Origin of the sequence: Streptomyces tagetis (assembly GCF_018069565.1) — a bacterium.
Classification (GTDB): Bacteria; Actinomycetota; Actinomycetes; order Streptomycetales; family Streptomycetaceae; genus Streptomyces; species Streptomyces tagetis.
In genome coordinates, this window is sequence record NZ_JAGPNL010000001.1 from 742,605 (window position 1) to 799,040 (window position 56,436).

Sequence of the window (56,436 nt, forward strand, 5' to 3'; positions counted from 1 at the left end):
CTGGAGCTGGCCCGCGGCCATGCTCGTCGGCCTCGCGGTGGGCGTCCTCGCCGGACTCTTCAACGGCCTGGCCGTGGTGGTCCTGGGCGTCCCGTCCTTCATCGTCACCCTCGGCACACTCAGCGTCTTCCGCGGCGTCGCCCTGCTCATCTCCGACGGCGCCCCGATCTCGCTCAGCTCCTCCCAGCCCGGCGTCGCCGAGTTCAACCTGCTCGGCCAGGGACGGCTGTTCGGCCTCGTGCCGATGCAGTTCGTCTTCTTCGCCGCCGTCGCCGCCCTCGGCGTGGTCCTGCTGGCCCGCTCCCGCTTCGGCTTCAACACCTACGCGGTCGGCGGCAACCAGGAGGCCGCCCGGCTCGTCGGCGTCAACGTCAAGCGGGTCAAGCTCACCGCCTTCGTCCTCTCCGGCTTCACCGCGGGCCTCGCCGGCGTCCTCGGCCTCTCCTTCCTCTCCTACGTCCAGGGCGTGACCGGACAGGGACTGGAACTCACCGTCATCTCGGCCGTCATCATCGGCGGCGCCGCCCTCTTCGGCGGCTCCGGAACGATGTGGGGCACCGTCATCGGCGTCGCCTTCATCGGCCTCCTCCAGAACATCCTCAACATCAAGGGCATCTCGTCCTTCTGGCAGACCGTCGTCACCGGCCTCGTCATCGTCGCCGCCGTCGCCGCCGACACCTGGCAGCGCAGGCGCAAGACCCGCGCCTGACCCCCGCCGCCCGGCACCCGCCCACCCCGCACCTCCCGCACCCTGCGCACTCCGTACGCCCGCGGAACCCGACCCCCGGCCCCTCCGCACCCCTCGTACACCCCCGTACGCCGTGCGGGACCCGCACCCCCCGCGGACCCCGCACACCGGCACCCCGGCGGCCCGGACCGCCCCGCCCACCGCCGCCCCACCGGCCCTTCCTCCCCCCTGCCTCCCGACCCACGCATCCGACGAAGGAGCCCCCGATGTCCCCGCGCACCCTCCTCAGAAGCCTCACCGCCGCCACCGCCGCCGCCGCGGCGCTCTCCCTCACCGCCTGCGGCGCCGTCACCTCCGCCGACGGCGACTCCGGCTCCGGCGACGGCTCCTTCAAGCTCGCCTCGTACATCCAGCAGCGGATCGACGATGACAAGCCGATGCGCATCAAGCTCAGCTACCACGACCCGTCCCTCGCCTTCGCCACGCCGATCGGCTCCGGCATGAAGAAGGCCGGCAAGGAGCTGGGCGCCGACGTCTCCCTCATCGGCCCCACCGGCGGCGACGCCGCCAAGCAGGTCTCCGAGATCCAGACGCTCATCCAGCAGAAGGCGGTGGACGGCCTCGCCGTCTCCTCCGCCTCCAGCGACGCCCTCAAGCCCGTCATCAGCCAGGCTTACAAGGCGGGCATCCCGATCATCTCCTTCAACACCGACAACCCCGACTCCGAGCAGATGGGCTTCGTCGGCCAGGACCTCAAGGGTTCCGGCAAGGCCCAGGCCGAACAGCTCCGCAAGGACCTCAAGGGCGACGTCAACGGCAAGTCCGTCGTGGTCTTCTCCGTCGACACCGGCGCCGGCTGGTCGCACGACCGCTTCAACGGCTTCAAGGAGGGCCTGGACGGCAGCGGACTGAAGATCGTCGGCCCGGTCAACGTCGGCAACGAGCCCAACAGCGCCTACAACACCGTCGAGTCCACCATGTCCGGCCAGTCCAACGTGGTCGCCGTCGCCGGCCTCGACTGCTGCTCCACCACGGCCGCCGCCAAGTGGGTGGCCCAGTCCGGCAAGGCCGACGACATCACCATGGGCGGCTTCGACCTGCTCACCCAGACCGCCGAGTACATCGACCGCGGCGTCCTGAACTTCAGCATCAGCCAGAACCCGTCCGAGCAGGGCTACCAGGCCGTCAAGGTGCTGAACGACTTCCTCACCAAGGGCACCGAGATCAAGAGCGTCGACACCGGCGCCCAGTTCGTCACCCGCGACAACCTCGCCGACGCGACCGTGGAGGACTGATGACCCCCGCACCCCGCGACGCCTCCCCCGGGCGCCCGGACCGCACCGCGGACCCGGGCACCGGCGGGCCGGCCGTCCAGATCCGCGGCCTCACCCGCAACTTCGGGCCGGTACGCGCCCTGCGCGACGTCTCCTTCGACGTCCCCGCCGGTGACATCACGGCCCTCCTCGGGGAGAACGGCGCCGGAAAGTCGACCCTGCTCAAGATCCTGGCCGGCCTCCAGCCGCCCAGCGAGGGCAGTGTCACCGTCTTCGGCGAGGAGGTCACCTCCTTCGAACCGGCCACCATGCTCAGCCGGCACGGCGTGGCGATCGTCCCCCAGGAACTGTCGCTGCTCCCCGACCGCACCGTTGCCGAGAACGTCCTCAGCGGCGTCGAACCGGGCAACCGCTGGTTCCCCTCCCGGCGCCGCATGCTGGAGCGCACCACCGAGCTGCTCGCCGAACTCGACCTCCACTTGGACCCGAACGCCTCCGTCCGCACCCTGGACCTGGCCACCCAGCAGCTCATCGTGGTGGCCCGTTCCATCGCCCGGGGCTGCCGCGTCCTGATCCTGGACGAGCCCACGGCGATGCTCACCCCCGCCGAGGCCGACCGGCTGTTCGCCCTCATGGACAAGCTCAAGTCCGCCGGGACGACCATGCTCTACGTCTCCCACCGCATGCCGGAGGTCTTCCGCCTGGCCGACCACATCCAGGTCCTGCGCGACGGCGGCCACGTCGCCTCCTGGCGCAGCGAGGACACCACCCCCGACCAGGCCGTCGCCGCCATGGTCGGCCGTGAACTGGGCCAGTTCACCCGCCGCGCCGGCGCCGCCGGCACGCCCACCGCCGAACCGGCCCTCAAGGTCCGCGGGCTGAGCGGCAAGCGCCACCACGGCGTCTCCTTCGACCTGCGCCCCGGAGAGATCCTCGGCGTCGCCGGACTCCCCGACTCCGGCCGCGTCGAACTGCTCCACAACCTCTTCGGCGGGGACCCCGGCACCGGCGGCACCGTGGAACTGCTCGGCGAGCCCTACGAACGGCGCAACCCGATCGCCAGCGTCGAACGCCGCCTGGCCTTCGTCCCCGGCGAGCGACGCGCCCAGGGCCTGCTGACCACCATGAGCGTCGGCGAGAACGTCGGCGCCCTCACCACCAAGGCGTTCAGCCGGCTCGGCCTGATCCGCCGCCGCGCCTTCGACGCCGCCGCCACCGAACAGGCCCAGCGGCTGCGGGTCAAGACCGCCACCATGACCCAGCCCATCACCAGCCTGTCCGGCGGCAACCAGCAGAAGGCCGTCCTCGGCCGCTGGCTCGCCATCAACCCGGGCGTGCTCATCCTCGACGAGCCCACCCGCGGCGTGGACATCGGCGCCAAGGCCGAGATCTACGCCCAGCTCACCGCCCTCGCGGACAAGGGCCTGGCGATCCTCTGCTCCTCCTCCGACCTGCCCGAACTGCTCACCCTGACCGACCGCATCGCGGTGATGAGCGAAGGCCGCCTGGCGGCCGTCGTCGACTCCGCCGACGCCACCGAGGAATCCGTGATGACCCTCGCCACCGGAGCGACACCGGCCGCGGCCTGACCCCGCCCTCACCTCGCCCGGCCCCGCCCGGCCCGCCCCGCAGACCGCCGGTCCCGAAGGCCCCACCCGAAAGGAACCCACCATGAAGCGCTCCGGCATCCTCAACGCCGAACTCAGCGGAGTCCTCGCCACCCTCGGCCACACCGACCTGCTGCTCGTCGTCGACGCGGGCTTCCCCGTGCCGCGCGACGCGCACCGCATCGACCTGGCCCTCGCCGAGAACCTGCCCGACCTGCGCACGGTCCTCGGCCTGATCGCCGACGAACTGGTCGTCGAGGGCGTGGTCCGCGCCGAGGACGTCCCGAGCCACAACCCCCGCCTCGACTCCTGGCTCCACGAGCGCTTCGCCGGCGCCGAGTTCACCACCCGCCCGCACGCCGAGGTCCTCGGCGACCTCGCCCGCGAGGCCAAGGCCGTGGTGCGCACCGGAGCCTTCGAGCCCTGGGGCAACATCGGCCTCTACTGCGGCGTCGACGCGCCCCGCTGGTTCGGCGGCGAGGGCGTCGTCGTCCCGGAGCAGTACGCCTCCAAGGTCTGAGCCGCGCGGGCCCGCACGCGGGCGCCGACGGCACCGTCAACTCGTGGCGGCAGCCCATGGAGAAGACCCGGCGGCCGATCCGCCGGGCTCCTGCCGCCACCCACCCAAGGGAGATCACCCCGTGTCCGAAACCACCGTCAACCCCGCCGAACTCGACCTCACCCCGGCCCAGTTGGCGCCCTTCATCCAGCACACCAAGATCGACCCGGATGCGACGCGCGACGAGATGATCGCCCACGCCCAGGAGGCCGTCACCCACGGCTTCAACGCGGCGATGGTGCCCGCCTCCTGGCTGTCGGTCGTCGTCGCCGAGCTGAAGGGCACCGGCGTCGAGGTGGCCTCCGCCCTGGACTTCCCGACCGTCGGTGTCATGACCAGCGCCGGCAAGGCCGCCGAGGCCGCCGAGATCGCCCGCCTCGGCGCCGACCAGCTCGACATAGGCGTGCAGGTCGGCTGGCTCAAGAGCGGCCGCTACGACGACTTCCGCGAGGACATCGCCGGCGTCGTGCGCGCCTCCGGTCTGCCCGTCAAGGTCATGCTGGAACTGCCGCTGCTGACCGACGCGGAGAAGGAGGCCGCGGTCGAACTCGCCATGGAGGCGGGCGCGTCCTTCCTGAAGAACGCCAGTAGTGGCCAGATCGAGACCGCGAACCCGACCAGCGTTCGTTACCTTGTTGACCGGGCGCGGGAAGGGGTCCGGGTCAAGGCGTCCGGCTCGATCAAGAGCTACCGGCAGGGCCTGGAACTGCTGCGGGCGGGCGCCTCCCTGCTCGGGACCAGCGCCGGGCTGGCCATCATCACCGACACCGGTGACGCGTCCACCGTCAGCTACTGACCGGACACCACCGCCGTACCCCGGCCGCCCGCCGCGGCCGGGGTACGGCACCCACGCCGGAGCGACACCCGTCCCCCGGTGAGAGCGGAGAAGGAGATGCGACCACTGTGACGGCCGACAAAGGCGGAGTCCCGGGTATCAAGCGGGACGTGCCCACGGCGATCCACGTCCAGATCTCGGAACACATCCGGCTGCGGATCGCCGCCGGTGAGTGGCCGCCGCACTACCGTCTCAAGAGCGAGCCGGAGCTGGCCCAGGAGTTCGGTGTCAGCCGTGGCACCCTGCGCAGGGCGCTGACCACGCTCATCGAGGAGGGTCTGCTGCGGCAGGTGCGGGGCCGGGGCACCTTCGTGACCTCGACGACGATCGAGCCCGCCATCGCCCAGAAGCTGAGCACCCTCTCCGAGGACTTCGCCGACCAGGGTGTGGTGACCACGACCACGGTGCGCGAGTGCGCGCTGATCGCGCCGCCCAAGCCGGTCGCCGCCCTGCTGGACGTGGCCCCCGGTACCCGGGTCCTGCGTCTGGTCCGGGTCCGCCGTACCGAGCAGGGGCCGGTCGCCCTGCTCTTCAACTTCGTCCGCACCGACCTGGCGCCGGGCATCGAGGAGGTCGACTTCACCTCCTCCAGCCTCTTCGGCGTCCTGGAGGGCACCTACGGACTGAAGATCGCCACGGCCCGCCGCACCTTCGGCGCCGAGGCCGCCGGCGCCGACGTCGCCGACTCCCTCGACCTCGCCGAAGGCGCCCCGGTGCAGTACCTCCAGCAGGTCACCTACCTCGCCGACGACCGCCCGGTCGAATACTCCGACGTCTGGATCCACAGCGGCCGACTCCGAGTGACCTCCCTCCTGCTACGCCGCTGAACCACGCGGAGATCACCGGGCGGCCCGGACACTTGAGGCCCCGCCCCCTACTCCAGGGAAGACGGGGCCGCTCCGCACGGTCACGGTCGGGATCACGGTCACCCCAACGCCTCGATCGCCCGCAGCACGAGAGCGCGGGCATCGGCGCCGTGGACCGCCATCCGGCCCAGCTCTTCGAAGGCGCGAGCGTACAGGCCGATCTCCGACGGCTGGGTGATCCGTACCCGCGCGGAGACCAGCTCGACGGAGACGAGGCGTTCGTCGTACAGGTGGAAGGTCTCGCGCGGCCACTGCCCTCGGGCGGGCGTGGACATCGGGACGATGCCCAGGGAGACCTGTGGCAGGGCGCCCGCCGTCAGAAGGTGGCCGAGCTGGGCGGCCATCGCTTCGGCATCGCAGACCTGGTGGCGCAGTGCGGCCTCCTCGACGACGAACACGAAGGTCCGTCCCGGGCGGTGGAGGACCCCGGACCGTTCGACGCGGGCGCGGGCGGCGTCGGCGCTGTCGTCGACGGGCAGGTCCCGGAAGGCGGCGCTGATCCCGAGGACCCCGGCGGCGTACCCCTCGGTCTGGAGCAAGCCCGGGACGAGGGTGGAGGAGTACACACGGAAGTGACGGGTGTCCCGGAACAGCCGGGGCTCGCTCCGCTGCAGCTCCTTCAGCCCCTGGCGCGTCTCGGTGCGCCACTCGGTGTACAGGGACTCGGCGTGCAGGGACTGCGCGATCAGGTCGTCGACCTGCTCCGAGGCGCCGCATGCCCGGCACCACAGGCGGATGTCCGTGGCATTGGGCGCCGTTCGGGCGTTCTCGATCCGCGATGTCTTGGAGTGGTGCCAGGCGCACCGGCCGGCCAGCTCGGTGACCGTCAGCCCCGCGCTCCGGCGCATCTCGCGCAGTCGACGGGCCACGGTCTCGCGCGCGGCCTGCGCCGAGGACGAAGGGGAGAGGGGCATGAACGGGCCTGTCCGGTGCGTGCTGTCAGATGATCGTGTACTGGTCGTGCGGCGTAGCGCGGCACCCGAGGCAAGGCGGCGGGGCAGCCAGCGGACCTGTTCGCCGGCGGCGACATTGGTGAAGGTGCCGTCGTACAGGAAGCGCGTGTACTCGCTGACAGGCTCGGACACGATACGAGCGCGTCGTACGACGACGCCCCGGCCCACCGTCTCCTGGATCAGATCCAGCCACGGCCGCCACCAGGAGACCCGGTCGAGCGGGTCATGGCGATGGCCGGCCCGCCAGTCGGCGAACGGGCCCTTCTCGTAGTCGACCGCGTAGGCGTCGCGCATCTCGAGGTGGATGGCGGACCGGGTGGCCGAGCCGAGCAGTTCAGGCTACGGCGTGGCCGGGCACCTCGAAACCGGCGCATTCGGCCTCGAGTTCCGGCGTCGGCTTCCATCCCTGGAGCACGAGTTCCTGCTTCTCCTCGTCGACCCACACCGTGGGACTTTCGCCATCGCCCGTCTGCGGGTCGATGCCGATGTATGTCAGCGGCACAGCAACCTCCGGCCATCCGATGTGCAGGGCTGTGCGCCAACGTTGTCTGTCAGGAGGGGCGAGGTCAAGAGGCCCGGCAGCGATGGTCCCCGCAAGGCTGAATCCGTGTACATCTTTGCACATTGCCGGCCGCGGCCCGCCGCACGCTTCTAGCGTCGGCGGCACACGGCAAAACACCCGCGAGTCGAGACGCTCACGGGGATGGCCGACACAGCCGAAGGAGCGCCGACATGAGTCACGGTAACGACCGGCCATCGGGCTCGGGAGCCCCACGGTGAGGGCACGGGCGAGCTTCGTCCCTGCCGTCACCTCCGCCGGAGCGCTCGCGCTGCTGCCGCTGCCCGGCCTCTCCACCGGCCGGCTGACCGCCGGGCAGATCCGGGGCGCCGAGTGTGTCTGGTGCGCGACGGTCCTCACCATCGAAACGGCGGTCGACCTCGGCACCCGGTCCGGGACCTTCGCCGGTGCCGTCACCGCCTGGTACCCCCGAGGCTGCCCCGACTGCGTCCGCGAGGCGGCCCTCGCCGTGTACACCTCGCACCCCAGCACGTGCGAACAGTGCGTCGACGACCCCGCCCTCTGCACGATCCGCAGCGCCCTGCGCGCACTGGTGCTGACCCGCCCGCACCGCTGAGCACCGGCGTTCTCCCGGTGCACGGCGTGATCGTGCCGTCTTGGCCGGGGTCGTTGTTCGGCTCGCCGCGCACGTGGGGGAGTTGTCTGGGCAAGATGGGAGGAAGTGTCCCTCGTCGAGAGGTGCGGTGATGCGTGGCAACGCCGAGGGCGACGAAGCGCCCGCCGAGGAGCAGGAGCGGTACGACGGTGAGGGCGTCGACGAGTACGCCGAGCCGTACGACGTCGAGGACGAGGACGTGCCCGCCCGGACGCGAGGCGGGGAGGAACCGGATGTCTTCCTGGACGTTCCCGTGCTCAAGGTCGACGAGATCGACCTCGACGTCGAGAATCTGCGGGCCCGCGTCTCGCTACAGGCCGAGGTGCTGGACCTGCTGAAACTCAACGTCGGTGCCGACGTCGCCCTCGGCCGGGTGCACCTGGGAATCTCGGGTGTCGAGGCGCAGGCCCAGCTCAGGGTGCGTCTCGACAATGTCTCCGGGATCATCCACCGCGTTCTCACCACCCTCGACCGCAACCCCGAGATCCTCCACGAGCTGGCCCGGGGCGTCGGGTCGGCCGTGCAGGACGTCGGCGGCGGGGCCCGGGAGACCCTGGGCGAGCTGGGCTCGGGTGCCGGACAGGCCGTCCAGGACGTCGGCCGGGGCGCGGGCAGCGCCGTCGAGGACGTGGGCGGGGGCGCCGGCGAGGCCGTCCGGGACGTGGGCGGCGGGGCCGGTGAGGCCGTCCGGGATGTGGGCGGGGGCGCGGGCAGTGCCGTCCAGGACGTGGGCGGAGGCGCCGGGCGGGCGGTGGAGCAGGTCGGGGACGAGGCCGGTCAGGCCGTCGGAGGGGTGGCCGAGGGCGCCGCCGACACGGCGAAGGGCGCCGCCGACACGGCGAAAGGCGCCGTCAAGGACACCACCGACACCGCCAGAGGCGTCGCCGACGACGCCACCGACACGGTGGGAGGCGCCGCCAGGGGCGCCACCGATACCGCCGGAGGCGCCGCCAGGGGCGCCACCGATACCGCCGGGGGCGCCACCGATGCCGCCCGGAACGTGGCCGGAGAGGCCACCCGCGCGACCCGCGCGGTTCCCGGGGCGGCGCGGGAGGGCGACGACGCCCCCCGCACCGAGCAGCACGAGCACCGCACCAGGGGTGGGCACCGCGACCGGACCGTCGAGCGGTCGGGCGGCAGCCGCGCGCGGCGTCTGCGCGGGGAGGACGGCAAGCTGCCCCAGCGCCCCGCCCGCCGCCGCGCCGCTCACGACCGGGACGAGCCGCCCTGAACGGCCCGAGCCACCGGTGCCACCGCCTCCCCGGCGGAGGACCTGGAGGGGGACATCTCCTTCCGGGCCGAGGTCCGCTCCGACCGGCTCCGTTTCGTGGACCGGCCCCGTACCGCGGTCCGCTTTCCCGGCGTGGGGAAGCGGGAGTCCGTCAGCCGCAGCGACCGCACCGGCCTCCCCGAGGAGGTCGTCCCCGGCCGCGACTACCGCGACTCCACCGTCGTCTACCGCCTCGACACCCGCCTCACCGGCGACACGGACGGGGATGACGGGGACGACAGGGACGCCGACGGGGACGCCGACAGGGGCGATGCCGACTGACCCACCGCCCCGGCCCGCCCTACCGCCCCAGCCCCCAGGCGAGGACGTGGGACGCCACCATCAGCGCCACGCCGACGCGGTGGACGGCGAAGCCGACGCGCCGGGCCCGCATGATGTCGCCCTTGCGGAAGCCCAGGAGGTACTGGCGCAGCCGGAGCAGGCTCGCGGGCAGCATCAGCGCCACGAACCACCACGGGGCGACCCCCACCGCACTGGCGACGGCGATGAGGAGGAACTCGGCCAGGGAGAGGCAGGCGATGAAACGGGCGTTGCCGCGCTCGGAGAGCAGCGCGGCCACCGTCGGCCGGCCCACCGAACGGTCGCCGTCGACGTCGTTGGTGTTGGAGTACACCCCGAACATGAGCGGGCCGAAGCCGAAGAGCACCGCCTGCACGAGCAGGAACCCCGGAGCCTCCCCGGTGATCATTCCGTACGGGAGGATGACCAGCGCGAAGCCGAGGGCGACCAGGTAGATCTCCTGGAAACCGTGGTAACTGATCTTGATGCCGTACGAGTACTGCAACGCGCCCGCCCAGAGCACCGCGAGGCCGGCCGCGGTCCACGTCGGCCGGTGCGGCGCGAGCGCGTAGGCCACCGCGAACAGCAGCAGCGCGGCGAGCGCGCAGGACCACGCGAACCGCAGCGCCCGCGGCACGGTCAGCGTGCCGGCGACCAGCGGCTTGCGCTGGACGTTGCGCAGGGGGTGGTCGGGGCCGTAGTTGGTGATGTCGCTGCCGTCGCGGTAGCCGGTGACGTCGTCGAAGGCGACCAGCGCCATCAGCAGGCAGACCTGGGCGACCAGGAAGACGCCGAGCAGGGCGCCGGTGCGCGCGGTGAGGGCGTCGGCGGGCAGCAGCACGGCGGCCAGGACGACGAAGACGCCCAAGTAGTAGTCGTAGACGTCGAGTTTGCCCAGCCGGGCGTAGAGGCGGAGCCTGCCGACGGGACGGGCGGGCGCCGCCGGGGTGGCCTCGGGGGCGGCGGTCCGGGTGAGCGTTTCGTCGGTCATGTGTGTCAGGTGTTCCTTCGGTCGCTGTCGGATGTCTCGCGCGCGGGAGGGCGGCGGGCCTGCACGGAGTACAGGACACCGGTCGCGGCGGCGAACCCCGGGCCGGTCATGAGGCGGCGCAGCCGGGCCAGTTCGGCGGGTGTGAAGCCGTTCTCGGCGAGCCGGGGCGCGAGGTGGGCCAGGTGGTGGAGTTGCAGGCCGAGGGCGGGGGTGCCGGGGGCGCGCAGCAGGACGTGCGGGCGGATGTCGATGCCGGTGAACCCGGCGTCGCGCAGCGCGGCGGGGGCCCGCCGGCCCCAGCTCGGATCGCCGCCCGAGGCGCGCATCAGGGCGGTCTTGGCCGCCGTGAACCGCTCGTACAGGCGGGCGTCGTCCTCCGTGGGCGCGAGCAGGCACGGTTCGTGGCCGGCGTCGAACTCGTCGACCTGGATCAGCCCGCCGGGCCGCAGCGCCCGCGCCAGCCGGCCGAGGACGGCGCGGCGCCGCGGCAGGTGCTGGAGGACCAGCCGGGCCACGATCAGGTCGTAACCGGCGTCGGGCAACGGGTCGTTGACGATGTCGTGGGCGAGGACCGTCAGGCCCGGGGCGGGGGCGATGCGCCCGGGTTTGAGGTCGGTCGCCGTGACGTGCCCGCCGGGGGCGACGATCCCGGCCAGGCGCCGGGCGACGCTGCCGGCCCCCGCGCCGATCTCCAGGCAGCGCATGCCCGGTCCGGCCCCGGCCTCCGTGAGGCGGCCGAGGGTGAGCGGGTCGAGGGCCTCTTCGAGGTACCGGTGGTGGTCGCCGCTGTGCGGGCTGTCGTTGTCGAAGACGTAGCCACGCGCCGGTACGGACCCGGGCGGCGCCCGGTTCTCGTCCACCGCCCCCGCCCGGTCCCCGGCCCCGCCCGCCGCGTCGCCGGACATGCCCCGGGCCCCGCTCGCCTCCGGAGGCCGCGGCACCGGCCGCGCCCCGGTCAGGTCCACCGGCCGGTGCCGCAGGTGGCGGTCGTGCCGGTGAGCCGGTGGAGCAGGGCGGTGCGCATCACCTTGCCGGTGCCGGTGCGCGGGACCCGGTCCCAGGTGAGCACCTCGGGTTCGGCGAGGGGCGGCAGCCCGCGCAGGGCCCGGTCCCAGCGGGCCGGGTCGAGCCGGCCGTCCTCGGTGACGACCACGGGCAGCGGCTTGTCGCCGGGGCGGGCCAGGACCACGCACTCCAGGACCTCGGGGAGCCGTTCCTCCAGTACGTCCTCGGTGTGCAGGCAGCTCATCCGGCCGCCGTGGTCGACCTCGCGGTCCAGGAGGCGGACGCTGCCGTCGCGGCCGACGGTGCCGATGTCGCCGGTGCTCCACCAGGCGCCGTGCCGCTTGGCGGCCCACCGGTCGGACTCGCCCAGGTAGTCGGGGGCCATCGCCTTGGTCCGGCACAGGACCAGGCCCGGCACGCCCGCCGGCACCGCGCGGAAGGTGTCCGGGTCGACGACCTTCAGGCGGGTCTTGAAGGGCACCGGCCGGCCGAGCCCGCGCAGGGTCGTGGTGCCCCCGGCGGTACGGGCGACGGAGCGGCGGGTGTGGAAGGCGAAGGTGAGCGGACCCGTCTCGGTCTGCCCCCAGCCCTGCATCCACAGCGGCCGGCGCCGGGCAGTGGCCCCCAGGTAGGCGCGGACGACCGGCGGGTGCACGGCGTCGTAGGTGCTGATGTAGGTACGGACGTCGCGGAACGGGTTGTCCAGGCGGCGGGTGAGGGGCCGCAGCCGGACGTAACGGGAGGGCAGGGCCTCGACGACGGTGGGCGGGTGGGCGCGCAGCAGCAGGTCGGCCGCCTCGGGCCGGTCCTCGGAGGCGAGCGAGATGTGCCGGGGGGCGAGGACCGGGGCGACGTTGGTCCAGCAGAAGGTGCGGCCGTGCGCGTAGGAGCTGGAGTTGAAGAGGCTGTCGTCGCGGCGGACGCCGAGCCGGGGGAGGGGCAGCGTCTCGAAGCGGGCGAGGTTGTGGATGAGGGTGCGGGTGGTGTGACAGACCAGCTTCGGCGTGCCGGTGGTGCCGCTGGTGTGGATGATCACGAGGGGGTCGTCGTCGTGGCGGCGGCGCGGGCCCGGGTCCGGGTGTCCACGCAGATCGTCCCACCGCAGCGCCCCGGACGGCAGGTCGCCGTCCGCGTCGAGGAGGACGGTCGTCCCTGCCGCGCCGGTGAGGACGCCCGCGCCGACCCGTTCGACGAGGGAGCGGTCGGTGACGAGGACGCGGGGCGCGGCGCGTCGCAGCAGGACCCCCAGCGCCTCGCCCGGCAGGTGGCCGGAGAGCTTGACCGGTACGGCCCCGGTGCGGATGGCGGCGCAGGCGAGGAGGTCGTAGTCCCAGTGGTTGGCCTTGGCGATGGCGACCCGCTCGCCCCGCCGGGCCCCGGCGGCGGCCAGGGCGCCGGCCATCTCGCGTACCAGTACGGCGAGTTCGGGCACCGTCCAGCGGGTGGTCGGTGCCCCGGGGCCGCCCGGGGCCGCGTCGAAGGGCCGGTCGAGGTGGAAGCGGGTGGCGGTGCCCCGGTCGGTGAGGTCGTCGAAGAGGACCCCCGGGTCGGACGGCGTCATGCGGCGGTCTCCTGGAGGGGTGCGTGCGCGGTGTGCGGGGCGAGGCGGGCCAGGACGCGGGAGGCGGCGAGCGCCCCGGAACGGGCGGCGCCCTCGCTGGAGGGGCGGGCGGCGACCCAGTCGCCGGCGTACTCGACGCACCGCGCGGGCCGGCGCAGGAACCCGCCGCGCAGGGTGAGGGCGTGCGGCGTCAGCTCGGGCATCGCCTCGGGCCAGTCGTGGACGTGGGCGGCGACGAGGGCGTGGCGCAGCCCCGGTACGTACCGTTCGGCGGCCTCGGTCATCAGGCGTACGGCGTCCGGCTCGGTGGCGGCGGCGAGTTCGGGGATACGGCGGGGCGAGGCGAGCAGGCTGATCAGTCCGCGTCCGGCGGGTGCCCGGTCGGGGCACTTCAGGTGGTCGGAGATGACGCAGGACAGGACCGGTTCCTCGCACTCGGGGGTGAGCAGCACGTAGTTGCCGCCGCGCGGGGCGAGCGGCCGGTCCAGCGCGCAACTGACCTTGTACATGGGCCGGTAGCCGGAGGCGGCCAGGTACCCGGCGGCCTCCGGCGCGGGATCGTCCTGGAGTCGCAGCGCGGCCGGGGCGGGCAGGGCGAGGACGACCGCGCGGGCGGTCAGGGCGGCGCCGTCGACGGTGAGCCGGGCGTGGGTGCCGTGGTCGGTGACGGTCTCGACCGCCCTGCCGTACCGCACGTCCAGCGGGTCGGCGAGGCGGCGGGCGAGCAGGTCCATGCCGCCGCGGTACACGCGCCAGCAGGAGACCGGTCCGACGGCGAGGAGGAGGCCGACCAGGGGCGCGGCGGCGCTGCGTTCGGCGTCCCAGCCGAAGAACGCGGAGGACAGGGGCTGGAGCAGGCGCTCGTACAGGCCGGGGTGGTAGCGGCGGGCCAGCTCCGCGACGGTGGCGGTGCCGAGGGGGGTGTCCTCGGCGTGGTCGTGGTCGAGGGCGGCGCGGTGACGGCCGCTCCAGTCGAGGAAGCGGGCGAGGGAGAGCCGGGCGGCGGGCGGGAGTCCGGCGCCGGTGAGGACCGCGCGGGGGTCGCCGGCGCCGTTGTGGGGCCGGCCGTCGCGCCAGACGGCCAGGGGGCGGCCGATGCGGGGCACGTCGTCGGGGCCGAGGGCGGCGCGGCGCAGCAGTTGCCAGGTGGCGCGGTAGCCGCGGGCGGAGATCTGCTCGGCGCCGGTGTCCATCAGGTAGCCGTCGCGGCGGAGGCTGCGCATGCGTCCGCCGGGGGCGTCGGCGGCCTCGAAGACGTGCACCTCGTGCCCGGCGCGGCGCAGCTCGTGGGCTGCCGCGAGGCCCGCCAGTCCGGCGCCGACGACGGCGATGTCGAGATCAGGGGACATGGTGCGGCTCCGGGTGGTGCGGGCGGTACGGGGATACGGATGAGGGGGCGGGGCGTGACCGGCGGGGGCCCTGGGGTCAGCGGATGCCGAGGGCATGGGCGCGGACGGTGTCGGCGATGTGCTCGGCCTGGGCGTCGGTGAGCCGGTGGTGGACCGGCAGCGACAGGTGCCGGGCGGCGGCGTGCCGGGCGTGCGGCCAGCCGTCGCCGCCCTGCTCGCCGGGCGGCTGCCGACGGGCGGCGACGGGCGCGAAGCCCGCCTGGTCGGGCAGGACGCGCGGGTAGTAGACGTGGGTGGCGACGCCGTGGGCGGCGAGGTGGTCGCGCAGGGCGTCCCGGTCGTCGGCGAGCAGCGTGTACACGTAGTAGCAGCGGCCGTCGGTGCCGGGCGGGGGCGTGGTGATGCCGGGCAGTCCGGACAGACGCTCGGTGTAGTGGGCGGCGATGCGGGCGCGGCGTGCGAGCCGGGCGGTGAGTCCGGGCAGCCGGTGGAGCTGGAAGGCGGCCTGGATCTCGTCGAAGCGGCTGTTGAGGCCGATGGTGTGGTGCAGGAAGCGCTCCCGGCCGTCCTGCCCGTGGTTGCGCAGCATGCGGACCCGGCGGGCGGTCTCCGCGTCGTCGGTGACGACCGCCCCGCCCTCACCCGGCATGCCGAACGACTTGACCTGGACGAACGAGTAGACGCCCGCGTCGCCCCAGGTGCCGGCGGGCCGGCCGCCGAGGCTCGCGCCCTGCGCCACCGCCGAGTCCTCCACCAGCCGCAGCCCGCGCGCGGCGGCCAGGGCGGTGAAGGCGGGCATGTCCGCCATGACGGAGAACATGTGGGCCGGCATCAGCGCGCGGGTGCGCGGCCCGATGCGGCGCTCGGCGTCGGCCGGGTCCAGGGTGAGGGTGACCGGGTCGATGTCGGCGAAGACGGGGACGGCGCCCGTGTGCAGGACGGAGGCGGCGAGCGGCGCGCAGCCGAAGGCGGGGACCACGACCTCGTCGCCGGGGCCGATGCCGAGGGCGGTGAGGACGAGTTGGAGGGCGCCGGTGCCGCTGGCGCAGGCCACCACGTCGGCGGTGCCGAGCCGGCCGGCGAGCGCGGCCTCGAAGCGGCGGGTGTGCTCGCCCAGGATGAACTTCTGCTCCCGGCCGGTGCCGATCTCGTACAGGAGGCGGAGCAGGGTGTCGCGGTCCTCGTGGAAGAGGTCCGGCGGGAAGAAGGGGATCGTGCCGGTGGTGCCGGTGGTGCCGGTGGTGCCGGTGGTGCCGGTGGTGCCGGTGGTGCGGGTGGTGCGGGTCATGCGGGGACCTTCCGCGTGAGGAACGCCGCCACGGCGTCGCAGACGCGGTCGACCTGGCTCTCGGTCAGGTCCGCGTGGAGGGGCAGGGCGAGGGCGCGGCCGGCCGCCGCCTCGGCCACCGGGAAGTCGCCGGGGCGGTGCCCGAGGGAGGCGAAGCAGGGCTGGAACGGCAGCGGGCGCGGGTAGTAGACCTCGGTCTCGATGCCCTGGCCGAGCAGGTGGGCGGCGAGCGCGTCCCGGTGGTCGGTCTCGACGAGGTACACGTAGAAGACCTCGTCGGGGGCGCCGCTCGGGCGGGGGAGCCGGGTGACGCCCGGCACCTCGGCGAGCCGCCGGGCGTAGCGCGCCGCCAGCTCGGCCCGGCGCCGGATGTCCTCGTCGAGGACGGTCAGCTTGGCGAGCAGGACGGCGGCTTGCAGGTCGTCCATCTTGCTGTTGTGCCCGGCGTGGACGCTCTCGTTGGCGATGCCGGGGAAGTGGCCGAGGGTGCGGCCGGTCCGGCCGTGGTGGCGCAGCGCGGCGACGCGTCCGGCGAGGTCAGGGTCGTCGGTGAGGACGGCCCCCGCGTCACCGAGGGCGCCCAGCGTCTTGCTCGGGAAGAAGGACAACACCCCGCCCCGGCCGTGGAGTCCGGCGTGCACGCCGTCCTGCCGCATCCCGATCCCCTCGGCGCTGTCCTCCACCACCTGGAGCCCGTGGGCGGCGGCGAAGGCGGTGAGCGCCGCCATGTCCGCCATCCGCGAGAAGAGGTGCACCGGCATCACGAACCGCGTGCCCTCCAGCGCCCCGGCCGGCACCCGGGCCGGGTCCAGGGCGTACGTCTCCGGGTCGATGTCGGCGAAGACCGGTTCGCCGCCGGCGAGGACGACCGAGGAGGCGGTGGCGACGAAGGAGTAGGCCGGTACGAGGACCCGGTCGCCGGGCCGCAGCCCGCAGGCTCGCAGCAGCAGGACGAGGGCGTCGGTCCCGCTGTTGACGCCGATGACGTGCCGGGCGCCGGTGTACGCGGCGAGGGCGTTCTCCAGGGATTCCACGCGGGCGGAATGGGAGAACTTCCCATTGTCGAAAATCTTGTCCACTTCCGACCGGATGACCGGCCAGAGTTTTTCGAACGTCGTGGCCTGGGAGAAGAAGGGAACGGTTGGTCGCGTCACGCGGGAAACAATTCGTCTCGGCCGCCAGGCAGCCGGGGGCCACCTGCGGAAACGATGGAAAGCGAGGGAAGGCGAGGGAAGGCGAGGGAAAGCGAGGGGAGTTCTGACCGGATGGCCGAGGACTCCACGGCCCGCTTCTCCGAGAACGTAACAGCCGCGCGAGTCAAGTCTCAAATGACTGGCGGAACTTCATACCTTCCGGTGACTACCCGGCGGACTTTCTTGACCGGTGCCGCGACAGCGGAGAGATTCGCACCTGCCCCGCCAGATTCACCGGAGGGAATGCCATGAGACAGCCCCTGATCATCGGACTGGGACGCTCCGGAGCCGGACTGCACACACGGGCGCTGCACACCGCCCGTGCCGCCGCGCCCAAGCTGTGGAAGGGGCCGGTCGTCGCCGTCGACCCCCGGCCCGCCGCCGGGGGACCCGCCCCCGACGGCGTCGTCCTGACCCGCTCCCTGACCGAGGCGGCGGCCCTGCTGACCCCCGCCTCCACCGTCGTCCACGTGTGCACGCCGCCGGACACCCGTCCGGCCGTCCTCGCCGACCTCGCGGCGGCCGGATTCCGCGACCTGATCGTGGAGAAGCCCCTCGCCGCCGGCGTGGACGACCTCGCCGCGGTCGAACGGCTGCGGGACACCCACGGCCTGCGCGTCACGGTCGTCGCCCACTGGACCGCCGGCGAACTGGCCCGGCGGCTGCGCGAGACGCTCGCCTCGGCGGAGCACGGCCCGCTGCTGCGCGTCGAGGTGGTCCAGCACAAGCCCCGCTTCCTGCGCTCCCTGCGCCCCCGGGACGGCCACCCCACCGCGTTCGACGTGGAGATGCCCCACGCGCTCGGGCTCGTCCTCGACCTCGCCGGACCCGCCGAGGTGACCGGCGCCCACCTCACCGACCTGCGGATCGGCGCGGTGGTACGGCCCGGGATGGGCTCCGCCCGGCTCGACCTGCGCCACCCCGGCGGCGTCCGCACCCGCATCGTCTCCGACCTCGCCGCGCCCGTCCGCGAACGCAGCGTCACGCTCACCTTCGCCCGCACCGCCGTCACCGCCCACTTCCCGCTCTCCGCCGACGACGACCACGCCCAACTCGTCACCGGAGCACGGCGGGAGGTCTTCCGCGACGACGCGCTCGCCGCCTTCATGACCCAGACCTACGACCGCCACGCGACCCTCGGCGCCGACCACCCCTCCTGGCGGACCGCCTTCGACGTCCACGCCGACGTCGTCCGCCTCCTCGACACCGCCAAGGCGCGCTGCGGCCACGGCACGGGGGAGGCCGCCCGTGCGGCCGGGTGACGGCATCGCCGGCCGGATCACCGGCATCGGCGACGAAGCCGCCCCCGACCTGACCGGCCAGATCGACGTCGCCCGGCGACTGGGCTGGTCCGCGCTGGAGTTGCGCACCGTCGACGGGACGGCCCTGGCCGACCTGGACACCGCGTCCGTCCACGCCCTCGCCGACCGGCTGCACACGGCGGGCCTCGGCGTCGTCTGCCTCGACTCGCGGATCGGCAACTGGGCCCGGCCCGTGACCGCCGACTTCGCCGCCGACCTCGACGAGCTGGACCGGCTCGCCGTCCACGGGCGGGTGCTCGGCTGCCGCAGCGTCCGCATCATGTCCTGGCCCAACGACGGCCTGCCCGAGGACGCCTGGGCCTCCCGGGCGATCTCACGCGTGCGGCGCCTCGCCCGCCGCGCCGAGGAACTCGGCCTCGAACTGCTCCACGAGAACTGCTCCGGCTGGGCCGGCGCCGGCGCCTCCCGGACCCTGCGCCTGCTGCACGAGGTCGACAGCCCGGTCCTGCGGGTCCTCTTCGACACCGGCAACGGCGTGGCCCACGGCTACGACTCCGTCTCCCTGCTCGAACCGCTGCTGCCCTACGTCGCCCACGTCCACGTCAAGGACGGCCTGCCCGGCGAGCGGCCCGGCGAGGCCGTCTACACCCTCCCCGGGGACGGGGCGGCCCGGGTCGCCGACTGCCTGCGGCTGCTGGAGACCCACGGCTACCGGGGCGCGTACTCGCTCGAACCCCATCTGGCGCTCCTGCCCCACGAGGGGCTGCGCCGCGAAGGCGCCGACGCCAAGGGCCTGTTCGTCCGCGCCGCCCAGCGCCTCGCCACGCTTCCGCTCGACGTGCCCCCCGCTCCCGGACCCGGCTCCGTGCCCCGCTTCCGCCCGCCCGGCGTCGACGGCGGACTGCTGCTGCACCTGCTGCACACCCCCACCGCCGGCCCCCTGGAGACCGGCCCCGGCGCCCCGCACGCGATGCGCGCCGCCCTGCACGCCTACGCGAGTGCCGCCGCCCGGTGCGGACTCGACACCCTCTCCCTCGCCCCCGCGCGCGCCGCCGACGTCCTGCGGGAGGACACCCCGGCCCGGGTGCGGGCCGCCGTCGCCGCCGACCCGGCGTTCCTGGCCGGCCAGCCCAGCCTGGTGCTGCGGCTCGGGCCCGAACTGCCCCGCGAGCGCACGGTGATGTTCAACGTCCACCTCGACACCGTCGCCGGCGGGCCGCCTCCCGCGTTCGACGGCACCCGCTTCACCGGCCGCGGAGCCGTCGACGCCAAGGGGCCCGCCGTCGCCCTCCTCGCCGGGATCGCCGCGGCGGCCCGCGCCTGCCCCGCCGTCGGCCGCGACGTGTCGGTGCTGGTGCAGGCCGTCGCCGGGGAGGAGGGCGGCGCGCTCGGCACCTTCGGCACCCGGCCGCTGGTCGAGGCCGGGCACGTCGGCCGGGTCAACGTCTTCTGCGAACCGACCGGCCTGCGCCACCTGCCGCGCGCCACCGCCGCCTCCACCGCCCGCGTCACCGTCACCGGCGACGACGCCGTCGACGACCGGCCGGACGCCGGACACAACGCCACCCTGCTGCTCGGCTTCCTCGCCCAGCACCTCGCCACTGCGCTCGCCCCGCCGTCCCCCGGCGCCCCGCCGGCCACGGTCTGCCTGGCCGGGCTGCACACCGGCACCCTCCACAACAAGGTCCACGGCACCGGCAGCCTCGCCCTCAACCTCGCCCACACCTGCCCCGAGGACGGCGCCGCCGCCGAGGCCGCCGTCACCCGCGCCCTGGACGAGGGGCTGCGGGAGTTCACCGCCCGCTACCGCACCGTCCCGCTCTTCGCCCGCACGGCCGCCGACGCGGCCCGCATCACCCGCCTGGACTGGGAGAAACGCGGACTGCCCGCGCTCGGCGCCCAACCCGCCTGGGGCGACGCCCTGATGGAACGGGCGGGCATCGACCGCTGGCCCGACGACGCACCGGCGTTCACCTGCGACGCGATCTGGCTGCACGGCGTCCCCGGCACGTACACCACGGTGTTCGGCCCCGGCGGCCTGGACACCCACCACGCCCACGCGGACGGCGAGTTCGTCGACCTGACCGACCTGGACCGGTTCGCGTCCCGCGTCACGGCGCTCCTGATCGCCTTCACCACGGAGGTGACCTCCGGCCTGGGCGGGGGTACGGGTGTGGCCTCGGGCCGGGTCGGGGGTGCGGGCTTGGCCTCCGGCCTGGGCGGGGGTACGGGTGTGGCCTCCGGCCCGGCTTCGGCCGGCGGTGCGGCGCTGGCCTCCGGCTCGGTCGGGGGTGCGGTTGCGGCCTCGGGCCCGGTCGGGGGTGCGGGTGTGGCCTCCGGCCCGGCTTCGGCCGGCGGTGCGGCGCCGGCCTCCGGCCCGGTCGGGGGCGCGGGTGTGGCCTCCGGCCCGGCCGGGGGCGCGGGTGTGGCCTCCGGCCCGGCTTCGGCCGGGAGCGAGGTTCCGGCCTCGGGCCCGGCTCTGGCCGAGGGTGCCGCGGCGGCCTGCGGCCCGGGTCCGGTGCCGGGCACCGACGCGTCCCCGGCCGAGGGTGCGGACTTGGACCCCGGCTCGGGCCGGGCCGAGGGGGCCGCCCCGCCGGCCGCAGACCCCGCCCCGTCTGCCGATCCGGCCTCCGCTGCCGTCCCCGCCGCGGGCCCCGCCTCGTCCGCGAGTGCGGCTCCGGCCGCCGGCTCCGTCCCGGCCGACGCCCTACCCGCCGGCGCTCTCCGGGCGACCGCCCCCGCGACGCCCCCGGACACCGACCCGGCCCCCGTCCGCGACGCCGCCCCCGACACCGCCACGGCCGCCGTTTCCGGCGCCGTCCCCGGCATGACCCCCGCCACCCCCATACGTACCGAGAAAGCAGGAACCGTATGACTGTCGCACCGCCCGTTGTCGGACGTCGCGAGGAGGTGAGGGTTCCGTACACCGCGCTGCTCGGCGAGACGGCCGCCTGTCTCACCCGGCTCGGGGTGCCTCGGGCCCGGTCCCGGCTCGCCGCCGAGGCGCTGTGCCACGGCGACCTGACCGGCATGGACTCGCACGGCGTGTTCAACCTGGCCCGCCTCTACGTCCCGCTGCTGGAGTCCGGCCGCGCCGACCCGGCGGCGGAGCCCACGACCCTGCGCGACCTCGGTGCCTGCGTCCTCCTCGACCACCGGCGGGCGCTCGGCCTGTGGGCCGCCTCGGAGGGCATGGACCTCGCCGTGCGGCGGGCCGCCGACCACGGCATCGGCCTGGTCTCCGTGCGCGGGGCCACCCACTTCGGCTGCGCGGGCGTCCACGCCCTGCGGGCCGCCGCCCGGGGCATGATCGGCGTGGTGGCCGCCAACTGCGGGGGCCAGCGCATCGCCCGGCCGCCGCTCGGCGCCGCCGCGCTGCTCGGCACCAACCCGCTGAGCGTGGCGGCGCCCGCCGTCGAGGGCCGGCCCTTCGTGCTCGACATGAGCACCACCGTCGTGCCCACCGGCCGGGTCCGTACCGCCGCCCGGGACGGCCGGCCCGCGCCCGAGGGATGGCTGACCGACGACGCCGGCCGGCCCGTGACCGACGCCGGGGCCTACGACCGGGGCGAGGCGTGGCTCGGCTGGCTCGGGGGCCGGCCCGAGACCGGCGCGTACAAGGGCTTCGGGCTCGGGCTCACCGTGGAGCTGCTGGCGGGGCTGGTCTCCGGCGCCGCGACCGGCCCGTCCCGCGCGGCGCTCGACGGGGACGGCCGTCCCGGCGGCAGCGACGACGACATCGGCTTCCTGCTGCTGGCCATCGCGCCCGGCATGCTGCGCGACGGCTTCCCCGAGGACGCGCGGGACGTGTTCGCCACCGTGCTGGACTGCCCGCCCCTCGCCGGCCACGACCCGGTCCGCTACCCCGGGCACCAGGAGGCCGAACTCGCGGCCCGCCGCCGCGCCTCCGGCGTACCCCTGCCCGCCTCCCTGCACGCGGAGCTGACCGGCCTGGGGCTGGACCTGCCCGTGCTGACGGAGGCCCGGTGACGCCCCCCGGCCGCCCGCCCCGCGGCCCCGGCCCCGGTGCCCGAGCACCCCGCCGTCTCGGGCTCGTCGGCCTCGGCGTGATCTCCCGCTACTACCTGGCCGCCGCCGAACGACTGCCCGAATGGACCCTGGCCGCCGTCTGCGACCTGCGCGAGGACGCGCTCGCCCCGCACCGCGGCCGGGTCGCCTGCCACACCGACCACCGGTCGATGCTGGCCTCGGCCGACCTGGACGCGCTGGTCGTCGCCGTGCCCAACCACGCCCACGCCCGGGTGTGCGCCGACGCGCTCCGGGCCGGCGTACCGGTCTGTGTGGAGAAGCCGCTCGTCCTGGACCCGGTGGACGGCGGGGCGCTGGCCGCGCTCTCCCGGGAGCGGGGCGTCCCGCTCCTCACCGCCTTCCACCGGCGCCACAACGACCGCGTCCTCGACCTGGCCCGCAGACTGCCGCCGCCCGACGCGCCGGACGCGGTGGAGTCGGTACGGGTCCGGTACCTGGAGCGGATCGAGGAGCACATCGGCGCCGACACCTGGTACCTCGACCCGGCCCGCTGCGGCGGCGGCTGCGTCGCCGACAACGGCCCCAACGCCTTCGACCTGGTCCGGCTGTTGCTGGGTGAGCTGCCGCTGACGGTCGCCTCCGCCGAGGTCGCCTGGGAGGCCGGCATCGACCGGCAGGCGCTGATCCGCCTGGAGGCCCCGTCCGGGGCCCGCGGCACCGTCGAACTCGACTGGTCCTACCCGGGGGAGACCAAGGACGTCGTGGTGCGGCTCGCCGACGGGAGCGAGCTGCGCGCGGACATGCTGGACGGCCGCCCCGGTTTCAAGGAATCGCTCTGGCACGAGTACGAGGGCATCCTCCGCGACTTCGCCCGCGTCTGCGCCGATCCGCCCCCCGACGGTGCCGCCGCCGGCGGGCTGGCCGCCCTGGACCTCGTCGCCGCCGCCTACGCCCGTGTCCGCCCGCCCGTACCGGAGGCCGTGCGATGACCACCCGACCGTCCCCCGACCCCGCGCCGCCCGCCACCCTCACGCAGTCCCCCGCCCCCACGCCGTCCCCCGCCCCGTCCCCCGGGCCCGCGCGCCCGTCGCTCGACGCGGGGCTGCACGAGAACGGCGCCAAACGGCCCGTGCGCGGCGCCGTGGTGAAGGTGCTCCGGCACACGCGCACCGACCGGGGCATGACCCTGGAGCCGTTCGCGAGCCGCTGCGTGCGCCGCGGCGAGGTGCACGAACTGGTCACCACCGACCGGTGGAGCGACCAGCCGGGCGCCCGGGTGGACCGGGTCGGTTTCCTCGGCTTCGCCGAACTGGTCCGCGGGGGAGTCGTCGACCGCGGCGACACGCTGCTGATCGGCGGTGAACCGGTCGGCACGGTCCTCGGGTTCGACGGCTGCCATCTGCCGAACCACTACAACATCCTCATCCACACGCCCCGGCTGCTGACCGGCCCGTGCCTCTCCCTCGCCCCGGAGACCGACGTGGTGTTCGCCCCCGCCGGGTGGCGGAGTCCGGGCGGCGGCCCCACCGGGTGAACGCACGCCGGCCGGCGCCCCCTCACGGGAGGGGACGCCGGCCGGGTCCGTCTACGAGCGCCGCTCAGCCGAGCAGTTCGACCTCAAGCTGTCCGAAGTGGAAGTCACGGATGGCCGCGAGCAGCTCCTCCTCACTCAGCGCGCCGTCGCCGTCGGTGTCGATCCGGCGGAACGCCTCGGCGGCCGACGCCGAGTCGAGACCGCCGACCGCGCCGAGCCAGGAGGCGAACTCGGCGGCGTCGATGACCCCGTCCGCGTTGCGGTCGCAGAGACCGACGATGCCGCCGGCGACCGGGCCCAGCACCCGGTTGAACGCGGCGTCGCCGCCCTGGAACAGCTCACCGGCGGCGCCGAGGAACTGCTCCTTGGAGAGCGGCCCCTGCGGGGAGACGCCGGCCCGCTCCGCCAGGTTCTGGAACATGGACTGGAAGGCGTCCCGCAGGGCGACCCCCTGCGGGGAGTCCGGGGACTGGCCGAGGGCGGTGGCGATCCGGGCGGCCTCGGCGACGAAGTCCGAGGGCTCCAGGACGCCGTTGCCGTCGCTGTCCCACTTCTCGAAACGCTTCGACAGACGGGCCTGGGCGGTGTTGTCGGCCACCATGGTCATGGATGGATCTCCTTCTTTCCGTTGTGGCGGCCCGGACGGACGTCCGGGCGCCGCTTCCCACGGCGGGCGTGGCCGGGCCACGCCCGCCGGGAGCTTTCGCGCCGGCGGTGGCGGGTCAGAGGTGGGTGACCCGCCGGCCCCGGGCGGTCCCGCGGGTGTCCAGCACCGGGCACCCCACCTCGTCCCACGGGACGGCCCCGTACTCCTCGTGCTCCTGGAGCAGCAGGACGAGATCGCTGCCGGCGCACGCCTCCTCGGGGGTGAGGCGCCTTGGGACCGGTGTCCCGTCGACGGTGAACGAGCCGACCCGCGGGTCGTGGTAGGCGAGCCGGGCCCCCCGGGCGCGCAGGGCGCGGGCCACCGGGAAGGCGGGGGATTCGCGGACGTCGGCGACGCCCGCCTTGTAGGCGACGCCGAGCAGCGTCACCCGGGCCCCGGCCGGGTCGGTGCCGTGCTCGCGCAGCAGCCGGCAGGCGCGGTCGGCCACGTGTCCCGGCATGGCGTCCAGGACCTCGCGGGCGGCGTGCAGGGTGCGGAACGAGAAGCCCTGTTCCTCGGCGCGGGCCATCAGATAGCGGGGGTCGACGGGGACGCAGTGCCCGCCGACGCCGGGGCCGGGCCGGAAGGGGGCGAACCCGAAGGGTTTGGTGCCGGCGCAGCGCAGCACGTCCCAGATGTCGATGCCGGCCTGCCCGCAGTAGAGCGCGGCCTCGTCGGCCAGCGCGATGTTGACGTACCGGTAGGCGTTCTCCAGGAGCTTGGCCATCTCGGCCTCGCGGGTGCCGGCGGCGACGACGACCTCGTCGACGAGCTGTTCGTAGAACGCCTCGGCGTGTTTGGCGCAGAGGGTGGTGCAGCCGCTGACGATCTTCGGTGTGGTGCGGAAGGAGAAGCGGCTGTTGCCCGGGTCGATGCGTTCGGGGGAGTAGGCGAGGTGGAAGTCCTCGCCCACCCGCAGGCCGCTCTCCTCCAGCAACGGCCGGACGATCTCCTGGGTGGTGCCCGGGTGGCTGGTGGACTCGACGGAGACCAGCGTGCCGGGCGCGAGGTGCCGGGCGACGGTGCGGGCCGCCGCCCGTAACGGCTCCAGGTCGGGCGTCCGCTCGGCGGTGAGCCCGGTCGGCACGCAGATCACCACCGTGCGGGCCCGGTCGAGGACCGCCGGGTCGGTACTGGCCCGGAATCCGCGGGCGCGCATCCGCCGCACCTCGGCGTCGCTGACGTCCCCGATGTGGGAGCGCCCCGCGGTGAGGCCCCCGGTCACCGCCGGGCTGATGTCGTGGCCGACGGTGTCGAGTCCCGCCTCACAGGCCCGGCGGGCCAGTGGGAGTCCGACGTAGCCGAGACCGACCACGGCGAGTTCTGCGGGCATGTTCCCCTCGTTTCCCCCGTGTGCGGACGGCCGGTCAGGCGCTGAAGCTGCCGCTGCCGGGCGCCACGTGGGACCCGTACCCCGGCGCGACGGTTACCCAGGGCCCGAGGCAGAAGGGGTCGCCGTAGATCCGCACCGGGCCGTCGGTCGCGTTGTTCAGCACGTGGGCGGCGGCCGGGAGCTTGTGGCAGCCGGCCGGGTCCCGGTAGACGGTCAGCGGCTGGAACTCCGTCTGGAAGACGGTGACCTCCCCCTCGGCGGCGGCCACGGCGGGGCCCGGGGTGAGGCCCACCCAGGCCACGGACGCGAGGAGGGCGCAGGTGATGACCGAGCGACGCATGAGGCTTCCCCGTTCTGGTGTAATGCTCAACTTCCGTCGCGGGGACGGAGGTTGATGTGCCTTTCGGCCTTGTCCCGTTCAGAGTGACAGGTGGGATTCGCCCCCAGGAATTCCTTATGGGCAGATTGCCTCGAAGGGGTGAAAAGTGCGTGATCTTGCCCGCAGAGGCCCCATGAGCCGTCCCGCCTCCAGAGCCCGTACCGCGTCGGCGGTGACGGTGCGCCGGCAGATCTTGCCGGTCGGCCCGAGCGGCATGCCGGTCACCGGCAGCACGTACTCGGGGAACTTCCGCCGCTCCAGGCCCCGTCGGCCCAGGTGCGCCGTGAGGTGGTCCAGGGTGGGCGTGTCCGCCCCGGGGGCGGGGCGGACGCAGGCGCAGAGCCGTTCCCCCAGCTCCTCGTCGGGCACCGGGACACAGACCACCTCGGCGAGGGCGGGGTGGGTGCCCAGCTCGCGTTCCACCTCGGCGGGGCTGATGGTGTACCCGCCGCGGATGACGACGTTCTTGAGCCGCCCCAGCACGCGCAGCCGGCCCCACCCGTCGAGCACGCCGAGGTCGCCGGTGCGGACCCAGCCGTTCTCCGTGCGGTAGCGGGCGTCGAGTTCGGGGGCGCCGACGTAGCACATCGGCGTCATCGGGCCCCGGGCGAGGATCTCCCCGGGCTCCCCGACCCGGGCCGGGGAACCGTCGGGCCGGGCGATACGGAGGGCGGCGACGGCCGGGTCCGGGGTGCCGGCGGTGTCCCCGGCGGGGGCGCCGGGGGCGGCGGTGTGGCAGTTCACCCCGTCCGAGGACCCGTACACGGCGATCACGGGCCGGGCGAACCGCTCCCGGCAGGCGGCGGCGGTGGAGGCGGGCAGCGCCGCGCCGCTGGAGACGAACGCCTCGGCCGACGACGTGTCCTCGTCCGGGGAGCGCGGCAGGTCCGCGAGCCGGCGCAGCATGGTCGGCACGCCGAAGACGAGGGTCGGCCGGTGGGCGCTCACCGCGCGCAGGGCGTCCGCCGCCTCGAAGCGCCGCCGCACGATCAGCGTGCCGCCCAGCGCCGCGAGCGTCACCGGCACGCCCAGCGAGCCGAAGGAGGAGGCGAGCGAGACGAGGACCAGGTTGCGGGGGGCCGCGTCCGGGTCCCTGGTGAGCGCGCGGACGTACGCCGCGCGTCCGCCTGCCATGGCCTGGTGGCTGTAGGCGACCATCTTCGGTTCCGCCTCGGAGCCGGAGGAGACGAGGACCCTGGCCGGTGCGGTGGGCGCGGCCGGCCGCGGAGCCGGCACGAAGCCGGTGCCGGGGGAGGGGTGGCCGGACACCAGATCCTCCGGGCCGAACACCGCACGCAGCAGCGGCAGTCGGCCCGCGGCCTCGCGGTCGGCCGGCTCCGCGAGGACGGCGCCGGCGGCCCGGGAGCGCCGCAGCAGGCCGAGGGTGTCCTGGACGCCGCCGCCCAGCGGGTACGGCAGCGCCACCGCGCCGAGCGCGTACACGGCGAGTTCCGCCACGGCGGCCAGGCGCCCGTTGGGCAGCCGCAGCCCGATCACGTCCCGCGACCCGAGCCCCGCCGCCGCGAACCGCCCGGCCACGCACAGGACTTCGGCGTACAGCTCCGCGTAGGACACCGTCCCGTCCTCGTCCACGACGGCGTCCCGCCCGGGGTGCGCGCCCGCGTGTGCGCGGAAGAGGGAGAAGAGGTCCGCGTCGGGACACAGCCCGCGCCGCCGCCACTCCAGCCGGTCGGCGTACGGCACCCGGTCGGGGAAGTCCAGCCCGGCGGCCGACCGCCACACCCGCGTCATCCGGCGGCCTCCTCGAAGTCCCAGGGGCGGGCGGGCCGGGCGTGCCGCACCGAGGCGTCCGGGGCCACGACGGCCCGCGCGAAGGCGGGGTCGGCGGCCAGTTCGGCCAGGTCGGTGCAGACCGGCACGGACGGCAGGCCGGCCTCGCGCAGCCGCTCCAGCCACTCCCGGGTCCCCCCGGCGCGGAGCCGGCCCGGCACCGAGTCCGCGTCCCGGGCGCCCACGGCGTAGGCCACCTCCGAGGGGTGGGCGCGGGCGTGGGCGCCCAGGCAGAGCAGTCCGTCGGCGGTGGGCAGCGGCAGCTCCAGCGGGGCGAGCGCGACCCGCCCCGGCGGCCGGGGGATGAGCGCGGCGGCGGACAGCAGCGACGACTGCGCGCGGCAGCCGTGCCCGGTCCGCTCCCGCACCGTCAGCCCGGCGAGGACGGCCTGCGCGAGGACGAGCCCGCCGAGCACGTCGGTGACGGTCATCAGGGACGGAGCGGGCGGCTCGCCCGCGGGGCGCAGGGCGGCGGCGAGTCCGCCGTGCACCTGGGCGAGGTAGTCGGTGCCGATCGGGGGCCGCGCGCCGAGGGCGTCACCGAAGCCGGAGGCCGAGGCGTACACCAGGCCGGGGCGCACGGCGTGCAGGCCGTCGGCGTCCAGGCCGTACGCGTCCGCCTTGCCCGGGGCCCAGTTGTGGACGAACGCGTCGGCGCCGGCGGCCAGTTCGCGCACCGCCTCCCGCCCCCGGGCGGTGGTGAGGTCGGCCTCGGTCACCGTCTTGCCGGCGTTGAGCGCGGAGAAGCGGGCCGAGCAGCCGCCGGCCATCGGCGGGAGCCCGCGCAGCGGGTCGCCGCCGGGCGGCTCGATCCGGACGACGTCGGCGCCGAGGAGCCGCAGCACGTGTCCGGCCAACGGCCCCTGCACGCGCCGCGTCGACTCGACCACCCGGAACCCGGACAGGGGTAACCCCCCGGCGTCAGAGGGCGGTTCGTGGCGACGCTGACCCGGCAGGAGCGCGGAGCGGTGGCCGGTGGGCGCGAGGGTCCAGGGGACGAGGCCGGGCGCGGCGGTGGTGCCGGGGACCTCCGCGAGCGCCACGCCGCTCTCCGCGGCGGCCCCGGCGACAGCGCGCAGCGGGGCGCGGCCCAGCGCGGCCCGCAGCTCCTCGGGCAGCGGGCAGACCGCGGTGCCGAACCGGCGCTGGAAGGGGCCCCAGCCGCGCCCGGCCGTCCGCGCGTCGACGCCGAGGCGCCGCCAGAAGCCGCTCCAGGCCAGGGGGTCCAGCGTCTCGATCTCGACGCGGGCCCCGTCGGCGGTGGTGAGCGTGGCGAGCCCGCACGCGTCGGCGTCGGGATCGGCGTCGGCGTCCGGCGCGGTGGCCGCGGCGAGGTACTGGCCGACGGAGAGCAGCGCGCCCTGGGCGAGCGAGGTGCGGGCGCGCAGCCCCGGACGTCCGCGCAGCCGCGCGAGGAGGCAGGCGGTGGCGCCCTGGGCGGCCAGCACCCCGGTCACCGTGGACACGTAGTCGGCGGTCAGGGGCCGGGGGGCGCCGCCGGCCCGGCCGTGCACGTGCATGACCCCGCACGCGGCCTGGACGGCCCGTTCGTCACCGGCGTCGATCTCCACGGGGCCCCGCCCGCCGACGGACCAGGCCGCCTCCCCCGTGACCCCGTGCGGCGGGAACGTGCGCCGGAGCAGGGCGGCGGCCACCGCGACGGCCGCGTCCTCGGCAGCCGGGGCCCGGGGAGCGGGGGCCGGGGGGACCGGGGTCGGGGACGCGGGGGCCGGGGGAGCCGTGCCGGGGGACGCCAAGTCCGGGGCATCCACGCCCGGCGGGGCCACCCCCGTCCCCCACGGCGGTACGGGCACGGGTGACGGCCTCCTGTCGTGGTCGCCTCGCAGCATCGGGTCCTCCCTCACTCTCACGGCGTCTTCCGCCGGGGTGGAGAACCGGTACCGGACCGCGCCGGACACGGTGGAAGTGTCCGTTCATCACAAAAGGCGATGGAAGAGCGGGGCCCGCGCGACGCCCGCGACACCGTCCCCGCCGCCGGGCCCGGACCTGATACGCCGCATCTTCGCAGCTCCGTACCTTGCCCTCACGCACGGATCACCGGTCGCACCTCGACCGGATCAGGAACCGGCGGTATCCCGCCCCATGAGCGGACCGACGCCCCCTCGCCACACAGGACACAGTTTCCGTCAAGGTGCACGGCACCCAGGGCCTCGCACCGCGTTGCTCTCCGTGGGCCGCACCGGGACCGCTGGTCCGGCCCGCCCGGCCCGGCGCTGGTCAGGAACGTCGGGGCACCACGGAGCCCGCTGCGTCGCATCGGACGATCCATGGATCGTCGATCCCGGGTTCGTGGACGCGGACATCCACCTCGGTCGACCGTCTGCCGCCGGGCACGTCGGCGTTGGCCACTGTGCAGATGATCTGGGTGAGGCCGAGGCCCCCTAAGCCTTGCATCGTGGCCACAGACTCGGCCAGGCGCAGTTCGACCGCGCCTTCGGCCGCCTTGGCGGCGAGGCGGTCCTCGTCCGCGGTTACCTCGGTCGTCAGACCGCGGGCCCGCTCCGCCTCGTCCGGGCCGCGCACCAGAAGGTCCAGGGCGGCCTGGGGGTCAGGGGTGGTGGCGGCGGGGCGGGAGACGGCCTGCACACCTTCCCTGCCGACGAAGTAGAGGCGGACCGATGTACCGTCCCGTTTCCCTTGGAATCCGGAAGCGGGGACGCCGGCCGGGACGGGCCCTGTGGAGCCGAGCCCGCACCCCGCGGCTCCCCAACCCGTCAGCACGGCCAGGAGAAGAGGCGTCAGGAAACCCCGAACCCTGGTCACGACACGTCTCCGTCCGGTCGCGCATGCGGGAGGACCACGGTGAACACCGCTCCGCCGCCGGGGAGGTTGACGGCGGTGAGGGAACCGTCGTGCAGGCGCACGTTCTCCGACGCGATCGCCAGCCCCAGGCCGCTGCCTGTGGACCGGGCCCGCGCCGGATCGCCTTTGTAGAAGCGGTCGAACACGTGCGGGAGGAGGCCGGGCGGGATGCCTGGGCCGTGGTCGCCCACCTCTATCGTCAGCGCCCGCCCGGAGACAGTGGCCCGCACGGTGACGGGCGGAGCGCCGTGCCGCAGGCCGTTGCCGACGAGGTTGGCGAGGACCACGTCGAAACGACGCGGGTCGACACGGACCCGGACCTCGCTCTCCGGTAGCTCGCAGACCACCTGGCCGGAGTCCTCCCAGCCGCGAAGCTGGAGCGTCTTGCCGACGAGGGTCCGCAGGTCGGTGTCGTCCGTCGTGAGCGTCGCCGCCCCCGCGTCGAAGCGGGAGATCTCCATCAGGTCCTCTACGGTGGCGGCCAGCCTCCTGGTCTCGTCGCTCACCAGGCGCAGCGCCTCGGCCGTGTCCGCGGGAAGGCACCCGGACTCGGCCTCGGTATCCAGTACGCCGGTCACCGCGACCATGGCCGCCAGCGGCGTCCGCAGTTCGTGGGAGAGATCCGCGGCGAAGCGCCGGGCATGGGTTTCCATCTGCCGGAGCTCCGCCGCGTCCCTCTCCAGGGTGGCCGCCATCGTGTTGAAGGTGACGGCGAGATCGGCCAGTTCGTCGCCGCCGACGACCGCGGAGCGGGTCTGCAGCGCCCCGGACGTGAGTTTCTCCGCCGCGACGCGGAGCCTGCGCACCGGGCGCAGCACTTGGCGGGCCGAGAACAGGGCGGGGAACACGGCGAACAGCAGAGCCGGTGCCGTGCCCGCCCAGGCCGCGGTGACGAGCGCGGACACGTCGGCCTGCTCGCCGTCCAGCGGCATGACGGCGTACACGATGAGCTCCGGTGGCCCGCCCGGGTCCTTGCCCCGGCCCTTCTCGGAGGCGGTGCCGACGGGCATGGCGATATGGAGCCGGGGGCTTGGGGAGTCGGTGCGTTCGACGTACGCGCCCGACCCGTCCCGTATCGCCCGGCGCAGCGACTCGGTGGCGGCGTCGGGCGCCCCCACCGCGGCGGCGCCCGCGAGGGTGGCGGCCGTGTGCCAGCGCCGTGGGCCGCCCGCCTGGTCCAGTTGGCGGACGAAGGAGCGCAGATCGTTTCCGCCGGGTTCGGACGGCAGGTTCGGCGCCAGGGAGCTGACTTGCCGGCGCAGGTCGCGCACCGCGTCGTCCTGCGCCCGTTCCACGATCGTGCCGCGCGCCTGGCGGAAGGTGAGGGTGGCGGTGAGCAGCGAGCTGAGCGCCGCGACGAGGATGAACGCGATGATCAGGCGCGTCCGCAGGCCCTGGGGGAAGTGGAGCCTCACGACGGCAGCGGCCCGAACCGGTAGCCGAAGCCCCGTACCGTCTGCACGTAGACCGGTCGCCGGGCGTTCTTCTCGATCCTGGCGCGCAGCCGCATCACGCAGGCGTCGACGAGACGGACGTCGCCGTAGTAGGAGTGTTCCCAGACGTCCTCCAGCAACTGCTGGCGACTGAAAGTCTGCTCGGGCGACGCACTCAGGAACAGCAGCAGCTTCAGCTCCGAGGGCGCCAGTGACAGCTCCGCTCCTTCCTTGCGGACGATCAGCGCCTGCCGGTCGATCTCCAGGTCGCCGAAGACACTCGCTCCGGCAGGGGCGTCGGCCTGGCGCGGGGCGACCCGGCGCAGCACCGCGCGCATCCGCGCCTCGATCAGCGCTGTGCCGGCGGGCTTGATGATGTAGTCGTCCGCCCCCGCCTCCAAGCCGACGACGACGTCGATGTCGTCGCCGCGCGCGGACAGGATGATGACGGGGATCTGTCCGGCCGCCCGAATGCGGGCGCAGACCTCCAGCCCGCTCATCCCCGGCAACATGAGATCCAGCAGCACGAGGTCGGGACGGAAGTGCACCAGGGCCTCCAGGCCGTCCTCCCCCGTACCCGCTCCCTCCGTCTCGTGACCGTTGCGGGACAGGCCGAGGACGATACCCCGGCGTACGGCGGGATCGTCCTCGATCAGCAGGACACGGGTCATGGACAGCACTTTCTCCAGCGGTGCGGCGGTCGCCCACCGTACCTGTCGGCTCAGGTCAACTGCGTGACGTCCACGGTGTCCCCTCCCGGGATCGGCTCCGGAAGGAGCGCCCACAGCGCGATCGCCCCGACCGCCAGGGCGGCCACCACCACGGGCCCGCGCCGGCCGCGGGCCCACCCGGAGCGGAACCGCACCGGGGCCTCCACGAATCGGCGCGAGGCTTCGGCGAGCACCAGGGACACCGCGATCGCCACCGCCGCGCCGCCCCACTCGCCCAGGACGGCGAGACGGGGGAGCAGCAGGAGATAGACGGGCCAGTGCCACAGGTACAGGCTGTAGGAGACTTCGCCGAGCCAGACCGGAACGCGGCTTCCGGCAAGCGCCGCGACCCGGCCCCGTTGGGCCTGGACCAGCAGCACGATCAGCGCGGTGGCGGCCAGGGAATGGACGAAGAGACCGCCCTGGAACAGCGAAGGCGCCTCCTCCCCCTTGGTGAGCACCCAGGAGACGCCCAGTCCCAGCAGCAGCGTTGCGCAGACCCCGTCAGCCACCCGGCCGGGCACCCGGCGCACCCGGCGTTGTACGGGCTCGGTGGCCGCCGCGGCTCCCAGCAGCAGCGCCGCCGCCCGGGTGTCCGTGCCCTCATAGGCGCGGGTGGTGTCCACGGCCGCACCGAGCTGGAGCATCAGGGCGAGCGATACGAGGGCCCCGGCCGCCGCCACCGCCAGCACGATGCGGTGTGCATTGCGGCACCTCGCGGCCGGCGCCACCACCAACGGCCACACCAGGTAGAACTGCCACTCCACCCCGATGCTCCACAGATGGGCGAAGACGTGGCTGTCGGACGCCTGCCAGTAGCCGACCTGCTCGGCGATGTAATGCCAGTTCACTGCCTGGATGGCCACCCAGGGAGCGTCCTGGGTGGCGAACCGCGCCTGGGCTGTGGTCCCCCAGGCCCAGACCGCCGGCAGCACGACCGCCACCAGGCAGACCAGGGCAGGCAGCAGCCGCCGCGCGCGGCGCGTCCAGAACCGCACCAGCGGGACGCGCCCTTCGCCCTGTGCGGTGCCGAGCAGGATTCCGGTGATGAGAAACCCCGACAGAGCGAAGAACAGGTCGACGCCGAGGAACCCGCCGTCGAGGAGACCGGCGTGGAAGAGCAGGACGGCGGCGACGGCGGCCCCGCGCAGCCCGTCCAGGGCGTCGACGTGCGGCCGGCGCCCGCCCGCCACCTGAGCCGCCCGATCCGGCGAGACCGGTGTCGCGTGTGCCATCTCAGCTCTCGCAGCCGAGCGCGGAGAACCGCTTGTCATCGGTCCATTCGCCCGTCGCCCAGGCGCCCGGCTTCGCCGGGGTGAAGCCCTCCTCGTCCCCCAGTACCTTGACGAACCAGTTCGCGAAGGCGGCGGCACCCTGCCGGCAGTTGTGGATGCCGTCGGCCGCCCTTCCGGCCTTCGGCGCTGAGGCGTCCTCGCCCCACAAGCGCCCGGAATCCACGAACAGGGCCTTGTCCGCATGGGCTTCGGCGGTCTCGGCGGCCGACTCGGGGGCGGTCTTCATCTGCTTCGCGTGGGGGCGGTAGAAGTCGTCGATCTCGATCGGAGGAGCGGATATGAACACGGCCTTGGCTCCGATCTCCTCGGCGGTGCTCACGAGTTTGCCGTAGGCGTCGCGCTGCTGCTCCGCCGTGCCCCAGTCGTAGGTGGTGATCTGGTAGGCGATCACGGTGGGTTTGAACGACCCGATCTGCTTCCCCAGGGTCTTCCATGTGTCGCCGGAGAGCTTCTTGGTGATCTCGTCGCCGCCCGCGACGATCGTGCCGCCGCCGTCGGAGGCGGCGTTCCGGAACTTCACCCCGGCGGCTTCCAAAGCGGCGCCGAGGGCCGGGGCCTGGGCGCCGGCGATGGAGTCCCCCACCCACAGAACCCTGATGTCGCCGCCGCTCCCGGCCGACTCGATCGCGGCCGTCTTGTCTGCCTGACCCCCTGAGCGTGTGTCCTCGCCTTCCCCGCCGCCGCAGGCGAGCAGGGTCGCCCCGAGGAGAACCGCGGCCGTCGCGGCGGTCAGCGTCCGGCGGGGAGAGGAGAATCGGCGGTGGATGGTCAAGGTCGTCCGTTCGTTGTCCATGACCGCATTAGAGCAACGGGTCCGGCCCCCGACGGCGGCTGTCATCATCTGCTCATACGGTGGGAGAAGAATGCTCACAGGGATGCCGAGAACCCCAAGGCGAGCGCCACCGTCATCTTCCGCTCCCCGCTCGTACCGGCACGGTTCACAGCGACGTCAGTGCCGGTCGACGAACGACTCCCGGGGAAGACCTGGTGACGGCCCGGCGGGTCGGCGCGCATCGTGGAAGAGCCGGGAGTCCGTCCTGTTCGGTCCACGCCTCGTGCCTGGCCGTCCCGCCACTGGGCTCAGCGCGCCGACGTGTGGACCGGGCGCGAGCGTGGCCGGCAGGACACGCCGCGGCAGGGGCGCCCGTACACGCTGAGAGGTTCGGACTCGATCGACGAGGCCGTCGGCAGTGCCCGACGAGGCGAGCCGCGGATGCGTCGGGCCGCCGGCTTCCCGGGCTGTGTGAGATTTCGTGAGACGTGAGAAGGTCTGGGGCGTGAGTGAGACACCACCGAACACCCTTCAATACCGCTTTGACGGGCCAGAAGAGGCCCCGGTCCTGATCCTCGGTCCCTCACTGGGTACCACATGGCACATGTGGGACCGTCAGGTGCCCGAGCTGGCCCAGCAGTGGCGGGTCTTCCGGTTCGACCTCCCCGGGCACGGCGGCGCCCCCGCGCACCCGGCGGTCTCCGTCGCCGACCTCACCGCGCGCCTGCTGGCCACCCTCGACGGCCTCGGCGTGCAGCGCTTCGGCTACGCGGGGTGCGCCCTCGGCGGTGCCGTCGGCATCGAACTGGCCCTGCGCCACCCCGAACGCCTCGCCTCGCTCGCGCTGATCGCCGCCTCCCCGAGGTTCGGCACGGCCGACGAGTTCCGCCGGCGCGGCGTGATCGTGCGCACCAACGGGCTCGACCCCATCGCCCGCAGCTCGCCCGAGCGCTGGTTCACCGGCGGGTACGCCGCGGCCCAGCCCGCCATCACCGAGTGGGCCGTGCAGATGGTGCGCACCACCGACCCCGGCTGCTACATCGCGGCCTGCGAGGCGCTCGCCGCCTTCGACGTCCGCGAGGAACTGGGCCGGGTCGGCGTGCCCACCCTGGTCCTGGTCGGCTCCGACGACCAGGTCACCGGCCCCGCCGAGGCCCGCACCCTGGTCGCCGGCATCCCCGACGCCCGCCTCGCCGTCGTCCCGGGCGCCTCCCACCTGGTCCCGGTCGAGCAGCCGGCCGCCGTCACCGACCTGCTGGTGCGGCACTTCACCTCCGCCTGGCAGCCCGCCCAGGACCTCACCACCGGCCAGATGGCCATCCCGGCCGTCCAGCCGGCGCCGCCGGGCCCCGCCGCCCACGCCGTGCCCGTACCGCCGCAGGCCCAGGCGCCGGTGGCACCGCACGCCCAGGCGCCGCCCGTGACGGTGCCCGTACCGGCCCCCGTACCGGCCCCCGTGCCGCAGCAGGGCGGGCCCATCGCCGAGATCGCCCCGCCGGTCGTGCCGCCCCGGCCCGAGGAGCGGCCCGACCCGTACGAGGCCGGGCTCAAGGTCCGCCGGGACGTGCTCGGGGACGCCCACGTCGACCGGGCGCTCGCGCGGGCGGACGCCTTCGCGGGCGAATTCCAGGAGCTGGTCACCCGGTACGCCTGGGGCGAGGTCTGGGACCGCCCCGGACTGGACCGCCGCACCCGCAGTTGCGTCACCCTCGCCACCCTGGTCGCGGGCGGCCATCTGGACGACCTCGCCGTGCACACCCGGGCCGCGCTGCGCAACGGGCTCACCCCCGACGAGATCAAGGAAGTGCTGCTCCAGAGCGCCGTCTACTGCGGCGTGCCCGCGGCGAACGGCGCCTTCCGGGTGGCGCAGCAGGTCATCCGGGAGGAGACCACGCCGCCGAGGTGAGCGCGCGTCCGCCGCCGGCCGGGGTCCGGCGGCAGGATGGGGACATGAAGCTCACCAAGAAGTCGCACTCCTGCGTCCGCCTCGTCAAGGACGGGCGGACGCTCGTCCTTGACCCCGGCGGATTCAGCGAGGAGGACGCCGCCCTCGGCGCCGACGCCGTCCTCGTCACCCACGAGCACCCCGACCACTTCGACGAGCCGCGGCTGCGCGCCGCGATGGAGGACAACCCGGCCGCCCGGATCTGGACCCTCGCCTCGGTGGCGGAGCGGATCTCGGCGGCCTTCCCGGGCCGTGTGCACACCGTCGGGCACGGCGACACCTTCACCGCCGCAGGCTTCGACGTCCAGGTCCACGGCGAACTGCACGCCGTGATCCACCCGGACATCCCGCGCGTCACCAACATCGGCTTCCTCGTCGACGGCGGGAAGCTCTTTCACCCCGGCGACGCCCTCACCGTGCCGGACACCCCGGTGGAGACCCTGATGCTCCCGGTGATGGCCCCCTGGAACAAGATCTCCGAGGTGATCGACTACGTCCGGGAGGTCCGCCCGCAGCGCGCCTACGACGTCCACGACGCGCTCCTGACCGACCTCGCCCGCCCGATCTACGACCGCCAGATCGGGGAGCTGGGCGGCGCCGAGCACCTGCGCCTGACCTCGGGGGACTCCGTCCGCCTGGGATGACCCGGCCCCCGGCGACCGGGTGCGGGGGCACTGTCGGTGCCGCCGGGTAGGTTGGGACGCATGCGCATCGCCACCTGGAACGTCAACTCGATCACCGCCCGCCTGCCCCGGCTGCTGGCCTGGCTGGAGAGCAGCGGCACCGACGTGCTCTGCCTCCAGGAGGCCAAGGTCGCCGAGGAGCAGTTCCCCTTCGACGCGCTGCGCGAGCTGGGGTACGAGGCCGCGGTGCACGCCACCGGCCGGTGGAACGGGGTGGCGGTGCTCTCCCGCGTCGGCCTCGACGACGTGGTCAAGGGCCTGCCCGGCGACCCCGGGTTCGAGGGCGTCACCGAGCCCCGGGCCCTGGCGGCCACCTGCGGCCCGGTCCGCGTCTGGTCGGTCTACGTGCCCAACGGCCGCGAGGTGGAGCACGCCCACTACGCGTACAAGCTCCAGTGGTTCGAGGCGCTGCGCGCGGCCGTCGCCGGTGACGCCGCCGGCAGCCGCCCCTTCGCCGTCCTCGGCGACTACAACGTGGCGCCGACCGACGACGACGTCCACGACCCCGCCGCCTTCGAGGGCTCCACCCACGTCACCCCCGCCGAGCGCGCCGCCCTCGCCTCGCTGCGCGGGACCGGACTCTCCGACGTCGTGCCCCGCCCGCTCAAGTACGACCAGCCGTTCACGTACTGGGACTACCGCCAGCTCTGCTTCCCCAAGAACCGCGGCATGCGCATCGACCTGGTCTACGGGAACGCGCCGTTCGCCAAGGCCGTCACCGACGCCTATGTGGACCGCGAGGAGCGCAAGGGCAAGGGCGCCTCCGACCACGCCCCGGTCGTGGTGGACCTCGACATCGCGCAGTGAGCTGGGCCACGCTGCGTGCGCCCTCCCGCGCGCCGGGTGTGCGCGGGGCGGGACAAATGACAGTCTGGAGGTATGAAAGTCCCCTTCCCGGGCAAGCGGCGCACTGAGCGCATGGCCCCCGACCTCGACGGCGTCGCCGAACTGCTCGCGGAGTGCGACCTGTTGCGCGACCAGGCGGCGCGGGAGGGGGTCCGACTCGACGACACGGCGGCCTCGTTGGAGCGGCTCGACCAGATGCTGCCGCGCTGGCGGACCGATCCGGACATCCTGCCGTGGCTCGGCAGCGACGCCGGGCTGTACCTGGGCACGGTCATCGTGCGCACCGTGCCCGGCGCCGGCTGGCGGCTGCGCCCCGACGGGCAGTTCGTGGTCCGGCTCGCCTCCGGGCGGGAGTGCGACGTGGTGACGTCCGGCCAGGAGTGGGCCGTTGACGGCGTGCCGGAACTCTCCCAGTTCTACGCCTCGGTGGCCGGTCCCTGACCGGCGCCACCGAGGCGTGAGCGCCCGGAACCGGGCGGGTCAGGCGAAGACGGAGACGCCGTAGAGGGCGAACAGCAGCAGGTGCGCCGCCCCTTGGGGGGCGGTCACCCGCCGTCCGGAGAACGTGACGAGCGTGAGCAGCAGCGTCGCCCCGAGCAGGAGGAGGCCGGCGGGGCCCTCGGCGAGGACGACGCTCTGTCCGGTGAGCAGACCGATCGTCAGCACGGAGGGGATGGTCAGGCCGACCGTCGAGACCAGGGCGCCGTGACAGAGGTTGCTCACCCGCTGGATCTCCCCGCCCAGCGCGGCGCGGATCGTGGTGATCGTCTCGGGCAGGAACACGATCATGGCGATGAGGACACCCGTCGTCGCCACCGGTGCCCCGGCCCGGCCGAGTCCGTCGTCGAGCCGCGCGGTCATGTCGTGGGAGAGCAGCACGATCGGCACTACGGTCACCACCAGCAGCACGGTCCGGGCGACGATCTCCGACCGGTGACGGGCCGGCACGCCGAGAGGCCCGAGCCCCGGCCGGCCGGACTCCTCCGCGTCCGGAGCGCCCACGGATCGGCCCGCGGTGACCTCCTGGAAGTCGGCGCGTCGCGCCCCCGTCTGCCGGTGCAGGAAGAACCCGTACAGGACCACCGTGAGGACGATGACCGGGACCGCCTGCCCCGAGGTGTAGCCGCCCTCCGTGCCGACGAGGCCGGGGAGCGCGAAGGCGATGACGAGGAGGACCAGGAGCAGCGTCAGGTAGGCCGAGACACCGGCGCGGTTGGGCCGCAGGTCGCGGTGGCGAAGGCCCCCGGCGAGCAGCGCCGCGCCGATGACGAGGTTGAGGATGATCATCGACACGGCCATGACGGAGTCACGGGCGATGGTGGCGTGCTCACCCGGGCCCAGCATGACGGCGGAGATGAGGATGACCTCGATCAGCATGATCGAGAGGGTGAGCACCAGGGTGCCGTAGGGCTCCCCGAGCCGGCGCGCGAGGTGCTCGGCCTGGGTGACCACCCCGAAGGCGCAGACGACGATCACCGCGACGATCCCCGCGAGCACCGCCCACAGCACCGGGGTCGGCAGGGGCCCGGCGAGCGCGGGAGCGGCGAACAGGACGGTGAGGAACGCACCCCACCCGAGGACGGGCCGGAAGACCGCCGTCGGCGTGAGGACGGTACGGAAGGTGAAGGGGGCGGGCACGGAGATCAGCCCGTTTCTGCTGGGTCGTCCCTGCTCGCAACGTACCGGCGGGTCGTCCCGCCGGCATCTTCCCGCCCCATGATACCTCGCGCCCCCACGGCCTCCCGGGGCCCCGCACGGCGGAGACCGGCGGGCCCCGCGCGCGGCGGGGCCCTACGCGTCCGCGGCCGGTTCCTGGCCGGTGGTGGTCGTCTCCCGGCCGCGGGAGCGGGTCGCGCGGCGGCGGGGCGCGGCCGGCGTGGTGGTGGGCTCGGGGTCCTCGGCGCCCTCCGGCAGGGGGGTGGTCGCGGCGCGGGTGACGTCTCCGACCAGTTCGACCACGTCGGGGCCGTACGCCTGGGAGTTGACGACCTTCAGCAGCAGGACGAAGGGGCCCTGGCCGTGCTTGCGGGCGAGGCGGGCGTGGTGCCGGGCGAGGTAGCGGGTGGCCGCCTGGTTGGTGATCGCCCGCTGTCCGCAGAAGAGGAACACCGGCCGCGCGTCCGGCCGGTCGCCCGCGGTGAGCCGGGCCAGGAGCACGTACTCGGTGACCCCCTGCTCCATCAAGTACCGTTCCGCGCCGATCCGGAAGGCCGCGCGCTCCGGTCCCGGCTGCGCGTCCACGTTGACCCGCACCCCGGGCAGCATGGCCGACATGTGGGCCGCCATCCGCCGGTTCGAGCCGGGCCCGCCCACACAGAACTCCGTGCGCTCCCCGAAGCCCTGGTCCACCAGGTCCTGCGTGACCATCCGGAAGTTGGCCCCGCACTCCTTGACCAGGGCGGCCAGCTCCAGCAGCGCGAACACGTCGAAGCGGTGTACCGCCGGCTCGCCCGCGGACGGGTCCCGGTTGACGACGAGCAGCGCGTCGGAGTGGTCCGGCAGCCCGAAGAACGCCTGCTTGCGGCGGAGCCGGCGCCTCCAGAGGTAAGTGCGGGCGAGCCAGCCCAGCGTGGCGCTGATGCCCGCGGCTATCAGGCCCAGCACGATGTTGCGTACGTCCTCGGTCATGTGCGCGCATGCTAGCGGTCGCCGCCCGGACCGTCTCCGACGGCCCCCTGACGCGCTCATGACGATGAATTAAGCTGCCCGAACCGGCTGCCCCTGGAGGTGCGATGCGTCGCCCTGTCGTACGGAATCTGACGGTCCTGGCGGTCTCGGCCGCCGTGCTCTCGGTGGGGGCCGCCCCGCCGGGCGCGCGAGGCGGCCCCGCCGTCCAGAAAACCCCGGTCGCCGTCGGCTACGGAGGCGCGGTCTCCAGCGTCGACGCCGACGCCTCCGCCGCCGGGATCGAGATCCTGCGCAAGGGCGGCAACGCCGTCGACGCCGCCGTGGCCACCGCCGCCGCGCTCGGCGTCACCGAGCCCTACTCCGCCGGCATCGGCGGGGGCGGCTACCTCGTGTACTACGACGCCCGCACCCGCGCCGTGCACACGATCGACGGCCGCGAGAGGGCCCCGCTCGACGCCGACGAGGGCCTGTTCCTGGAGGACGGGAGGCCCCTCCCCTTCGCCGACGCCGTCACCAGCGGCCTCGCCGTCGGCACCCCCGGCACGCCCGCCACCTGGCAGAAGGCCCTCGACACCTGGGGCAGCCGCTCGCTCGCCTCGGTGCTGAAACCGGCCGAGCGGCTGGCCGCCGACGGCTTCACCGTCGACGAGACCTTCCGCTCCCAGACCGCCGCCAACGAGGAGCGCTTCCGCCGCTTCCCCGACACCGCCGCGCTGTTCCTGCCCGGCGGACGCCTCCCGGCCGTCGGCTCCACCCTCAAGAACCCCGATCTGGCCCGCACCTACCGGCAGTTGGGCCGCGAGGGCGCGCGGGCCGTCTACCGGGGCGCGATCGGCGAGGACATCGTCGCCACCGTCGGCAAGCCGCCGGTCGACCCGGCCTCCGGCTGGAACGCCCGCCCCGGCACACTGGACTCCGCCGACCTCGCCGCCTACCGCGCCAAGCTCCAGGCGCCCACCCGCACCACCTACCGCGGCCTGAGCGTCCACTCCATCGCCCCCTCGTCCTCCGGCGGCACCACCGTCGGCGAGGCGCTCAACATCCTGGAGCGCACCGACCTGAAGGCCGCGAGCCAGGAGCGGTACCTGCACCGCTTCGTCGAGGCGAGCCGCATCGCCTTCGCCGACCGCGGACGCTGGGTCGGCGACCCGGCCTTCGAGTCCGTGCCCACCCGGGAACTCCTCTCCCGGCGGCACGCCGACGCCCGCGCCTGCCTCATCCGGGACGACGCGGTGCTCACCAGCCCGCTCGCCCCCGCCGACCCCCGCCACCCCGTCCCCTGCGCGCGCGGCGGCAAGGCCGTCCCGACGACGTACGAGGGCGAGAGCACCACCCACCTGACGGTCGCCGACCGGTGGGGCAACGTCGTCGCCTACACCCTCACCATCGAGCAGACCGGCGGCAGCGGCATCACCGTGCCGGGACGCGGCTTCCTGCTCAACAACGAGCTGACCGACTTCTCGTTCGCCCCCGCCGACCCCGCCGTGCACGACCCGAACCTGCCCGGCCCCGGCAAGCGGCCCCGCTCCTCGATCGCGCCGACCATCGTGCTCGACCGGCACGACCGGCCCGTCCTCGCGCTCGGCTCGCCCGGCGGCGCCACCATCATCACCACCGTGCTCCAGACCCTCACCGGCGTCGTCGACCGCGGACTGCCGCTCGTCGACGCCATCGCCGCCCCGCGCGCCAGCCAGCGCAACGCCGCCCGCACCGAACTCGAACCCGGCCTCTACGACAGCCCGTCGCGCGCCCGGCTGGAAGCGCTCGGGCACGCCTTCACCCGCAACCCCGAGATCGGCGCGGCCACCGCCGTGCAGCGGCTGCCCGACGGCAGGTGGCTGGCCGCCGCCGAGCGGGAGCGGCGCGGCGGCGGCTCCGCGATGGTGGTCCGGCCCACCCGGTAGCCGGCGTCAGGAGGAGGCGGGGACGGCCGGGTCCTCGGTGCGAAACGCCAGCCGGCCGTCCTCGACCTCGACCGTGACCCGGCCGCCCTCGGAGATCCGTCCGTCCAGCAGCAGCCGGGAGAGCTGGTTGTCGACCTCGCGCTGGATGGTGCGGCGCAGCGGCCGGGCCCCGTACTCGGGCTGGTAGCCGCGCTCGGCGAGCCAGTCGACGGCCCCGTCGGTGAAGTCGACGGTGATGTCCTGGGCGCGCACCATGCGCCGGGTCCGTTCCAGCAGCAGGCCGGTGATCTGCCGCAACTGCTCCCCGCTGAGCCGCCGGAAGACGACGATCTCGTCGATGCGGTTGAGGAACTCGGGCCGGAAGTGCTCGCGCAGCGGGCGCAGCACCTGTTCGCGCCGGGCCTCCTCGTCCGCGTCCGAGCCGCCCGCGCCGAAGCCGATGCCGGCCCCGCGCCGGCCGATCACGTCGGAGCCGAGGTTGCTGGTCATCACGACGACCGTGTTGGAGAAGTCGACGGTGCGGCCCTGGGAGTCGGTCAGGCGCCCGTCGTCGAGCACCTGGAGCAGGATGTTGAAGACGTCCGGGTGCGCCTTCTCCACCTCGTCCAGCAGGAGCAGCGAGTACGGGTGCCGGCGCACCACCTCGGTGAGCTGGCCGGCCTCCTCGTGCCCGACGTAGCCGGGCGGGGCGCCGACCAGCCGGCTGACGGTGTGCCGCTCCTGGTACTCGCTCATGTCGAGGCGGACCATGCGGTCCTCGCTGCCGAAGAGCGCCTCGGCCAGCGCGCGGGCCAGCTCGGTCTTGCCGACGCCGGTCGGCCCGAGGAAGAGGAAGCTGCCGATGGGCCGGTCCGGACCGGAGAGCCCGGCGCGCGAGCGCAGCACCGCGTCGGAGACGACCCGTACCGCCTCGTCCTGGCCGACGACCCGTTCGTGCAGGTGCTCCTCCAGGCCGAGCAGGCGGTCCTTCTCCTCCTGGGTGAGGCTGCTGACCGGGATGCCGGTCTGCCGGGACACCACCTCGGCGACGGCCTCGGTGCCGACCACCAGGTTCAGCCCCTCGTCGGCCTCCCCGTCGCCGGTCTCCTCGGAGATCCGCCGGCGCAGTTCGGCGACCCGGTCGCGCAGCCGCATGGCCTCCTCGTACCGCTCGTCCGCGACCGCCTGGTCCTTGTCCCGGGTGAGCTGCTCGGCCTCGCGCTCCATGGCCCGTACGTCGCTGCCCCGGGTCCGCGAGCGCAGCCGCACCCGGGCGCCGGCCTGGTCGACGAGGTCGATGGCCTTGTCGGGCAGGCGCCGGTCGGTGAGGTAGCGGTCGGAGAGCCCGACGGCCGCGACCAGCGCCTCGTCGGTGTAGCGGACCTGGTGGTGGGCCTCGTAGCGGTCGCGCAGCCCGCGCAGGATCTCGATGGCGTCCTCGGGGGTCGGCTCGGGCACCAGGATGGGCTGGAAGCGGCGGGCGAGGGCGGCGTCCTTCTCGATCCTGCGGTACTCCTCCAGGGTCGTGGCGCCCACGACGTGCAGCTCGCCCCGGGCGAGGGCGGGCTTGAGGATGTTGCCCGCGTCCATCGACCCGCTCTCGCCGCCACCGCCGGCGCCGACCACGGTGTGCAGTTCGTCGATGAAGACGACGAGTTGCCCGGAGTGGGCGGCGATCTCGCCGACGATGGTGTTCAGCCGCTCCTCGAAGTCGCCCCGGTAGCGGGTGCCGGCGACCACGCCGGTCAGGTCCAGCGCGATCACCCGCCGCCCGGTCAGCACGTCCGGCACGTCGCCGTCGGCGATGCGCTGGGCCAGCCCCTCGACGACGGCGGTCTTGCCGACCCCGGCGTCGCCGATCAGCACGGGGTTGTTCTTGCCGCGCCGGGACAGCACCTCCACGGTCTGCTCGATCTCGTCGTCGCGCCCGATCACCGGGTCGATCCGGCCCTGCCGGGCGAGGTCGGTCAGGTCGCGCCCGTACTTGTCCAGGGTCGGCGTGTTCGTGGCGCGGGGCCCCTCGGGTCGGGCCCGCGCCCCGTCCGGGGCCTCCTGCGGCAGCGCCCCGGGCGTGAACCGGGCCGCGTTCAGGATGTGCCCGGCGGCCGAGTCCGGGTTGGCGGCCAGGGCGCCGAGCACGTGCTCGGGGCCGATGTGGCCGGTGCCGGAGGCGCGGGCCAGCTCGTGCGCGTCCAGCAGGGCCCGCTTGACCGCCGGGGTCAGCGACAGCGAGGTCGGCGGCGGGGCCTCGCCGGGGGCGTGCTGCGCCGGGCCGGTCCGCTCGTCGATCTGCGTCGCCAGCGAGTCGGGGTCGGCGCCGGCCCGGCTGAGCAGGCTGCGGGTGGGCTCGGCGGTGAGCGCGGCCCGCAGCAGGTGCTCGGTGTCCAGGTCCCGGCTGCCGTGCTCGGCCGCGTACTGGGCGGCGCCGCGCACCAGCTCCCGGGCGGGCTGGCTGAGCAGCCGGCCGATGTCGATCTGCCGGGGTCGCGGCCCGCCGAAGAAGCGTGCCAGGAACTCCGCGAACGGGTCGCCCTCCGGGCCCATGAAGCCGCTGCTCATCGTTCCGGTCCCTCCGCTGCCTCGCTGATCGGCGTGCCGGGGCCGGGTAACCCGGTCGGGCCGCGCCCATGCCCAACATGACACGGTCTGTTCCACCGGGCACGCCGGGCGGGGGGAGCGGCGGCGGGGCGGGGTCGGCCGGGCCCGGCGGGCGGGGAGCGGTGGCGGGGCCGGGGGCGGCCGGGCAGGGACCGGTGGTGCGCGGTGTCGGCCGGGCAGCCCGGCATCCGGGCCCGCCGGGCCGGGGCGCGGCGGCAGGGCCGGGTCAGCCGTCGGCGCGGGCCGTCAGCACCCGGGGACCGGCCTCGGTGATCGCCACCGTGTGCTCGGCGTGGGCGGCGCGCGAGCCGTCGTCGGTGCGCAGCGTCCAGCCGTCGGGGGCGGTGTGCCAGGCGTCGGTGCCGCCGCCGATGAGCATGGGCTCGATGGCGAGGACCATCCCGGCGCGCAGCGGCAGCCCCCGGCCGGGCCGGCCCTCGTTCGGGACCTCCGGGTCCTCGTGCATCCGGCGGCCGATGCCGTGCCCGCCGAAGCCGTCCGGCACGCCGTACCCGGCCGCGCGGCAGACCGTGCCGACGGCGTGGGCGATGTCGCCGATCCGGTTGCCGACGACGGCGGCGGCGATGCCGGCCGCGAGGGCCCGCTCGGCGGTGGCGACGAGGTCCAGGTCGGCGGGGCGCGGGGTGCCCACCACGAGGCTGAGCGCCGAGTCGCCGGCCCAGCCGCCCAGGGTGGCGCCGCAGTCCAGGGAGAGCAGGTCGCCGTCGCGCAGCCGGTAGTCGTCCGGGACGCCGTGCACGATCGCGTCGTTCACCGAGGCGCAGAGCACGGCGGGGAAGGGGACCGGCGCGAAGGAGGGCCGGTAGCCGAGGAACGGTGATCCGGCCCCCGCCTCCCGCAGCACCTCCCGCGCCACCTCGTCCAGCTCCCGCAGCGAGACGCCGACCCGGGCGGCGTGGCGTGCGGCGGTCAGGGCCCGCGCGACGACCTGTCCGGCCTCGTGCATGGCGTCGATCGATTCTTTCGTCTTCAGTTCCACCATGCCCATTACTATACCGGTATTTGAATTGGGGGCCGACGGGAACCCGGTATTAGAATGACGCCATGGTGCGCACCCCCCTGACCCCGGAAGAGCGTGAGCGCGGCGAGCGGCTCGGGCGGCTGCTGCGGGCCGCCCGCGGCGACCGCAGCATGCCGTGCGTCGCGTCCGAGGCCGGTGTCTCCGCCGAGACCCTGCGCAAGATCGAGACCGGGCGGGCACCCACCCCCGCCTTCTTCACCGTGGCCGCCCTGGCCCGCGCCCTCGGCCTCTCCCTCGACGAACTGGCCGCCGACTGCGCCCTCACCGGGCCGGAGCGCCTGTCCGCCTGAGCGCCGCGCCGGGGTGGGGCCGGTACGACCCTGCCCGTCCGGCGCCGGGCCCTACGGCCCTGCCCGCCCGGCGCCGGGAGCGCCCGCCCCGTCCGCCGCCCGCCCGCGCCCCAGTCCGCCGGAGTCCCCGTCCGCCCAACGGAGCAGGGGGCGTGCTCCCGGCGGCCCAGCGCTCGGCCACCGGGGTGTGAAATCCGGCCGACACCGCGGCGTGGCGGAGATGGTCTTGGCAACCCCGCCCGTTGCGCCTACGTTCGTCCCTCTACGGCCCGCCCACGGGCAAGGCTCTGGCGTCGTGTCGAAGGGGCACCCTCATGGCCAACGTCGTACGTGCCGCCCTGGTCCAGGCGACCTGGACCGGGGACACCGAGTCCATGCTGGCGAAACACGAGGAGCACGCCCGCGAGGCCGCCCGGCGCGGCGCGCGGGTCATCGGCTTCCAGGAGGTCTTCAACGCCCCCTACTTCTGCCAGGTCCAGGACCCCGCGCACCACCGCTGGGCCGAGGCCGTCCCCGACGGGCCCACCGTGACCCGCATGAGCCGGCTGGCCCGCGAGACCGGCATGGTCGTCGTCGTCCCGGTCTTCGAGACCGAACAGCCCGGCTTCCACTACAACACCGCGGCCGTGATCGACGCCGACGGCGACTACCTCGGCAAGTACCGCAAGCACCACATCCCCCAACTCCCCGGCTTCTGGGAGAAGTACTACTTCCGCCCCGGCAACCTCGGCTGGCCCGTCTTCGACACCGCCGCCGGCCGGATCGGCGTCTACATCTGCTACGACCGGCACTTCCCCGAAGGCTGGCGCCAACTCGGCCTCGCCGGAGCGCAGTTGGTCTACAACCCGTCGGCCACCCACCGCGGCCTCTCCTCCCACCTGTGGAGGCTGGAACAGCCCGCGGCGGCCGTCGCCAACCAGTACTTCGTCGCCGCCATCAACCGCGTCGGCATCGAGGAGTACGGCGACAACGACTTCTACGGCTCCTCCTACTTCGCCGACCCGCGCGGACGCCTCGTCGGCGACCCGGCCTCCGACACCGAGGAGGAACTCCTCGTCCGCGACCTCGACTTCGGCCTCGTCGACGAGGTGCGCCGCGAGTGGGCCTTCTACCGCGACCGCCGGCCCGACGCCTACGAAGGGCTGGTGCGCCCGTGAACCGCGATCTGCTCGGCCGTCACCGGTCCGTCCTGCCCGACTGGCTCGCCCTCTACTACGAGGAGCCCCTGGAGATCACCCACGGCGAGGGCCGCCACGTCTGGGACGCCGCCGGCCGCCGCTACCTCGATTTCTTCGGCGGCATCCTCACCACCATGACCGCGCACGCCCTGCCCGAGGTCACCAAGGCCGTCGGCGACCAGGCCGGGCGCGTCCTGCACACCTCCACGCTCTACCTCAACCGGCCCATGGTCGACCTCGCCGAGCGCGTCGCCCACCTGAGCGGCATCCCCGACGCCCGCGTCTTCTTCACCACCTCCGGCACCGAGGCCAACGACACCGCCCTGCTGCTCGCCACCACCCACCGGCGCAGCAACACGGTGCTGGCGATGCGCAACGGCTACCACGGCCGCTCCTTCTCCTCCGTCGGCGTCACCGGCAACCGAGGCTGGTCCCCGACCTCCCTCTCGCCGCTCCAGACCCTCTACGTGCACGGCGGCGTCCGCACCCGCGGCCCCTTCGCCCACCTGGACGACCGGGAGTTCATCGCGGCCTGCGTCCGGGACCTGGAGGACCTGCTCGGCCACACCCGCGCCCCGGCCGCGCTGATCGCCGAGCCGGTCCAGGGCGTCGGCGGCTTCACCTCCCCGCCCGACGGGCTCTACGCCGCCTTCCGCGAGGTGCTGCGCGAGCGGGGCATCCTGTGGATCGCCGACGAGGTGCAGACCGGCTGGGGCCGCACCGGCGACCACTTCTGGGGATGGCAGGCCCACGGCCGCAGCGGCCCGCCCGACATCGTCACCTTCGCCAAGGGCCTCGGCAACGGCATGTCCGTCGGCGGCGTCATCGCCCGCGCCGAGATCATGAACTGCCTGGACGCCAACAGCATCTCCACCTTCGGCGGCACCCAGGTCACCATGGCGGCCGGCCTCGCCAACCTCGCCTACCTGCTGGAACACGACCTCCAGGGCAACGCCCGCCGCGTCGGCGGCCTGCTCATCGAACGGCTGCGGGCCGTCGCCGCCCAGGTGCCGCACGTCCGCGAGGTACGCGGACGCGGACTGATGATCGGCGTCGAACTGGTCCGCCCCGGCACCGACGAGGCCGACCACGAGGCCGCCTCCGCCGTCCTGGAGGCGGCCCGCGCCGGCGGACTGCTCATCGGCAAGGGCGGCGGCCACGCCACCAGCGCCCTGCGCATCGCCCCGCCGCTCTCCCTCACCGTCGCCGAGGCCGAGGAGGGCGCCGCCGTCCTCGAAGACGCCCTGCGCGGCCTGTGACACCCCGCGGTCTGTGACACCCCGCGGCCGTCCCGACAGGAGGCACGAGCCATGAGCAGCAGCACCCTCGTCCGCGGCGGCCTCGTCGTCACCGCCTCCGACGAGACGCACGCCGACGTCCTCGTCGAGGACGGCCGCGTCGCCGCCCTCGCCGCGGCGGGCACCCCGGCCGCCGCCGCCCTCACCGCCGACCGGGTCATCGACGCCACCGGCAAGTACGTCGTCCCGGGCGGGGTGGACGCCCACACCCACATGGAGATGCCCTTCGGCGGCACCCAGGCGTCCGACACCTTCGAGACCGGCACCCGCGCCGCAGCCTGGGGCGGCACCACCACCATCGTCGACTTCGCCATCCAGACCCCCGGCCGCTCCCTGCGCGAGGGACTGGACGCCTGGCACGCCAAGGCCGAGGGCGTCTGCGCCGTCGACTACGCCTTCCACATGATCGTCTCCGATGTGCGGGAGGAGACGCTCGCCGAGATGGACCTGCTGGTGGCGGAGGGCGTCACCTCGTTCAAGCAGTTCATGGCCTACCCCGGCGTCTTCTACAGCGACGACGGCCGCATCCTGCGCGCCATGCAGCGCGCCGCCGGCAACGGCGGGCTGATCATGATGCACGCCGAGAACGGCATCGCCATCGACGTCCTCGTCGAACAGGCCCTCGCCCGCGGCGACACCGACCCGCGCCACCACGGCGAGGTCCGCAAGGCCCTGCTGGAGGCCGAGGCCACCCACCGCGCCATCCGCCTCGCCGAGGTCGCCGGGGCGCCCCTGTACGTCGTGCACGTCTCCGCCCGCGAGGCCCTCGACGAACTGGTCCGCGCCCGCGACCGGGGCCTGCCCGTCTTCGGCGAGACCTGCCCCCAGTACCTCTTCCTCACCGCCGACCGGCTCGCCGACCCCGGTTTCGAGGGCGCCAAGTACGTGTGCAGCACGCCGCTGAGGCCCCAGGAGCACCAGGACGCCCTGTGGCGGGGACTGCGCACCGACGACCTCCAGGTGGTCTCCACCGACCACTGCCCCTTCTGCTTCGCCGGCCAGAAGGAACTGGGCCGCGACGACTTCTCCCGCATCCCCAACGGGATGCCGGGCGTCGAGAACCGCATGGACCTGCTGCACCAGGCCGTCGTCGAGGGCCGGATCACCCGCCGCCGCTGGATCGAGATCGCCTGCGCCGCCCCGGCCCGCATGTTCGGGCTCTACCCGCGCAAGGGGACCCTCGCACCGGGCTCCGACGCCGACCTGGTCGTCTACGACCCCCGGGCCGAGCACGTCGTCTCCGCCCGCACCCACCACATGAACGTCGACTACTCGCCGTACGAGGGCCGCCGGCTCACCGGGCGGGCCGAGACCGTCCTCTCCCGCGGCGAACCCGTCGTCACCGCCGGCCGCTACACCGGGCGCCCCGGCCACGGCGTCTACCTGCCGCGTTCCACCTGCCAGTACCTCGCCTAGGAACGGTGCCATGGACTTCGGACTCGTCCTCCAGACCGACCCGCCCGCCTCCCGGGTCGTCTCCCTCATGCGGCGGGCCGAGCGCAACGGCTTCACCCACGGCTGGACCTTCGACTCCTGCGTGCTGTGGCAGGAACCGTACGTGATCCACAGTCAGATCCTGGCCCACACCGAGCGGCTGAGGGTCGGCCCGATGGTGACCAACCCGGCCACCCGCGCCTGGGAGGTGACCGCCTCCACCTTCGCCACCCTCAACGACATGTACGGCAACCGCACCGTCTGCGGCATCGGCCGCGGCGACTCCGCGATGCGGGTGGCCGGCCGCAGCCCCGTGACCCTGGCCACCGTCAGCGAGGCCATGAAGGTCATCCGGGCGCTGGCCCGGGGCGAGCGGGCCGACCTCGGCGACGGCACCTCCGTCGCCTTCCCCTGGGTCCGCCCCGGCGCCGAACTGCCCGTGTGGATGGCCGCGTACGGGCCGAAGGCGCTCAGGACGGCCGGCGAGGAGGCCGACGGGTTCATCCTCCAGCTCGCCGACCTCTACCTCACCGAGTCGATGGTCCGCACCGTCCGCGAGGCCGCCGCCGCGGCCAGCCGGGACCCGTCCGAGGTGACGGTCTGCGTCGCCGCCCCCGCCTACGTCACCGAGGACGACTCGCCCGCCGCGCTCGCCCACGCCCGCGAGCAGTGCCGCTGGTTCGGCGGCATGGTCGGCAACCACGTGGCCGACCTGGTCGCCCGCTACGGCACCCACTCCGCCGCCGTCCCCGGCGAACTCACCGACTACATCGCCGCCCGCGAGGGCTACGACTACGCCCACCACGGGCGCAGCGGCAACCCGGACACCCGGTTCGTGCCCGACGCCGTCGTCGACCGGTTCTGCGTGATCGGCCCGGTCGAACGGCACGTCGAGAAGCTGACCGCGCTGCGCGCCCTCGGCGTCGACCACTTCGCCCTGTACGACATGCACGACGCCCAGGAAGCCGTCATCGACGCCTACGGCAGCCACGTGATCCCGGCCGTGGGCGGCTGACCCGCGACGGTCCGGAGGCTCAGGACTGGGCGGCCGTCAGCGCGGCCACCGCCTCCTTCGCGGCCTGGATGGCCCCCTTGTTGATCACGTCGGTGGCGGGGGCCTTCCCGCTCTCGAAGTCGCTGCCGTTGTAGGTGATCATCACCAGCGCGTTGGCGGCGCGGACCAGCACCGTGCCCTCGCGGGTCTCCTGCTTGTCCTCCGTGGTGAGGTTGACCACCGAGTACGCCTCGTCGCCCAGCCCCGGGACCTCGCCGCCGCCGCCGCGGTCGGCGACCCGCTCCTTGTACGACTTGCCGGCCGCCTCGTCGGTGGCCATCACCTCGTAGGAGACGTCGAGCCAGCGGTAGTCGAACCCCTTGAGCGCGTTCCACGAGCAGGTGCGGCGCACCTTCGTGTCGGTGGAGGGGATCTCCTTGCCGTCGGTCTTCGCGCCCGGCACCAGCGACGTGATCGTCTTCTCGGCGAGCACGCCGCACGGCGCGGGCGCGGCGGCATGGGTCTTGGTCACGGCCTCCGTCGCCGGGGCCGACGGGGACTGCGAAGCCTCGGGCTCGGGCGGTCGCTCACGCTCGGCGGCCGGTCTCGTCTCCGGCCCGGACGACAGGGCCCAGCCGGCCGTGGCGAGCACGGCGACCGGGGCGAGACGCGCGGTGAGGGCGAGGGGCAGGGGAAGAGAACGCACGGCGCACTTCTCGTGGGGGATGGTGCGGAGTGGGGTCCGCACAGCGGACGGGACGCCAGTCTCACACGAGACCCGGTGGGGCGGAAGGGCCAACTCGGACCGTGCCCGCGCGGTGACGCAGACGCACCCCGAAGCCCCCGGACGGATGCCCCCGGACCGTCACAGACCGGCGCGAACACCGCCGCGACGGCCGGGCGCGGGCGCCCGTCAGGGGACCCGGGCTGTCCACCGGGGAGAGGAGAACTTCTCCCGCGCCAGCTCGTGGGCGCGCGCCAGCTCGTCCTCGCTCACCTCGCCCTCGGTCAGCCCGTACCGGGCGGCGAAGGAGGCGACCATGCGGTCGATCACCGCCTCGCGGGGCAGGCCGGTCTGCCGGCGCAGCGGGTCCACCCGCTTCTTCGCGCTGCCGATGCCCTTGCCGGACAGCTTCTCCCGCCCGATGCGCAGCACCTCCAGCATCTTGTCCGCGTCGATGTCGTACGACATCGTCACGTGGTGCAGTACGGCGCCGGGGCGGCCCGCGTGCCCCACCATCCGCTTCTGGGCCGCGCCCGCGATCTTGCCCTGGTCGGTGGCGATGTCGTTCAGCGGCTGGTACCAGGCGCGGATGCCCATCTCGCCGAGGGCGCCGAGCACCCAGTCGTCGAGGTAGGCGTAGCTGTCCTGGAAGGAGAGGCCCTGCACCAGGGACTCGGGCACGGAGAGCGAGTAGGTGATGGTGTTGCCCGGTTCCACGAACATGGCGCCGCCGCCGGAGATCCGGCGCACCACCTCGACGCCGTGGCGGGCGGCGCCCTCGGGGTCCACCTCGTTGCGCAGCGACTGGAAACTGCCGATGATCACGGCGGGGGAGGCCCACTCCCACACGCGCAGCGTCGGCGGGCGCAGCCCCGCGGCGACCTCGGCGGTGAGCACCTCGTCCAGCGCCATGTGCAGCGCCGGCGGCTGCGGTCCCTCGCGGACGAGCTGCCAGTCGTAGTCGGTCCAGTCGGTGGCCTGGGCCAGCGCGCGGCGCACCGCGACGGCGACGCCCTCCGGCGTCAGCCCGTACATCACGGTGCCCTCGGGCAGCGCCGCCTCGATCCGCGCGGCCAGCCCCGCCGCGTCGGTGTCGGCCGGCACGCCCTCCAGCGCGCGGTTGACCGCGTCGAGCGCCTCGTCCGGCTCCAGGAAGAAGTCACCGGCCACGCGCGCGTGCTGCAGCACGCCGTCCTCGGCCTCCACGTCGACGACGACCAGCTTGCCGCCGGGGACCTTGTACTCACCGTGCACTGTCCTGCCTCCGTTCCCGCACCCCCCTCAACCGCGCGGGCGATCACGGTGTTCCCGCGGGCTCCGCCTCCGGATCGCGCACGGGCACGGTCAGCCGGACCTCGGTGCCGCCGCCCGGCACGGCCCGCAGCAGCAGGCCGGCGCCGATCAGCAGGGCCCGCTCGCGCATGCCGCGGATGCCGGCGCCCTCGGCGGTGTCGTCGATGCCGCTGCCGTTGTCGCGCACGCTCAGCTCCAGGGCGCCCTCGGTGCGCTCCAGGGTGAGGTCGACGCGGGTGGCGCCGGCGTGCCGGGCGGCGTTGGTGAGGCTCTCCTGGGCGACCCGGTACAGGACCAGGTCGGCGTTGTCGCCGAGGGCGGGCAGCCGGGGCTCGATGTGGTGCCGCACGGAGAGCGAGGGCCCGGTGAACTCGGCCGCGAGGGAGCGCAGCGCGCTGGCCAGGCCCAGCTCCTCCAGCACGCCGGGGAGCAGGCGGCGGGCGATGCGGCGGATCTCGTCCAGGCTGGCCCGGGTGGACTCCTGCACCTGGTGGAGCTGTTCCCGTACGGGGTCGGGGGCGCGGTCCGCGACGCGCTTGAGGTCGAGCAGGACGGCGGCGAGGGTCTGGCCGACCTCGTCGTGCAGCTCCTGGGCGACCCGGTGGCGCTCGGACTCCTGGGCGGTCAGGGCGCGGGCGGCGCTGGAGGCGCGCTCGGCCTCCAGCCGGTCGATCATCGTGTTGAAGGTGGCGATCAGCTCGGCGATCTCGCCGTGGCCGTCGACGGCCGGCCGGGCCCGGGGCCGCAGCAGGTCGGTGGTGGTCATGGTGCGCCTGAGCTGCCGCAGCGGGCCGAGGCCGATGCGGAGCAGTACCGCGTTGGCGATCAGGATCACGGCCAGGCCGACCGTGAGGATCGCCGCCTCGGTGAGCAGCACGGGTGTCGACACGGTGACCGGTCCCAGCAGCAGCGCGGTGGCCGTGACCAGCACCACCGCGTTGAAGAGGGAGATCCTCCAGAACAAGGGCACCTCGTACCGCCTTCCCTGACACGTCCCTGCTCCGACCGCCGCCTGCGCGACGGTCCGACCCAGATTGGGTGCCGCGAGCGCCGGGGTCCATCGGTCCTGGTACCCATTTCTCCCCGTTTCCGCTGACCACGGCCCTGATCTACAGGTCGGGTACGCACGTAATTGGGTGGCGTCCCCAATGGTGGGGGGTGGGGGCTTCGGGCGAGGGTGTAGGCAATCCCCCTTTCCGGCCCAGTGAGTGTCCTTGCGGCGGCCGCCGCTTCGTGACGCCCTCGTCTGGTGCTCCCCGGTTCTCGACGGCCGTACCGCCCGCGGCCCGCCTCCCCTCGCGGGAGACGCGCGGGCGCGGCTCGCCGGCGGGCGTGAGACGCCGTCGGCCGGTCGTTGACGAGAGGAGCCGGGCCATGAAGACAACGCCGCAGAAACTGGGGTGGACCGAGGCGGTAGACGAACCGGGGCCGCGCCGCGCGGGGTCCCGCCGAGGCACGCCCGCGCCCGGCGTGCGTCCGGCCGACGCCATGACGGCCGGCTCGATCAGGGTCCGCGCGGGGGAGGACACTGGGTGAACATCACGACATGGCTCGCCGTGGCGGTGTTCGCCGTCGTCTTCGTCCTGATCGCGACCGAGTGGGTGCACCGGGTCGCCGCCGCCCTGGGCGGCGCGGTCGCCATGCTGCTCATCGGCGCGACCGAACCTGATCACGCCTTCTTCTCCGCCGACTCCGGCATCGACTGGGACGTCATCTTCCTGCTGCTCGGCATGATGCTGATCGTCGCCGTGCTGAAACGGACCGGTCTCTTCGAGTTCATCGCCATCTGGGCCGCGCGCAAAGCCCGCGGCAGACCGTACCGGCTGATGGTCCTGCTGATCCTGGCGACCGCGATCCCGTCGCCCTGGCTGGACAACGTCACGACGGTCCTGCTCATCGTGCCGGTGACGATCTCGGTCTGCCGGCAGCTCGGACTGCCCGTCATCCCCTATCTGATCGCCGAGGTGATGACCTGCAACATCGCCGGAGCCGCCACCCTGATCGGCGACCCGCCCAACATCATGATCGGTTCCCGGGCGGGGCTGTCCTTCAACGACTTCCTGATCCACATGACTCCGATCGTCGTCGTGCTGACGATCGTGTTCATCCTGATGAGCCGGTTCCTCTTCCGTGGTGCCTTCCACCACGACCCCGAACGCGTCGCCGCCGTCATGGAGATGAATCCCCGTGAGGCCATCAAGGACATGCGGCTGCTGATCCTCAGCGGTGTCGTGATGAGCCTGGTGATCGCCGGTTTCGTCCTCCACACCGTCCTGGACATGGAGCCCTCCGTCGTCGCGATCTCCGGCGGCCTGGTGCTGCTGGCCGCTTCCCGGCTGAACCCCACCGAGGTCGCCCGGGACGTGGAGTGGGACACGCTGGCCTTCTTCGCCGGTCTCTTCGTCATGGTCGGCGCGCTGGTGCAGACCGGTGTGATCGGCGAGTTGGGGCGGGCGGCGGCCGAGGCGGCCGACGGCCGGCTCTTCGGCACCGCGATGGCCCTGGTCTTCGGCTCCGTCATCCCCTCCGGCCTGATCGACAACATCCCGTTCGTGGCGTCGGTCAGTCCGATCGTCGCCGAGATCGTGGAGTCGGCCGGTGGCCTGGAGGAGGCGGGCATGCTCTGGTGGGCCTTCGCGCTCGGCGCGGACCTCGGCGGAAACGCCACGATCATCGCCTCCTCGGCCAACGTCGTGGTGGTCGGGATCGCCGCGC

Annotated in this window: 50 protein-coding genes and 1 pseudogene (2 of these 51 running past the window's edge); 25 read left to right on the plus strand and 26 right to left on the minus strand. The window is 74.3% G+C overall.

Annotated elements, in window-relative coordinates; all coding sequences use genetic code 11:
• The 6 genes from J5Y05_RS03145 to J5Y05_RS03170 form a co-directional block, all read left to right on the plus strand.
• Positions 1-709 carry the 3' portion of an ABC transporter permease gene (locus J5Y05_RS03145; protein ID WP_210868181.1) on the plus strand. 329 nt of this gene lie to the left of the window's left edge, so 709 of the gene's 1,038 nt are visible here — the last part of the coding sequence; its start codon lies beyond the left edge, outside the window; the stop codon is at positions 707-709.
• Between the two features lie 245 nt (positions 710-954).
• Complete coding sequence (locus J5Y05_RS03150; protein WP_210868182.1) at positions 955-1,983, plus strand: sugar ABC transporter substrate-binding protein; 1,029 nt, start codon at positions 955-957, stop codon at positions 1,981-1,983.
• Positions 1,983-3,551 carry a sugar ABC transporter ATP-binding protein gene (locus J5Y05_RS03155; RefSeq protein WP_210868183.1) on the plus strand — a complete coding sequence of 523 codons (1,569 nt, stop codon included), beginning with the start codon at positions 1,983-1,985 and terminating at the stop codon, positions 3,549-3,551. The genes J5Y05_RS03150 and J5Y05_RS03155 overlap by 1 nt, the downstream gene beginning before the upstream one ends.
• A gap of 82 nt (positions 3,552-3,633) precedes the next feature.
• Positions 3,634-4,089: a D-ribose pyranase gene (gene rbsD / locus J5Y05_RS03160; RefSeq protein WP_030225626.1), complete on the plus strand. Its 456-nt coding sequence runs from the start codon at positions 3,634-3,636 to the stop codon at positions 4,087-4,089.
• Between the two features lie 121 nt (positions 4,090-4,210).
• Entirely contained in the window at positions 4,211-4,924 is a 714-nt protein-coding gene (deoC, locus tag J5Y05_RS03165) for a deoxyribose-phosphate aldolase (protein WP_210868184.1), read from the plus strand.
• Between the two features lie 107 nt (positions 4,925-5,031).
• Complete coding sequence (locus J5Y05_RS03170; protein ID WP_210868185.1) at positions 5,032-5,790, plus strand: GntR family transcriptional regulator; 759 nt, start codon at positions 5,032-5,034, stop codon at positions 5,788-5,790.
• Between the two features lie 98 nt (positions 5,791-5,888).
• Here the strand turns inward: J5Y05_RS03170 and J5Y05_RS03175 are convergent, their stop codons facing one another.
• The 3 genes and pseudogenes from J5Y05_RS03175 to J5Y05_RS03180 form a co-directional block, all read right to left on the minus strand.
• Entirely contained in the window at positions 5,889-6,743 is an 855-nt protein-coding gene (locus J5Y05_RS03175; protein ID WP_210869655.1) for a helix-turn-helix domain-containing protein, read from the minus strand.
• Positions 6,744-6,809: 66 nt separating this feature from the next.
• Positions 6,810-7,115, minus strand: a pseudogene (locus tag J5Y05_RS32565) (DUF6879 family protein); the annotation flags it as partial.
• Between the two features lies 1 nt (position 7,116).
• Complete coding sequence (locus J5Y05_RS03180) at positions 7,117-7,284, minus strand: hypothetical protein (protein ID WP_210869845.1); 168 nt, start codon at positions 7,282-7,284, stop codon at positions 7,117-7,119.
• Positions 7,285-7,558: 274 nt separating this feature from the next.
• Here J5Y05_RS03180 and J5Y05_RS03185 point away from each other — a divergent pair, with 274 nt between their 5' ends.
• The 3 genes from J5Y05_RS03185 (at position 7,559) to J5Y05_RS03195 (ending at position 9,509) form a co-directional block, all read left to right on the plus strand.
• Entirely contained in the window at positions 7,559-7,918 is a 360-nt protein-coding gene (locus J5Y05_RS03185; RefSeq protein ID WP_210868186.1) for a hypothetical protein, read from the plus strand.
• Between the two features lie 130 nt (positions 7,919-8,048).
• A complete protein-coding gene (locus tag J5Y05_RS03190) occupies positions 8,049-9,188 on the plus strand; it encodes a hypothetical protein (protein ID WP_210868187.1) in 1,140 nt (379 codons plus the stop codon).
• Positions 9,189-9,320: 132 nt separating this feature from the next.
• The gene (locus J5Y05_RS03195; RefSeq protein WP_247614011.1) at positions 9,321-9,509 is read left to right on the plus strand and encodes a hypothetical protein; all 189 of its coding nucleotides are present in this window, start codon (positions 9,321-9,323) and stop codon (positions 9,507-9,509) included.
• A gap of 19 nt (positions 9,510-9,528) precedes the next feature.
• On the opposite strand, the gene J5Y05_RS03200 is transcribed toward J5Y05_RS03195, so the two are convergent.
• The 6 genes from J5Y05_RS03200 to J5Y05_RS03225 form a co-directional block, all read right to left on the minus strand.
• Positions 9,529-10,518, minus strand: coding sequence for a UbiA family prenyltransferase (locus J5Y05_RS03200; protein ID WP_210868188.1), 990 nt, complete (start codon positions 10,516-10,518; stop codon positions 9,529-9,531).
• A gap of 5 nt (positions 10,519-10,523) precedes the next feature.
• Positions 10,524-11,423: a class I SAM-dependent methyltransferase gene (locus J5Y05_RS03205; RefSeq protein ID WP_210868189.1), complete on the minus strand. Its 900-nt coding sequence runs from the start codon at positions 11,421-11,423 to the stop codon at positions 10,524-10,526.
• A 50-nt stretch (positions 11,424-11,473) separates the two neighbouring features.
• Complete coding sequence (locus tag J5Y05_RS03210) at positions 11,474-13,084, minus strand: class I adenylate-forming enzyme family protein (RefSeq protein ID WP_210868190.1); 1,611 nt, start codon at positions 13,082-13,084, stop codon at positions 11,474-11,476.
• Complete coding sequence (locus J5Y05_RS03215; RefSeq protein ID WP_210868191.1) at positions 13,081-14,433, minus strand: protoporphyrinogen/coproporphyrinogen oxidase; 1,353 nt, start codon at positions 14,431-14,433, stop codon at positions 13,081-13,083. The genes J5Y05_RS03210 and J5Y05_RS03215 overlap by 4 nt, the downstream gene beginning before the upstream one ends.
• Positions 14,434-14,509: 76 nt before the next feature.
• On the minus strand, positions 14,510-15,721 hold the full coding sequence (locus tag J5Y05_RS03220; protein WP_210868192.1) for a DegT/DnrJ/EryC1/StrS family aminotransferase: 1,212 nt from the start codon (positions 15,719-15,721) through the stop codon (positions 14,510-14,512).
• Positions 15,718-16,875 (minus strand): DegT/DnrJ/EryC1/StrS family aminotransferase, encoded by a 1,158-nt coding sequence (locus tag J5Y05_RS03225; protein WP_307853682.1) that lies wholly within the window; start codon positions 16,873-16,875, stop codon positions 15,718-15,720. Before J5Y05_RS03225 ends, J5Y05_RS03220 begins: the two co-directional genes overlap by 4 nt.
• A 287-nt stretch (positions 16,876-17,162) precedes the next feature.
• On the opposite strand from J5Y05_RS03225, the gene J5Y05_RS03230 reads away from it, so the two are divergent.
• The 5 genes from J5Y05_RS03230 to J5Y05_RS03255 are packed head-to-tail and all read left to right on the plus strand — an operon-like array spanning position 17,163 to position 23,703.
• Complete coding sequence (locus tag J5Y05_RS03230; protein WP_210868193.1) at positions 17,163-18,176, plus strand: Gfo/Idh/MocA family oxidoreductase; 1,014 nt, start codon at positions 17,163-17,165, stop codon at positions 18,174-18,176.
• Positions 18,163-21,054, plus strand: a complete 2,892-nt coding sequence (locus tag J5Y05_RS32425; RefSeq protein WP_307853683.1) for a M20/M25/M40 family metallo-hydrolase — start codon at positions 18,163-18,165, stop codon at positions 21,052-21,054. The genes J5Y05_RS03230 and J5Y05_RS32425 overlap by 14 nt, the downstream gene beginning before the upstream one ends.
• Positions 21,055-21,089: 35 nt before the next feature.
• Positions 21,090-22,169, plus strand: a complete 1,080-nt coding sequence (locus J5Y05_RS03245) for an Ldh family oxidoreductase (protein ID WP_307853684.1) — start codon at positions 21,090-21,092, stop codon at positions 22,167-22,169.
• Positions 22,166-23,158, plus strand: a complete 993-nt coding sequence (locus J5Y05_RS03250; RefSeq protein WP_210868195.1) for a Gfo/Idh/MocA family protein — start codon at positions 22,166-22,168, stop codon at positions 23,156-23,158. Before J5Y05_RS03245 ends, J5Y05_RS03250 begins: the two co-directional genes overlap by 4 nt.
• Positions 23,155-23,703, plus strand: a complete 549-nt coding sequence (locus J5Y05_RS03255; RefSeq protein ID WP_247614013.1) for a DUF6917 domain-containing protein — start codon at positions 23,155-23,157, stop codon at positions 23,701-23,703. Before J5Y05_RS03250 ends, J5Y05_RS03255 begins: the two co-directional genes overlap by 4 nt.
• Positions 23,704-23,767: 64 nt before the next feature.
• Here the strand turns inward: J5Y05_RS03255 and J5Y05_RS03260 are convergent, their stop codons facing one another.
• The 10 genes from J5Y05_RS03260 to J5Y05_RS03305 all read right to left on the minus strand — a co-directional run bounded on the left by J5Y05_RS03260 (position 23,768) and on the right by J5Y05_RS03305 (position 34,906).
• Positions 23,768-24,310: an EF-hand domain-containing protein gene (locus J5Y05_RS03260; RefSeq protein ID WP_247614014.1), complete on the minus strand. Its 543-nt coding sequence runs from the start codon at positions 24,308-24,310 to the stop codon at positions 23,768-23,770.
• Positions 24,311-24,425: 115 nt separating this feature from the next.
• Entirely contained in the window at positions 24,426-25,682 is a 1,257-nt protein-coding gene (locus J5Y05_RS03265; RefSeq protein ID WP_210868196.1) for a nucleotide sugar dehydrogenase, read from the minus strand.
• A 34-nt stretch (positions 25,683-25,716) separates the two neighbouring features.
• Complete coding sequence (locus J5Y05_RS03270; RefSeq protein WP_210868197.1) at positions 25,717-26,022, minus strand: hypothetical protein; 306 nt, start codon at positions 26,020-26,022, stop codon at positions 25,717-25,719.
• A gap of 114 nt (positions 26,023-26,136) precedes the next feature.
• Complete coding sequence (locus tag J5Y05_RS03275) at positions 26,137-27,813, minus strand: class I adenylate-forming enzyme family protein (protein WP_210868198.1); 1,677 nt, start codon at positions 27,811-27,813, stop codon at positions 26,137-26,139.
• Positions 27,810-29,507: a CoA transferase gene (locus tag J5Y05_RS03280; RefSeq protein ID WP_307853686.1), complete on the minus strand. Its 1,698-nt coding sequence runs from the start codon at positions 29,505-29,507 to the stop codon at positions 27,810-27,812. The genes J5Y05_RS03275 and J5Y05_RS03280 overlap by 4 nt, the downstream gene beginning before the upstream one ends.
• 583 nt (positions 29,508-30,090) lie before the next feature.
• On the minus strand, positions 30,091-30,459 hold the full coding sequence (locus J5Y05_RS03285; protein WP_247614015.1) for a hypothetical protein: 369 nt from the start codon (positions 30,457-30,459) through the stop codon (positions 30,091-30,093).
• A gap of 173 nt (positions 30,460-30,632) precedes the next feature.
• Entirely contained in the window at positions 30,633-32,090 is a 1,458-nt protein-coding gene (locus J5Y05_RS03290) for an ATP-binding protein (RefSeq protein ID WP_210868200.1), read from the minus strand.
• A complete protein-coding gene (locus J5Y05_RS03295) occupies positions 32,087-32,779 on the minus strand; it encodes a response regulator transcription factor (protein ID WP_210868201.1) in 693 nt (230 codons plus the stop codon). Before J5Y05_RS03295 ends, J5Y05_RS03290 begins: the two co-directional genes overlap by 4 nt.
• Positions 32,780-32,829: 50 nt before the next feature.
• Complete coding sequence (locus J5Y05_RS03300; protein WP_247614016.1) at positions 32,830-34,053, minus strand: acyltransferase family protein; 1,224 nt, start codon at positions 34,051-34,053, stop codon at positions 32,830-32,832.
• 1 nt (position 34,054) lies between these two features.
• Positions 34,055-34,906: an SGNH hydrolase domain-containing protein gene (locus tag J5Y05_RS03305; RefSeq protein ID WP_210868203.1), complete on the minus strand. Its 852-nt coding sequence runs from the start codon at positions 34,904-34,906 to the stop codon at positions 34,055-34,057.
• 484 nt (positions 34,907-35,390) lie between these two features.
• Here J5Y05_RS03305 and pcaDC point away from each other — a divergent pair, with 484 nt between their 5' ends.
• The 4 genes from pcaDC to J5Y05_RS03325 all read left to right on the plus strand — a co-directional run bounded on the left by pcaDC (position 35,391) and on the right by J5Y05_RS03325 (position 38,800).
• Positions 35,391-36,791 carry a bifunctional 3-oxoadipate enol-lactonase/4-carboxymuconolactone decarboxylase PcaDC gene (gene pcaDC, locus J5Y05_RS03310; protein WP_210868204.1) on the plus strand — a complete coding sequence of 467 codons (1,401 nt, stop codon included), beginning with the start codon at positions 35,391-35,393 and terminating at the stop codon, positions 36,789-36,791.
• A 44-nt stretch (positions 36,792-36,835) separates the two neighbouring features.
• Positions 36,836-37,474, plus strand: coding sequence for an MBL fold metallo-hydrolase (locus J5Y05_RS03315; RefSeq protein ID WP_210868205.1), 639 nt, complete (start codon positions 36,836-36,838; stop codon positions 37,472-37,474).
• 60 nt (positions 37,475-37,534) lie between these two features.
• A complete protein-coding gene (locus tag J5Y05_RS03320) occupies positions 37,535-38,320 on the plus strand; it encodes an exodeoxyribonuclease III (RefSeq protein ID WP_210868206.1) in 786 nt (261 codons plus the stop codon).
• A gap of 72 nt (positions 38,321-38,392) precedes the next feature.
• The gene (locus tag J5Y05_RS03325) at positions 38,393-38,800 is read left to right on the plus strand and encodes a DUF6278 family protein (protein ID WP_210868207.1); all 408 of its coding nucleotides are present in this window, start codon (positions 38,393-38,395) and stop codon (positions 38,798-38,800) included.
• Between the two features lie 39 nt (positions 38,801-38,839).
• Here J5Y05_RS03325 and J5Y05_RS03330 read toward each other — a convergent pair whose 3' ends face one another.
• Both J5Y05_RS03330 and J5Y05_RS03335 read right to left on the minus strand, forming a co-directional pair.
• Positions 38,840-39,997, minus strand: coding sequence for a calcium:cation antiporter (locus tag J5Y05_RS03330; RefSeq protein WP_210868208.1), 1,158 nt, complete (start codon positions 39,995-39,997; stop codon positions 38,840-38,842).
• A 153-nt stretch (positions 39,998-40,150) separates the two neighbouring features.
• Positions 40,151-40,987 carry a hypothetical protein gene (locus J5Y05_RS03335; protein WP_247614018.1) on the minus strand — a complete coding sequence of 279 codons (837 nt, stop codon included), beginning with the start codon at positions 40,985-40,987 and terminating at the stop codon, positions 40,151-40,153.
• Between the two features lie 104 nt (positions 40,988-41,091).
• Between J5Y05_RS03335 and ggt the strand changes: the two genes are divergently transcribed.
• The gene (gene ggt / locus J5Y05_RS03340; RefSeq protein WP_210868209.1) at positions 41,092-42,891 is read left to right on the plus strand and encodes a gamma-glutamyltransferase; all 1,800 of its coding nucleotides are present in this window, start codon (positions 41,092-41,094) and stop codon (positions 42,889-42,891) included.
• Positions 42,892-42,897: 6 nt separating this feature from the next.
• On the opposite strand, the gene J5Y05_RS03345 is transcribed toward ggt, so the two are convergent.
• Both J5Y05_RS03345 and map read right to left on the minus strand, forming a co-directional pair.
• A complete protein-coding gene (locus J5Y05_RS03345; protein WP_210868210.1) occupies positions 42,898-45,429 on the minus strand; it encodes an ATP-dependent Clp protease ATP-binding subunit in 2,532 nt (843 codons plus the stop codon).
• Between the two features lie 265 nt (positions 45,430-45,694).
• A complete protein-coding gene (map, locus tag J5Y05_RS03350) occupies positions 45,695-46,471 on the minus strand; it encodes a type I methionyl aminopeptidase (RefSeq protein ID WP_210868211.1) in 777 nt (258 codons plus the stop codon).
• Positions 46,472-46,533: 62 nt separating this feature from the next.
• Between map and J5Y05_RS03355 the strand changes: the two genes are divergently transcribed.
• From J5Y05_RS03355 to J5Y05_RS03375, 5 genes are all read left to right on the plus strand, one after another.
• Positions 46,534-46,800 (plus strand): helix-turn-helix domain-containing protein, encoded by a 267-nt coding sequence (locus tag J5Y05_RS03355; RefSeq protein ID WP_210868212.1) that lies wholly within the window; start codon positions 46,534-46,536, stop codon positions 46,798-46,800.
• A gap of 314 nt (positions 46,801-47,114) precedes the next feature.
• On the plus strand, positions 47,115-47,957 hold the full coding sequence (locus tag J5Y05_RS03360; RefSeq protein ID WP_210868213.1) for a nitrilase-related carbon-nitrogen hydrolase: 843 nt from the start codon (positions 47,115-47,117) through the stop codon (positions 47,955-47,957).
• Complete coding sequence (locus J5Y05_RS03365) at positions 47,954-49,237, plus strand: aspartate aminotransferase family protein (protein WP_210868214.1); 1,284 nt, start codon at positions 47,954-47,956, stop codon at positions 49,235-49,237. The genes J5Y05_RS03360 and J5Y05_RS03365 overlap by 4 nt, the downstream gene beginning before the upstream one ends.
• 51 nt (positions 49,238-49,288) lie before the next feature.
• Positions 49,289-50,692, plus strand: a complete 1,404-nt coding sequence (gene hydA, locus J5Y05_RS03370; RefSeq protein ID WP_210868215.1) for a dihydropyrimidinase — start codon at positions 49,289-49,291, stop codon at positions 50,690-50,692.
• A 10-nt stretch (positions 50,693-50,702) separates the two neighbouring features.
• Positions 50,703-51,725 (plus strand): TIGR03842 family LLM class F420-dependent oxidoreductase, encoded by a 1,023-nt coding sequence (locus tag J5Y05_RS03375; protein ID WP_210868216.1) that lies wholly within the window; start codon positions 50,703-50,705, stop codon positions 51,723-51,725.
• Between the two features lie 19 nt (positions 51,726-51,744).
• Here the strand turns inward: J5Y05_RS03375 and J5Y05_RS03380 are convergent, their stop codons facing one another.
• The 3 genes from J5Y05_RS03380 to J5Y05_RS03390 all read right to left on the minus strand — a co-directional run bounded on the left by J5Y05_RS03380 (position 51,745) and on the right by J5Y05_RS03390 (position 54,691).
• Positions 51,745-52,410 (minus strand): hypothetical protein, encoded by a 666-nt coding sequence (locus tag J5Y05_RS03380; RefSeq protein WP_210868217.1) that lies wholly within the window; start codon positions 52,408-52,410, stop codon positions 51,745-51,747.
• 207 nt (positions 52,411-52,617) lie between these two features.
• Positions 52,618-53,682 carry a lipoate-protein ligase LplAB gene (lplAB, locus tag J5Y05_RS03385; RefSeq protein WP_210868218.1) on the minus strand — a complete coding sequence of 355 codons (1,065 nt, stop codon included), beginning with the start codon at positions 53,680-53,682 and terminating at the stop codon, positions 52,618-52,620.
• 43 nt (positions 53,683-53,725) lie between these two features.
• Positions 53,726-54,691 carry a HAMP domain-containing sensor histidine kinase gene (locus J5Y05_RS03390; RefSeq protein ID WP_210868219.1) on the minus strand — a complete coding sequence of 322 codons (966 nt, stop codon included), beginning with the start codon at positions 54,689-54,691 and terminating at the stop codon, positions 53,726-53,728.
• 562 nt (positions 54,692-55,253) lie between these two features.
• Between J5Y05_RS03390 and J5Y05_RS03395 the strand changes: the two genes are divergently transcribed.
• Positions 55,254-56,436: the 5' portion of an ArsB/NhaD family transporter gene (locus J5Y05_RS03395; protein ID WP_210868220.1), read on the plus strand. 116 nt of this gene lie beyond the right edge of the window; the window shows 1,183 of its 1,299 coding nt (coding positions 1-1,183); the start codon lies at positions 55,254-55,256; its stop codon lies beyond the right edge, outside the window.

Excerpts from the sequence above, each read along its gene's own strand:
- J5Y05_RS03345 (WP_210868210.1), bottom strand. The coding sequence starts at position 45,429 with ATGAGCAGCGGCTTCATGGGCCCGGAGGGCGACCCGTTCGCGGAGTTC.
- J5Y05_RS03305 (WP_210868203.1), bottom strand. The coding sequence starts at position 34,906 with ATGGACAACGAACGGACGACCTTGACCATCCACCGCCGATTCTCCTCT.
- J5Y05_RS03275 (WP_210868198.1), bottom strand. The coding sequence starts at position 27,813 with ATGACGCGGGTGTGGCGGTCGGCCGCCGGGCTGGACTTCCCCGACCGG.
- hydA (WP_210868215.1), top strand. The coding sequence starts at position 49,289 with ATGAGCAGCAGCACCCTCGTCCGCGGCGGCCTCGTCGTCACCGCCTCC.
- J5Y05_RS03265 (WP_210868196.1), bottom strand. The coding sequence starts at position 25,682 with ATGCCCGCAGAACTCGCCGTGGTCGGTCTCGGCTACGTCGGACTCCCA.
- J5Y05_RS03190 (WP_210868187.1), top strand. The coding sequence starts at position 8,049 with ATGCGTGGCAACGCCGAGGGCGACGAAGCGCCCGCCGAGGAGCAGGAG.
- J5Y05_RS03150 (WP_210868182.1), top strand. The coding sequence starts at position 955 with ATGTCCCCGCGCACCCTCCTCAGAAGCCTCACCGCCGCCACCGCCGCC.
- J5Y05_RS03230 (WP_210868193.1), top strand. The coding sequence starts at position 17,163 with ATGAGACAGCCCCTGATCATCGGACTGGGACGCTCCGGAGCCGGACTG.
- J5Y05_RS03360 (WP_210868213.1), top strand. The coding sequence starts at position 47,115 with ATGGCCAACGTCGTACGTGCCGCCCTGGTCCAGGCGACCTGGACCGGG.
- J5Y05_RS03260 (WP_247614014.1), bottom strand. The coding sequence starts at position 24,310 with ATGACCATGGTGGCCGACAACACCGCCCAGGCCCGTCTGTCGAAGCGT.
- ggt (WP_210868209.1), top strand. The coding sequence starts at position 41,092 with ATGCGTCGCCCTGTCGTACGGAATCTGACGGTCCTGGCGGTCTCGGCC.
- J5Y05_RS03200 (WP_210868188.1), bottom strand. The coding sequence starts at position 10,518 with ATGACCGACGAAACGCTCACCCGGACCGCCGCCCCCGAGGCCACCCCG.
- J5Y05_RS03205 (WP_210868189.1), bottom strand. The coding sequence starts at position 11,423 with ATGTCCGGCGACGCGGCGGGCGGGGCCGGGGACCGGGCGGGGGCGGTG.
- J5Y05_RS03325 (WP_210868207.1), top strand. The coding sequence starts at position 38,393 with ATGAAAGTCCCCTTCCCGGGCAAGCGGCGCACTGAGCGCATGGCCCCC.
- J5Y05_RS03215 (WP_210868191.1), bottom strand. The coding sequence starts at position 14,433 with ATGTCCCCTGATCTCGACATCGCCGTCGTCGGCGCCGGACTGGCGGGC.
- J5Y05_RS03375 (WP_210868216.1), top strand. The coding sequence starts at position 50,703 with ATGGACTTCGGACTCGTCCTCCAGACCGACCCGCCCGCCTCCCGGGTC.
- J5Y05_RS03255 (WP_247614013.1), top strand. The coding sequence starts at position 23,155 with ATGACCACCCGACCGTCCCCCGACCCCGCGCCGCCCGCCACCCTCACG.
- J5Y05_RS03300 (WP_247614016.1), bottom strand. The coding sequence starts at position 34,053 with ATGGCACACGCGACACCGGTCTCGCCGGATCGGGCGGCTCAGGTGGCG.
- J5Y05_RS03220 (WP_210868192.1), bottom strand. The coding sequence starts at position 15,721 with ATGACCCGCACCACCCGCACCACCGGCACCACCGGCACCACCGGCACC.
- rbsD (WP_030225626.1), top strand. The coding sequence starts at position 3,634 with ATGAAGCGCTCCGGCATCCTCAACGCCGAACTCAGCGGAGTCCTCGCC.
- J5Y05_RS03175 (WP_210869655.1), bottom strand. The coding sequence starts at position 6,743 with ATGCCCCTCTCCCCTTCGTCCTCGGCGCAGGCCGCGCGCGAGACCGTG.
- J5Y05_RS03155 (WP_210868183.1), top strand. The coding sequence starts at position 1,983 with ATGACCCCCGCACCCCGCGACGCCTCCCCCGGGCGCCCGGACCGCACC.
- J5Y05_RS03315 (WP_210868205.1), top strand. The coding sequence starts at position 36,836 with ATGAAGCTCACCAAGAAGTCGCACTCCTGCGTCCGCCTCGTCAAGGAC.
- J5Y05_RS03210 (WP_210868190.1), bottom strand. The coding sequence starts at position 13,084 with ATGACGCCGTCCGACCCGGGGGTCCTCTTCGACGACCTCACCGACCGG.
- map (WP_210868211.1), bottom strand. The coding sequence starts at position 46,471 with ATGGTGGAACTGAAGACGAAAGAATCGATCGACGCCATGCACGAGGCC.
- J5Y05_RS03320 (WP_210868206.1), top strand. The coding sequence starts at position 37,535 with ATGCGCATCGCCACCTGGAACGTCAACTCGATCACCGCCCGCCTGCCC.
- J5Y05_RS03355 (WP_210868212.1), top strand. The coding sequence starts at position 46,534 with ATGGTGCGCACCCCCCTGACCCCGGAAGAGCGTGAGCGCGGCGAGCGG.
- J5Y05_RS03295 (WP_210868201.1), bottom strand. The coding sequence starts at position 32,779 with ATGACCCGTGTCCTGCTGATCGAGGACGATCCCGCCGTACGCCGGGGT.
- J5Y05_RS03335 (WP_247614018.1), bottom strand. The coding sequence starts at position 40,987 with ATGACCGAGGACGTACGCAACATCGTGCTGGGCCTGATAGCCGCGGGC.
- J5Y05_RS03270 (WP_210868197.1), bottom strand. The coding sequence starts at position 26,022 with ATGCGTCGCTCGGTCATCACCTGCGCCCTCCTCGCGTCCGTGGCCTGG.